This window comes from Mycobacterium sp. E342, assembly GCF_001667665.1.
Taxonomy (GTDB): domain Bacteria; phylum Actinomycetota; class Actinomycetes; order Mycobacteriales; family Mycobacteriaceae; genus Mycobacterium.
Genome location: NZ_LZJM01000150.1, coordinates 1 through 56,057, shown reverse-complemented (window position 1 = coordinate 56,057; position 56,057 = coordinate 1). Strand labels below are relative to the sequence as shown.

Sequence of the window (56,057 nt, the reverse complement as noted above, 5' to 3'; positions counted from 1 at the left end):
ACGGAGGAACAGAAGGAACGCTGGCTGCCGAAGTTCATCGCAGGCGAGTACATCGGCTCGATCGCGATGTCCGAGCCCGGTGCCGGATCGGATCTGGCCGGCATCAAGACGACGGCGCGCGACGACGGTGACCACTGGATCGTCAACGGGCAGAAGACCTTCATCAGCAACGGGCTGCAGTCAAAGCTGGTCTTGACCGCCGTCAAGACGGACCCGTCCGCGCGGCATAAGGGCATCAGCCTGCTGATGATCGAGGACGGGATGGAGGGTTTCACCCGGGGCCGCAAGCTCGACAAGATCGGCCAGTATTCCGCCGACACCGCGGAACTGTTCTTCGAGGACGTGCGCGTGCCCAAGCAGAATCTGGTGGGCGAGCTGAACCGCGGCTTCTATCACCTCGTATCGAACCTTCCCAGCGAGCGGGTCGGCGTCGCATGCTATGCGTTGCCCGCGGCCCGCAGAGCGCTCGATCTGACCAAGGCGTACGCGTCGGAGCGCACGGCGTTCGGACAACCGATCGGCACGTTCCAGGTGAACCGTCATTTCCTCGCCGAGATGCAGACGAAATTGGATGCGGCGCAGTGCTATCTGGACCAGTGCGTGCTGTCGGTAAACGACGGCACGCTCAGTGACGAGGACGCCGCCGGCCTGAAGTGGTGGACCTCGGAAGTGCAGTGGGAAATCATCGACCGCTGCCTGCAATTGCACGGCGGCTATGGCTACATCAACGAGTACGAGATCGCCCGGCTGTGGCGGGATTCCCGCGTCCAGCGGCTGTACGCAGGCACGACTGAGATCATGAAAGATCTGGTCGGCCGGGCGATGGGTTACTGACTGCTACGACAACGAAGGGGTGCGCCGTGGAGGTCACCAATCTTCGCGAGCCGAAGATGGCCGAACGGGTCGCCGCCATCCTTCGCAAGATGTTCATCCGAGGCGAACTCGCCGAGGGCACGATGCTGCCGCCCGAATCGGAGCTCATGGCGCGCTTCGGCGTATCCCGACCCACGCTACGGGAGGCATTCCGCGTCCTCGAGTCGGAGTCGTTGATCACCATCCAGCGCGGTGTCCGCGGGGGTGCTCGGGTCACTCGGCCGCGGCGGGAGACGCTGGCGCGGTACGCCGGCCTCATCCTCGAGTACGAGGGGGTCACGCTCAAGGACGTCTACGACGCGCGCGTCGAGCTCGAGGCGCCGATGGTCGTTCAGCTGGCCAAGGACCGCAAGTCCGACGTCATCGCCGAGCTGGAGGCGATCGTTGAGCGAGAGGCCGCGCTGACGCCAGGCACGGCGGCGATCGATACGCTGACCGACTTCCACGCGGCCATCGCCAGGTTGTCGGGCAACAAGACGTTACAGATCGTCAGTTCCATGCTGCACCACATCGTCGAGACCGCGAACCGCTCGCTTCAACCGACCGACAACAGCAGGGCGCAACAGGCGGTTCGCCGGTCGGCTAAGACGCATCGCATGCTATTGGAACTCATCAAGGCGGGCCAGGCCGACAAGGCCGGCGAGCTGTGGCAGCGCCACCTTCGCAAGACCGAGGAGTTTGTCCTCAGCGGCGCGGAATTGTCGACCGTCGTCGACCTTCTCGAATAGGCCGCCCCGCTGCTACTTCCGTTGCGACCGGCTGCGGAAGGCAGCCACCCGCTCCTGGAACTCCGGGGTGGAAAACGACGTGTACTCCTCGGCCAACGCGTACTCCAGCACACCTAAAGCGGCGCGGGAAAGATGCATATTCATCGCAACCTTGGTGGCGCGCAACGCCTGCGGCGGTAATGAAGCGAGTTTCTCGCCGAGCGCGAGCGCCTCATCGAGCACGGCGTCGTCGGCGGCAATCTTGGTGACCAGGTTGAGTTTGTCTGCGTCGGCTGCGGTGATGCGGTCCCCGAGAAGGACATACTCCTTGGCCTTCATCAGTCCGATGAGCAATGGCAGCATCGCCGCGCCGCCGTCCCCCGCGACGAGGCCAACCGCAACGTGTGGGTCGGCTAGGTAGCTGCTGTCCCCCATCACCAAGAAGTCGCTCAGGAGCGCGATCGAACACCCCAGGCCGACGGCCGGTCCGTTCACCGCCGACACCAACGGCTTGGGGAAGCCGATCACTTCGAGGAACACCGTGCGCGCTTCCTGAATCTGAAACTGCCGGGCGGCGGGGTCCTCGATCAGACGGCCGAACATCACCATGTCGCCGCCGGCCGAGAACGCCTTGCCCACACCGGTGGTGACGACGGCACGCACGTCGTCATCCGCGGCGAGTTTGCGCCAGATTGTCGCAAACGCGTGATGTACGGCTTCGTCGACGGCGTTGAACGCCTCGGGGCGATTGATCCGCACGACGTGTACGGCGCCGATCTTCTCGACAAGAAGCTCGGGAGCGAACTCCTCGTACCCGGTCAACGTGGCACTTTCGGTCGTCGTCATGGCGCTCCTGTCAGTTTTTGTCAGTGGAGAGGATAGTCACTGCCGATACGGCGGTCGGGCCGCCGATGTTGTGCGCCAGTGCAATTCGTGCGCCGTCGACTTGGTTCTCGGCTTGTCCGCGAAGCTGATTGAACAATTCATAACACTGCGCGACACCGGTGGCTCCCGGCGGATGCCCTTTGGCCTTCAGTCCCCCACTGGGATTGACCGGGATCGGACCGCCGACATAGGTGTCTTTGCCCTCGATCAGCTTGTAGGCCTCGAACCTCTCCGCGAAGCCGAGATCCTCGTAGCTGATCAACTCGACACCGCTGAAACAGTCGTGCACTTCAGCAACGTCGATATCGCGCGGGGTGACGCCGGCCATCGTCATGGCAGCCTTCGCGGCCCGCACGGTAGGCGGGAACGTGGTCATGTCGAGCTTGTGCTGATGCATTACCCTGTCCATGCCCAGTCCGACCCCGCGCACCCACACTGGCTGATCGGTGTATCTGTCGGCGACGTCCTCGGCGGCGAGGATCACCGCGGCGGCACCATCGCTCTGCGGCGTGCAGTCGTACAGGCCGAATGGCTCCACCACGATCGGTGCGGTGAGCGCCTGCTCGACGGTGATCTCATAGCGCAACTGAGCCTTCGGATTCGTCAGCGCGTGGTAGTGGTTCTTCACCGACACCATCGCCATGTGCTCCCTGGTGGCCGGAGACTCGTACAGGTACCGAGTCACATGGAGGGCGAAGTTGGCGGGCGCGACGAGACCCAACGGGTAGTCCCAGGCGTTGTCGCGCGTCATCGCCGCCCAGTCCCAGAACGTCGTGTTCGACGCCGTCTCGCGGACCTTGTCGGCGCCGACGACCAGCACCACGTCGTACCATCCCGCGGCGATGGCCATCACACCGTTGCGGATCGCGTCATTGCCTGTAGCACAGGCGTTCTCGACCCGAGTGACCGGTATGCCAGTGAGGTCCAGCGTGTCGGCCAGGATCCCGGACGGGAACCCGTCAGTGGTGGCCAGTTCTCCGAACCACGCCGCCTCAATCTCCGGCTTACTGATGCCCTTGTCTACCCTGCACGCCGCTTCGGCATAAGCCATCGGAATCAGGTCTTTGATACCCAGGTCGAAGTGCTCGCCAAACGGCGTCATCCCGGCACCGACGATCGCCACGTTCCTCATGCCGACACCTCCTCGGCCGGGCGACCCGGCCAGAACATGTATCCATAGTCAGGCACGCCCGCGCGGGTCGCGATCCTGCGCAACACCACTGATCCGGACTGACCGATCGTCACCTCGCCAGCCGGGTTTCCGGTGACCTTCAACAGGACCCGTACCGGGCTGTTATCCAGAGCCACCACCGCCAGCGAGTAAGGACCGGGCAGATCGGGCACCGGAATCCGTACGGTCGTGTGGGTATAGACGGCGCCGGTGCGCGGTAGCGGCTCCAGCCGGTACTGCGCGGCTAGTGTTCCCGACTCATCCACGCGGCGGCGCGGCGGAAACTGGGGGTTGCCGTCGATGCCAGGGCGTTCGTCGAACACGGCTGCCTCCCAGCGGATCTTGGCCTCGAATGCTCGCGCATAAGCCGGCATCGATATCGGAATGCCTACGCCGTCGGCTGTCTTCGTCGGCGGCAGCTCCCGCGGCTCCATCTCGTCACGCGCGACACGTACGGCGCCGGCACCCGCGAGTTCGGCGACGCTGATAGTCGCCTGCTCCACGGCGATCACCAGACCCGTCGTGCCGGCGTCGAGCGCGTCGGCAATCAATCCAATCAGCACGCTACCCGCCGCCGTCGAGTCGACAGACGCCGACGCGGCGTTGAGGTCGGCACCGAGCACCGCGGGCTTCGCCCCCGCGACGGCCGCGACGCGGGCGCCCGGTGCCATGCCGAGACGGGCGAAGGTCGCTCGCACGCCCGACTCACGCTCCAACCGCGGGTCGGCGTAGTCGTGCCGCGATCCGTCGTCGCCGCGGGCGATCATCGGCAGGCTTCGCGTGACTCGGCCGACGGGATCGAGCGTCGCACCGTCGTTCCCGGTCAACAGCGCCGCCGCGCCGGCGTACCGAGCGTCGTCGTCGGCGGCGATCACCAGCGTGCCCGGAGTGGCCGCGACGATTTGATCCAGCACCGCCGGTGCCCCGCCGAGGACCTCGACGGCGCAGGTGTCCGCGGGCAGTCCCAGGCCGGCCAGCAGCACCGCACCGTTACCGCCTTCGATCAGGGGGAAGTTCCGGGAGACCAGCACCACTCGCCGGGCCGGTGTCCCTGCGAGAGCGGCCCGGCCGGCGGCCACGGCCATGGTGACCGCGTCCTCGTCGGGACCACGTACCCGACGACCGCCAGTTATCCATGGCGGCCGGTAGGTGCCGATCGCGGCCACCTGAGTCATGAGCGATCCCTTTCCAGTGGGCGAGCGCCACATCAATGCACTATATAGTTATATCATTGTGATGGTGGTCGCCTCCACCCCGGTTCCGGATTGGTGGCGCCGCCGATATCCCAAGCATATACAGGTAGATTATTTGGCTATGACAGCCCTGCCGCCACCGTTGCGGATCGAGCCACGTTGGACGGACCTCGACCCGGTCGGACATGTCAACAACAACGTGTTCCTGGTCTACGCCGAAGAGGCGCGGGCACGCTATCTAATGGCCACGCTACCCGATGCGTGGGGGCAGATCGTTGTCGTGCACAACGGCATCGACTACCACAGCCCAGTCGAGATCTCCGATGTCGTGTGCGTGACCTCGATAGTCGAATCCATTGGTACCTCCTCGTTGACGACGGTCAACGTGATCGCGACCCACGAAGGACGCAAATGCGCGACGGTCCGAACAGTCCAGGTCGTACTCCACTCGGACCGACGGGGATCTCGTCCGTGGACCGAGGATGAACGTGCGGCGCTGCTGACGCTCGTCGAGGACCCGGCGGATCGGTAGCACGATGCAGATTCGCGAGCACACGTCGTCGACCAAACCGGCGATCGTGCTCGACCCGTCGGGGCTTCGGCTGACCTTCGCAGAACTCGAGGCGCGAGCGAACCGGCTAGCGCACCATTGGCGCCGGCACGGAGTGCGCGAGGGCGACACCGTCGCGCTTGTCATGGAGAACAACGAGCACATGCACGTCGTCATGTGGTCCGCCCGGCGCGCCGGCCTCTACTACGTACCGGTGAACACACACCTGACGCCCTCCGAAATGGGCTACATCCTGACCGACAGCGAAGCCATGGCGATAGTGGCCTCGGCCGCGATGAGCGCACAGTGCGAACAGCTCGAGGAGTACCTGACCGACATTCCGGCCCCGCTCAGACTGATGACCGGGGCCACGCCACCCAATTGGGTCTCCTATCCTGAATGCGTTGCCGGTGAACCCGACACGCCTATTGCCGACGAGTCCGAAGGTGACCTCCTGCAGTACTCGTCGGGGACCACCGGCCGGCCGAAAGGTATTCGGCGGGAGTTGCCACATGTGACCCCCGCGGTTGCACCGAACGTACTCACACCGCTGCTCAACGCGTTGGGCATCACCGGCAATTCCGTCTACCTGAGCCCAGCCCCGCTGTACCACACCGCACCGTCGGTCTGGTCGATGTGCGTGCAGGCTCTCGGCGCGACCACGGTGGTGCTGGAGAGGTTCGACGCCGAGCAGGCGCTGGCCTGCATCGAGCGCTACCGCATCACTCACGCGCAGTTCGTCCCCGCCATGTTCGTCCGGATGTTGAAGCTGCCGGCCGAGGTCCGCGACGCCTACGACCTGTCCAGTCTTGAGCGCGTTGTGCACGCCGCGGCGCCGTGCCCGCCTGAGATCAAGCGGCAGATGATCGCGTGGTGGGGTCCGATCATCGACGAGTTCTACTCGTCTTCGGAGGGCGCGGGAATTACCTTCATCACCGCCGATGAGTGGTTACAGCATCCCGGCTCGGTGGGCCGCTCGCTTCTGGGCACGGTTCACATCCTCGGCGAGGACGGTAGCGAGTTGGCCGCCGGCCAGACCGGAGACATCTACTTCGAGGGCGGTTTCGCGTTCGACTATCTGCATGATCCCGTCAAAACCGCCGCGTCGCACAATCCGAACGGATGGGCGACGGTCGGCGACGTCGGACACCTCGACGAGGACGGTTACCTTTATCTCAGTGATCGGCGCCACCACACCATCATCTCCGGCGGCATCAACATCTACCCGCAGGAGGCCGAGAATCTGCTCGTCAGCCACCCGCGGGTCGCGGACGCCGCCGTCTTCGGGATTCCCGACCCCGAGATGGGCCAGCGGGTCGCCGCCGTGGTCGAAACAGTAGACCCCCTGCACACGACCGACGACTTCGCCGACGAGTTGCTGGAATGGCTGCGAAGCCGGCTTGCGCACTTCAAGTGCCCGCGACAGATCCGCTTCGAGACCCGCCTGCCGCGCAGCGATGCGGGCAAGCTCTACAAGCAGCCCCTGATCGAGAAGTACAGCGGGCCGGCTGAATAGGCGCACCACAACAGAGGTATGCCGGCGGCGGCGCCCCATCGATGTGTCTGTGGCGCCGTTGCTGGTACGCCGCCATCCCTGCCCCGGTTGTCGCCCGGACAAACGCAGCACGCGTTCGGGATTGCTTCTCCTACGGAACCGACGCAATCATTTGCGGCAGCAGAGATTACACCATTTGACACTTTGCAAAGGGATAATTATTATACTGATAATGCAAGTGACCCGGATCACTCGTCGGGCTTTGTCGGCCGGGCTCGGGATAGACCTTCGGAATTGGAAGCGCACCGAGTGCGCGCTGCTGGCATGCGGGCAACGTTTTCGAGTGCCTTATTGTCGCTCAACGATGAATTCCGCATCGTCACCGACCAGCTCGTGAAAGTTGGTGGTTGAACGGTCCAGCGGGCCGCTGGCGCCGACAATGCGGCCTGTGCGAGATGACGCATCAATCGGCCTAGGAACAGGAGCCAGGTTGTGAAGTTTCACGTTTTGTTGCCCGGCTGTGTCGACACGCCCGCGATCACGCAACCGTGGGAATCGACGCTTACGGGTGCCGACATCGTCCGTATCGCACAGGTTGCCGACGAGTGCGGGTTCGAAGGTCTTCTGATCCCAGAACATTTCGTTGTCGCTGCCGACCACGCAGAGACGACGGGACGACACTTTGTGCATTCGACCACCGCACAAGCGATCATGGCGGGCGCGACGAGTCGAATCAAACTTGGCTCGATGGTGACGATCTTGCCGTTACACAATCCAATCGTGCTTGCAAAGTCCTTGGCCACGCTGGACTGGCTGAGCGGCGGTCGCGCGGCCGTCACGGTGGGCTTGGGATGGCAGCCTGACGAGTACCGCGCAGTCGGTGTCCCCTGGGAGGAGCGCGGTGCGCGGGCAAACGAGTACTTGGCTGCGATGTTCGAGTTATGGCACAACCAAGCGCCGAGCTTCGACGGCAAATATGTCAACTTTACTGACATAACCTTTGAGCCCAAACCGATTCAAGAACCGCATCCGACGGTGTGGGTCGCCGGCGACGCCGATGCGGCACTGCGACGCGCAGCGCGATTCGGCGATGGGTGGGCGCCATGGTTGACGCCGCCCGGTCAGATACCCGAAAAGCTTGACCGTCTTCGGTCGTTCGCTGAGTTCGACGGTCGGCCATTGACAGTGTTCTACTCACTGATGGCGCTGCTCATCGGTTTGGACGATACCGGCCATGTGCCCCTGGATGACCAGGCTTCGGTGTCGTCGGCCGAAACGCAGCGCGTCGTCGACGCTTGTGGGCAACTCGCCACCCTGGGCGTGACCGATACTTGGGTGCCGCCCGCGCCGGTGAGCGAACTGGGTGAGTATTTGGACTCGCTTCGCTGGCTGTCGGAGGAGGTAATCCCACAGCTCAGGGCGGCATGAGACGGCAGATCCCGTTTGTTGACAAGCGAAGTGGGCGATTCTTCGGTGCGTGACGACACAGAGGACAACGTGAGTCTTTGGCGAAGCTTGACCGGGCGCCTGAACGGCGATCCCGAATCGGGTGGTGTATCCCACTCGCACGCAATGGCGAGTTTCAAAGCGACTGATCCAGGTACGCACACATTGCGAGACACCCCCAGAGCAGCGGCGATATGGGCCTTTGAGAAGCGGTGAGTTCGGAACTCCAAGTCCGGGGCTAGTCACAACCGGGCGCGACGGGCAAGGTTCTCCGGGTCGATGATGACTAGCGTCTTGCCTTCTCGATAGATCCATCCACGTTGGGCAAAGTCCGAGAGGGCTTTGTTGACCGTTTCGCGGGACGAGCCGACCAGTTGGGCGAGTTCTTGCTGGGTGAGTCCAAGCTGAACGCTGAGCGTCTTTTCGGTGCGGGTTCCGAACCGCCCGGTCAGGTCGAGGAGTTGCTTGGCCACCCGGCCCGGCACATCGGTGAAGATCAAGTCGCATAGCGTGTCGTTGGTGCGCCGCAGCCGCCGCGCCAGCACCCGCAACAGCTGTTGTGTGATGTCGGGGTAGGCGGCGATCCAAGCCCGAAGGGCACGACGATCCATCCTTAGCGCGGTCACGTGGGTCAATGTCGTCACCGTCGAGGTTCTCGGCCCGGGATCGAAGAGGGCGAGTTCGCCGAACATGTCGGTGGGGCCCAGCACGGTAATCAATGTTTCGCGGCCGTCCGTTGCCGCCCGGCGGATCTTCACTTTGCCTGCCAGCACGATGTACAGGTCGACGCCTGGCTGCCCCTCGGCGAAGACTGTGCATCTAGGCGGGAAAGACACCTGCTGGAGCTCGCCAGCCAGCGCGGCAGCAGCGTCGGGAGGAACGCCTTGCAGGATTCCGGCTCGCATCAACGCGTCATGCACTTAAGCACCCCTCTGTTTTGCATCCCAATCTGCTAAGGACTGCCCGACTGTGATCAGTACGCCCGTCGGTCGACATGGGCGAAGCAAAGGCTTGAACCCGCTGGACGCCCTACCAACTTCAGCTCGACATATGGACGGGCGGGTGCGGTCGCAGATCTCGGTGGTACGCGCTGCGGCACCTTTGTTGTTGAAGAACAACTTCGCCCAGTTTTACGCGAGCTGTTCATAGAACAGCATCGGTTGCGGTCTGCTCTGCATTGGCTCGCCGGCCGTCGTAGTTCATCGAGTAGAACCAGTGGAAGTGGTCTCGTGCCGCGCTGCACCTCAGGCGACTCGTTGTCGTAGTCCATCATCTAGCGCTCGTAGTAAACCGGGTCGACGTCGCGCGCGGCGGCCATGACTTGCTTTGTAGTGCAGATGGTTTCGAGCATGGGGTGCGGAATCGGGCCGTCGCCGCGCCTTCAGGCTACTGTGTGGCCGCATCGAAACGCGCAAGCTGATTGGGACAGTAGGTCTTCAGCGCTGCGGCCAGGAACTGCCAGGCTTGCCCAGCGGTGGTGCCATGGGCGAGGTTGCTACCGACGAATGTGGCTGAAGCATAGACGTCCTTGTCGACTCCGTGGTCCAGCCGCTCACAGGTGGTCTTGCCGATCCAGGCGTTGTAGTCCCGCTGCCCGTAGATGCCGTAGGTGTGCAGCTCGTTGGCGAAGTCGGCGTCGGGATCGGCGGCCGCGGGCGCCGCCATGAGCATCGAGGTGAGAGCCGTCGCGACGAATGTGGTCCCCCACCTCATGGCGTGACTCCTACCGCCGGATCCTTCTGCAAACGCTCAACTTTGGGCCACGGAGCCGGCAGCGGGCGCACCCGTACCCGCTGCGGCCACCAGTACCACCGCCCCAGCAGGGTAGCGATCGCCGGCGTCATGAACGACCGGACTATCACGGTGTCGAAGATCAATCCCAGGCCGATGGTGGTGCCGACCTGACCGATCACCCGCAGCTCGCCGACCGCCATGGTCATCATCGTGAAGGCGAACAGCATCGCGGCGGCGGTGACCACCGGACCGCTCCCGCCCAGGGTGCGGATAATGCCTGTCCGGACGCCCGCGGTGACTTCCTCCTTCAATCGTGAGATCACCAGCAGGTTGTAGTCAGCGCCTACGGCAAGCTGGATGATCATCGCCATGGGCAGCACCATCCAGTGCAGTTCGAGCCCAATGATGTGCTCCCACAGCAGTACTGAGATGCCGAATGAAGCACACAACGACATCACCACCGCGCCGACGATCACCGCCGCCGCAATAATGGCCCGGGTGATGATCAGCATGATCAGGAAGATCAGCGCGAGCGCGGCGATACCCGCGATCATCAGATCGTACTTCGTGCCGTCGGCCATGTCTTTGAAGGTCGATGCGGTGCCGCCCAGGTAGATTCGTGCCCCCTCCAGCGGTGTGCCCTTGAGCGCCTCTTTGGCGGCTTGCTTGATGGCATCGATCTTCTCGATGCCCTCTGGCGACATCGGATCACCCTCGTGGGCGATGATGAATCGCACCGCGTTCCCGTTCGGGGACACGAATTGCTTGATGCCACGCTTGAAGTCCGCGTTGTCGAAGGCTTCCGGCGGCAAATAGAAGGAGTCGTCGTTCTTTGCTGCGTCGAACGCCTCCCCCATCGCCTGGGAATTCTGCTGCATCTCGGCGGTCTGCTGCTGCATCCCCTTCTGTGTCTGGTACATCGTCAGCATCATTTGCTTGACCGATTTCATCGCGTTGATCATGGCCGGCATCAACGCAACCATCTGCGGCATCAGGGAATTCAGCCGCTCCATGTCCGGGATCAAGTCCTGGATACTGTCGGTCATCGAGTCGATGCCGTCGAGCGCGTCGAACATCGAACGCAACGCCCAGCAGACCGGGATGTCGTAGCAGTGGCGCTCCCAGTAGAGGTAGCTGCGTAGCGGCCGGAAGAAGTCATCGAAATTCGCCAGCTGGTCGCGCACTTGGGCGAGCGTGACGGACATGTCCTTCATCTTGGTCACCATGTTGCTGGTGGTCTCGGCCATCTGGACCGTGATGCCTTGCATCTTCTCCATCGTGTCGATGTTCGTCTGCATGACTGCGGCTTGTTTGAGCATGTCGGCCGTCCGGTCACCTTGGTATTGCTCATTGAGCTTGCTCAACATGCTCTGCTGGGACAGGGCGTAGGGGATCGTGCTGTGGTCGATGGGCTGCCCGTCGGGCCGCGTGATCGTCTGGACGCGCCCGATCCCGGGCACCTTGAACACCGCCTTGGCGATCTTGTTGATCACCAGAAAGTTGGCCGGGTTCCGCAGATCGTGATCCGTCTCGATCATCAGCATCTCCGGGTTGAGCCGGGCCGGGGCGAAGTGCCGCTCGGCTGCTGCGTAGCCCTGGCTCGACGGGATGCTCGCCGGCAGAAACTTACGGTCGTCATAACTCGTTTTGTAGCTGGGCAAAGCGATCAGCCCGATCAGCGAGATCGCCAGGCTGGCAGCCAGAATCGGTCCGGGCCAACGCACCACCGCGGCACCGATCTTGCGCCAGCCGCGCGAGCGCAAAGCACGTTTGGGATCAAGCAGGCCAAACTTGCTTGCCACCACCACTAACGCTGCTCCGAAGGTCATCGCGAACGCGACCATCACGAGCATGCCAATGGCCAACGGCACACCGAGTGTCTGGAAGTACGGCAGCCGAGTGAAGCTCAGGCAGAACGTGGCCCCCGCAATCGTGAGCCCGGAGCCGACGATGACGTGGGCCGTGGTGCCGAACATGGTGTAGTACGCCGATTCTCGATCCTGCCCGAGGCTGCGCGCCTCCTGATAGCGGCCGATCAGGAAGACCGCGTAATCGACCGCGATGGCGATGGCCAGCGTCACCACGAGGCTGGTGGCGAATGTCGAGAGCCCGATGATGTTGTGATAGCCCAGGAATGCGATCGTCCCGCGGACGGTTGCGACGCTGATCCCGAGCGTTGCCATGATCAGCAGGGTCGTGATGATGGAGCGGAAGAACGCCAACAGCATGACCACGATGACCACCATGGTCAGTTTTTCCACGGACTTCATGCTGCTGTGGCCGATCGCTTGCTGCTCGGCGGCCAACGCCGCACCGCCGGTGAGATAGGCCTTCACGCCGGGGGGTGCCGGGATCTGGTCGATGATCTTGTGCACGGCTGCCACCGAGTCGTTGGCCTTGGCCTCGCCCTGGTTGCCAACCAGGTTGATCTGCGCGTACGCGGCCTTTCCGTCGCCGCTTTGCACGCCCGAGGCGGTCAGCGGGTCGCTCCAGAAATCCTGGACGTGCTCGACGTGCGCGGTGTCGGCGCGCAGGGCGGCGACCAGCTTCCCGTAATACTCACGCGCCTGCGGACCCAGCCGGTCCTTACCTTCGAGCACGATCATCGCCGAGCTGTCGGAACTGTATTCCTCGAACACCCGCCCGATCCGTTGCATCGCCACAGCCGCGGGCGCGCCCTTCGGGCTCATCGACACCGAGCGCAACTCACCGACCTTCTCGAGCTGCGGAGTCGAGACGTTCAGGAAGACGGCCAACCCAATCCAGGCAACGATGATCGGCACCGAGAGCTTGCGCATCACCAGCGCGATGCCCCCGAAATGCGCGCGAGGGTGGACCGGCACCCGGAGCTCCTCGGTCACCGCCTCCGACACCGGCGCGCTCATGCCGACTTCACGATGCAGTACGTCTGGGCGTTGTACCCGTCGACTACGCGCTCAGCGCGCAGTTGGTCATCGACATAGACGCGACAGCCGAGGGAGTCGGCATCACCTTGTGCGACCAGCGTCGCGGAGACCGATGGATCTGTTGTGGACAGGGTCAACGACCAGGGCAGGGCGACGTTACTCACCCGCTGCGGAAGCGCTTTGAGGTCGGTGTAGTTGATGTCGACGACCGCACCGGCGGGACCGGAGACCTCGTAACGCACCACCTTTGGGTTGAATCGCTTGGCGTCTCCGGCGAAGTTCATCGGCGCCACCAGCACCGGGTCCGAGCCGAAGATGCTCCGGATCCGGCTGACGGCCACACCACCGAGGGCGATGACCACCACCATCGTCAACGGCAGCCAAACACGTTGGAGCACTTTCAATTCAACCCCTCCCTACGGCCGCATGCCTCCCTCAGCAACAGCCGGTCGGCAGTCTGAACCTATACGATCGTTTGAGTTCAATCAACCGAAGGGTAGAGTATGTGAGCGGGACAACGTCGCCGCCGTCAGGGTGGTCCAAGTCACCATGCGTTCTGGGGGTAACCTGCACGAAAGGAGGCGTTCGGAATGGCCAAACCAGTGGCTGCTCGCGGTTTCGCGCGCGAGCGCGTGCTTGACGCGGCCCTTGAGCTGTTCGCCCAACATGGCATTCGCGGCACTTCCATCCAAATGATCGCCGCGCGGCTCGGCGTTACCAAAGCCTCGGTCTACTACCAATTCCAGTCCAAGGACGACATCGTTCTTGCAGTCGCCGAGCCGATATTCGATGACCTCGCACACATTCAGCGCATCGCCGACATGCTCCCCACGCCGCAAGCGCGCCGCGATGTCGCCCTGAGCGGTGTCGTCGACCTTGTCATCCGACACCGCCAAGTGGCCAACGTCGTCTACGGCGATCCGGTCATGACCGAGCTGGTCAACACCCACCCAGATCTCCACCACATTGTCGACAGCTTCACCGATCTGCTGCTCGGCGCTCGAAGAACCGACTCCGATCTGGTGGCCATGACAATGCTCACCGCCGGAATCTATGGATGTGCGGCCGACTCGCGCCTGCGCGGCATCACCGACGACGACCTGCGGGATATGTTGCAGGATATCGTCAAGATCTTCACCGCTGCGCTATCGGCGCACTGCCAAACTGGGCCCCGGTAGCAAGTGGCGCAATAGCGCCGCGCGGCTTTCATCGGCTCAATCCGATCGGCCTCGTGGGTCGGCCCTCACATCCGCTCGGCACCAATAAGAACATTTGTCAGAATCGCCTGCAGCAGCGCAAAGTTCACTCAATCAGTTCGGACGTGACGGGAAATCGATTCCAACCAGATCGCGCCCCGCATATCCGCCACCCTCCACCAGTGCTGGGTCCACCAACCGAAGACGCGTGCTGTCACAAACGCCGCGCGGCAGTGGGTGTGATGGTTTTCACTGCTCTCCGAGAGGGTGCAGATCCTTAGCGCAGCTATATTCTGCTCGTCGTGGTCGACGATCCATTGGTGCGCAACGGCATTGGCAGTGAAGTTGGCGATCTCGCGGAATATGTTCTTGCCGATGGCACTATTGTGCTGCCCGAGGGCGTGACCCTGACTTCATTCCTCGACCGCAACCGGGCGGCTTTCGGCGACCAGCGTTCCTATCGCTTCATCGACTACGCCAGGGTGCGCGACGGCCTCGCCGTCGACCTGAGTTGGAACGATCTATGGTCACAAGTGCGCGCGATTGGCGCCCGGTTGCAACACGTCACCTCGCCCGGTGACCGGGTGGCGATCGTTGCACCGCAAGGTTTGCACTACGTTGCTGCCTTCTTCGCCGCAATCCACGCCGGCAACGTCGCGGTCCCACTTTTCGCGCCGACTCTGTCCGGACACGCCCAGCGGTTAGCGGCAGTGCTGGCAGACGCTCGACCCGCCGCAGTGTTGACCACCACCGCGGCCGCCGAGCCGATCCGCACGTTTATCAGGACGCTGCCACCACAAGCACGTCCGCGATTGATCGCCGTCGATGCAGTCCCAGAATCACTGGGCGCGACATTTTTCGACGTGACCCGTGACAGCGATGATGTGGCGTATCTGCAATACACATCAGGGTCGACGCGCACGCCGGCCGGGGTGGAGATCACCCACCGCGCCGTGTGCACCAACGTCATACAGATGATCCTCGCGGGCGGACTTGACCTCAAAATCCGTAGCGTGAGCTGGCTGCCCCTGTATCACGACATGGGTCTGATAATGATCATGTTCCCCGCACTGTTCGGAGAGTCCATCACGCTGATGGACCCCATGGCCTTCCTCCGGCGGCCCTACCGATGGATCAAGCAGCTGGGCGCTGAGGCCCGGTACGGGCGGACGTTTGCGGCCGCTCCGAACTTCGCCTTCGAACTGACCGCCGAACGTGGTCTCCCCCCACAAGGCGAGACCCTCGACCTGAGCAACGTCGTCTGCCTGCTCAACGGATCCGAGCCGGTGACGATGTCGGCCATCGACAAATTCACCAACGCCTTCGCCCCCTACGGTCTGCCGGCCGCGGCGATCAAGCCGTCCTACGGAATGGCGGAAGCAACCCTCTCGGTGGCCAGCATCGCCCAAGACGCCAAGGCGAGTGCAATCTGTTTGGATCGTGAGCAGCTCGGCGCCGGCCGGGCGATTCCCGTCGCCGCGACAAGCCCAGGCGCCGTCTCCCACGTCTCGTGTGGCCAACCGATCCCCAATCAGTGGGCGGTGATTACCGACACCGACGGGGCCGAAGTTCCCGACCGCATGATCGGGCAAATCTGGTTGCACGGTAATAATATTGGCCGCGGGTACTTCGGCCGCGCAGATGAAACACAGCGCGTATTCGCCAATAAGCTGCAATCGCGACTCCAACACGGCAGCCACGCCGAGGGGGCCCCCGACAACGGATACTGGCTGGCAACCGGAGACCTCGGCGTTTACATCGACGGCGAACTGTATCTCACCGGGCGGATCAAAGACCTCATCATCATCGACGGCCGCAACCACTACCCCCACGACATCGAAACCACGGTCAGCGACGCCTCGGCCGCCATCCGCAGCGGGTACGTCGCCGCGTTCTCCGTTCCCCGCGAGGCGATTGAATCGTCCGATGACCGCACCGGAGAACAGGTCGTCATCGTGGCCGAACGCGCAGCCGGTGCCGGGCGCGCGGACCCTGCCCCGATCCTCAACGCTGTGCGCGCAGCGATCGCACGACAGCATCACATCCGTGTCGCCGACATCAAACTCGTAGCCGCTGGTGCAATTCCCCGCACCACAAGCGGCAAGCTCGCGCGCAACGCCTGCCGGGCCGATTACCTCGCCGGGCGGTTCCACCCCAGCCAAGAATGAGGTCAGACGCATTCAGTTCTCACTTCTTCTGAAGGCGAATCTCCATGGCAACCGACTACGACCAACCACGCTCCAACCCTGAAGACCCAGAAAAGGATTCATTCGGCGTGCTGCGCCTCGCACGCGAAGCTGCCAGGATTCGCTTTTCAGCGAGGACATCGACACCGCCGAACCCTCGAGCTGCCGGGCGCCGACCTCTCCCGTGACGCACTCCAAACCCAGGTTCTCCCTCAACAAGTCGATGAATTTACTTGTGCCCATTGCTATCTGGCGCAGCACAAACGCCGATTGGCCAGCAACATCCATGCCCAACCCATATGCACCGATTGCGACCAACCACCACCCTCACACCCAGGGGCCTCACCGAAACGCCGCTGACGTCCGCACTACTTCGAGCCAAGCCGGGACCTGTCGCGCCGGCGATATCCCCGACCGCATGCCCTCCCGCCGTTCCACGATGGTGCGCGCGGCGCTGGCCAAGATCAGCGCCGATCTTTTCGCCGATCCTGGCCGGTAACAGGCGACGCATGACGGTCAAAGTGGGCGCCACTCACGGCGACAGCTCATGGCTTGATCCCATAACCCTCGCCATCGTCGGCCAGGTAGGTGACCACATACCACCGTCGATGCGGCTCCACGCTGTTGTCGTACTCCTCGGTCGCGGTCGCCCGCTCGAGCCGAACGTCCGTCAGTCCCGGATTGTGCACGCGGACATAGTCTTCGAGCTCGGCGAGCAACGCGTCGCCCGTCAGTGTCGTATCCGCGAGCGCCTTCGCCTCGCGCTTGGCCCAACTCACGCGTTACATCTTGCCCCGGCCAATGCGGCCGGCGGCCGACCCGTGGGGTTAGGTTGCCATCCGACCGTCGAGCACGATGCCCAGCCGGACGGCGCCGCCCCTGCGGTGCACGCCCTCGATACGCACCTCGATGTCTGGCCGCCTCGGCTTGCTGGCGGTCGACGTGGCCGGGTTGTCGAAGGTGATCATCGGCGATCTCCTCTCTCGCTAGGCCCCCGCTCTATTCAGGGTGCGACACGTATACCGACTATTGGGGGTGCGACACGATCACGATTAGGGCAAGACGGTGTGCATCAGCATTACGTCGTACGCCGACCACAGCGACAGGTTGAAATACAGGTCGCGCCCCGACGACCACGGGTGGATCATCGGCGCGTAGATGCCACCGGGCATGGAGAACGACGACACCAGCGGTTGCTCCGGGCTCCACGGCCCCTGCGGGGTCGGGGCGGTGCGTGCCACCACGTCGTTGCTGCCGCCGTTGGTGTAAAGCACCAGATACTGCTTGAGGTAGTTGTTGTACTGGGCCGACATCTCGCCCACCGGCCCCGGGAAGATCGGTGTGGCCGCACCCGGATTGTTCGGAACCCAGCGGCCGCCCTCGTCGCCGTTCCAGTACTGGTACTTGGTTAGGTCGGGCAGCTGACCCGGGGGCACGCGCGACAGGAAGGCCGCGCCACCGCGTCCCGATGGGGTCCCGAACTGGTAGAGGTAACCGTCGTTGCCCTTCATGAACGCACCCATCTGGAAGTTCTCGTTACCGGGGGTGAACCCGGCTCCCGGGATGGCGTCCGCCGACGCGGTCCGGATCGAGGTGGGAAAGATCCCCCAGTTCTGGCCGTTGTCGTTGGACCGCGCGATCGCCGAGTAGTTCGTGCTCCATTCGCCGTCGCGACCCCACTGCCGGATCGACATGTAGCTCATGTACTGCGTCCGGCCGATCGAGATGCCGGCGGTGGGGATGATCCCCGTCTCGTGGGCGGCCTTGTGGATGGTGTTGACGACCTGCTTGGACAGGCTCGGTGCCCACACCGGTGAACCCGAGTATCGGTCGTTGGGAACGCCTTCGGCGATGTGGATGCCGTGCGACAGATCGCGGTCCGAACTGCGGAAGAGCGTGTTGTAGCGCCACTGCTGGCCCTTGACCTTGCAGTAGCCGAACGTGTCACCGAAGGCCATCAGCACCTGGTGGTTCGCGGGATCCCCGTTGTCCCAGGCGATTCCGAGGTCGGTACCGGAGATGCTGAACCGCTGCAGAGTCTTGTTCGGGCCGTCGGGTCCCGTTACCCAGTCGACCAGCGACGTCGGCGCCCCCGCGATGGAGGGGGGCGGCGCCGGCGCGGGTTGCGGCGGCGGGACCGGGGCCGCGTTCGGCTGCAACTGGCCGGCGTTCGGAGGCTGCGCGAGGCCGGGGGCCGGCGGATTGGGCCCGGGCGGCAACACCTCCGCCTGCGGCCTCATCGGGGCGACCTGCCGAGGGATCGCCGGCTTGAGGAACGACGAGATCAGCGGACCCAGTTTGGGCAGCGGCGCCTGGTCATTGGCGTGGCTGGGTCTGCGCCCGGTGGGCGGCTGGACGACCGGCTGGGGCGCGGGCATCGCCGGCGGCGCGGCGGGTGGGTCGACGTTCGCTTCCGGCGCGCCGCATGGGGTGGCATTGGCCGACGGTGCGGGACCGACCACGTAGACGAGTCCGACAGCGGCCGCCGACGCCATCGATAGCGACACACTTCGAAGAATCGCCGACATGTAACACCTTTCGAGCGGCGGGACACCGCATTGACGTCCGCAGTTGGCTCATGTGACGATAGTGATCAGCGCGGCAGTTGTGACTAGTGATGCGACGATAGGTACGCATCCGTGACCGTGTCGCAACGCGGCCCGTCCCCCGTCCGCACCCGCCCGTTCGCGGCGACCGCGCAGGCGCGTCGCCGACCGCCACCGAGCGTCTCGTCGAACACCGTGCGATGAGCCTCCGGGGCAGGTACGCTCCCATCCGCCAGCACACCCGTCATCGCCGTCGCCAAGCACCGCGGCCAACCCCGGCAAACACGATCCCGGCTGCCCGGGTGCGCGGCCCGCCAAGGAGGGCGACCGATGACTGTGCGTAATGATCTGCGCGGCAAGCTGATCCAAAGCCCAGCGTACCTTCGCCGTGTGGTCGCCGCCTCGATGGCGGGCACGGTGGTGGAATGGTACGAATTCTTCCTCTACGGCACCGCCGCCACCCTGGTCTTCAGCAAAGTGTTCTTTCCCCGGGGCGGCAACGAGCTCGACGCGATCCTGGCCGCGTTCGTGACCTATGCGGTGGGCTTCGCCGCCCGCCCCCTCGGCGGCATCGTCTTCGGCCAGCTCGGCGACCGGCACGGCCGCAAGAAACTGCTGCAGCTCAGCCTGCTGCTGGTCGGCGTTTCCACCTTTGCGATGGGCTGCCTGCCCACGTTCGCCCAGATCGGCTACTGGGCCCCCGCGTTGCTGGTGGTGCTGCGTTTCCTGCAGGGCTTCGCCGTCGGCGGCGAGTGGGGCGGGGCGATCCTGCTGGTCGCCGAGCACAGTCCGATATCCCACCGCGGGTTCTGGGCCAGCTGGCCGCAGGCCGGCGTCCCCGGCGGGAACATGCTCGCCACCGTGGTGCTGCTGGTACTCACCTCGACGCTCTCGGATCCGGCATTTCTCGGCTGGGGCTGGCGCGTGGGGTTCTGGCTGTCCGCGGTCGTGGTCCTGATCGGTTACTACATCCGCACCAAGGTGACCGACGCGCCGATCTTCTACGAAGCACAGCGTCAGGACGACCGCATCAACGCCAGCCGGCTCGGCGTTGTCGAGGTGCTAAAGCGCTATCCGCGTGGCGTTTTCACCGCCATGGGCATGCGCCTCGGCGAGAACACCATGTACTACCTCGTCGTCACCTTCTCCATCACCTATCTGAAGGTGCACGTGCACGCCGACACCAAGACCATCCTGTGGTGGCTGCTGGCCGCGCACGCCGTCCACTTCGCCGTCATCCCGCTGGCCGGGAACCTCAGCGATCGATTGGGCAGGCGGCCAATCTATTTCATCGGCGCGCTCTGCGCGTGCACCTGGGGCTTCTTCGCGTTCCCGATGATGAACAGCGGGCGCAGCGCCGTCATCATGTCGGCGATCGTCATCGGTCTGGTCTTTCACGGCCTGATGTACGCGGTCCAGCCGGCGGCCATGGCCGAGATGTTCCCCACCCGCATGCGGTATTCGGGGGTGTCCCTCGGTTACCAGGTCACCTCGATCTTGGCCGGTTCGCTGGCGCCGATCATCGCGGTTCGCCTGCTCGAGACCTACCGGTCCGCGGTGCCCATCGCGTGGTACCTGGCCGCCACCGCCGCGGTGAGCGCCCTGGCCGTCCTCGCCGCCGCCGAGACGAAGGGCGTCGACCTGGCGGCCGTCGACTCCGCCGATGCCCGCAGACGACGTGCGGTGCCGCAGTCGGACGACATCGAGCTCGTCGAGGGCGCCATCTGAACCCGGGTGCGACGCCGTCACGCGTAACCCGCATGTTTGTCCGCCGCGGTACGGGGCAATGTTCCATAAGAGGCGCACGCGTCGGCCGGCCTTCGCGTTCGCCTAGGTCCCGTCGGTTCAGCCCGAGAGCCGACGGGGCCGCCCTCATTCGCTTCAACGACGAGGCCGTCCAGGAGTAGCCTGCGGCGTATGGATGGCTCGGCCGGTGTGTGGATCCTGGGCGGTTGCCAAACGGATTTCGCCCGCAATCTCACCAGAGAGGGCCGCGACTTCGCCGCCCTGACCGCCGAGATCGTCGAGGCCACGCTGGCCTCGGCCAGGGTCGACGCCGCCGACATCGAAGTGGTCCACGTGGCCAACGCCTTCGGTGAGATGTTCGCCCGCCAGGGTCACCTCGGGGCGATGCCCGCGACGGTCTGCCCCGATCTCTGGGACACCCCGGCCTCCCGGCACGAGGCGGCCTGCGCGTCGGGCAGCATCGCCGCCCTGGCCGCGATCGCCGATCTGCGGTCCGGTGCCTATGACAGCGCGCTGGTGGTGGGCATCGAGCTCGAGAAGACCGTGCCCGGTGACACCGCGGCGCAACACCTGGGCGCGGCCGCGTGGACGGGTCACGAGGGGGCCGACGCGCGGTACCTGTGGCCGTCGATGTTCGCCGCGGTCGCCGACGAATACGACCGGCGCTATGGCTTGGACGACGCACATCTGCGCGCCATCGCGCAGCTGAACTTCGCGAACGCCCGGCGTAACCCTAACGCCCAGACCCGGGCATGGACGGTTCCGGACCCCATCACGGACGACGACGCCACCAACCCCGTCACCGAGGGCCGGTTGCGACGCTTCGACTGCAGCCAAATGACCGACGGCGCCGCGGGATTGGTGTTGGTCGGGGACGCCTATCTGCGCGATCACCCCGATGCGCGCCCGATCGGCCGCGTCGAGGGTTGGGGGCACCGGACGGTGGGGCTGGGGCTGCGGCAGAAGCTGGACCGGGCCGCGGACGACCCCTACATCCTTCCGCACGTGCGGGCCGCGGTGCACGACGCGTTGCGGCGCGCCCGGCTGACCCTCGACGACGTCGACGGCTACGAGGTGCACGACTGTTTCACGCCCAGCGAGTACCTGGCCATCGACCACATCGGGCTGACCGGCCCCGGTGAGTCCTGGAAGGCCATCGAAAACGGCGAGATCGAGGTCGGCGGGCGGCTCCCCATCAATCCCAGCGGCGGCCTGATCGGCGGCGGCCACCCGGTCGGGGCCTCCGGCGTGCGCATGCTGCTCGACGCGGCCAAACAGGTCAGCGGCGCGGCCGGCGAGTATCAGGTCGAAGGGGCGAGGAAGTTCGGCACCCTCAATTTCGGTGGCAGCACCGCCACTACCGTGAGTTTCGTTGTCGGCACGGCAGAAAGTGCGTGACATGAACGTCGAGCTCGTCGGCAAGTTCCTGTCCACGCTGGCCGAAGACGACGACCACCCCTACCGCACCGGGCCGTGGCGTCCCCAGACCACCGAGTGGAACGCCGACGACCTCACCGCCGTGGAAGGGCAGATCCCGCACGACCTGGATGGCATCTACCTGCGGAACACCGAAAATCCGCTGCACCCCGCCCTGAAGACGTATCACCCCTTCGACGGCGACGGGATGCTGCACATCGTCGGATTCCGCGATGGAAAAGCCTTCTATCGCAACCGCTTTGTGCGCACCGACGGCTTCCTGGCGGAGAACGAGGCCGGTGAGCCACTCTGGCCGGGGCTGGCCGAGCCCGTGCAGTTGGCCAAGCGCAAGGACGGCTGGGGCGCTCGCACCCTGATGAAGGACGCGTCGAGCACCGACGTCATCGTGCACCGGGGCGTCGCGCTGACCAGCTTCTACCAGTGCGGCGACCTCTACCGCGTCAATCCGTGGTCGGGTGAAACCCTGGGCAAGGAGACCTGGAACGGGCGCTTCCCCACCGAGTGGGGTGTGTCCGCGCACCCGAAGGTGGACAGCAGAACCGGTGAACTGCTGTTCTTCAATTACAGCAAGCGCGACCCGTACATGCGCTACGGCGTGGTCGACGAGAACGGCGAGCTCGTCCACTACGTCGACATTCCCCTGCCCGGGCCGCGACTGCCGCACGACATGGCATTCACCGAAAACTACGTGATTCTCAACGACTTTCCGTTGTTCTGGGACCCCGTCCTGCTCGAGCAGGACGTGCACCTGCCGGGCTTTCATCCCGACCTGCCGTCGCGTTTCGCGGTCCTGCCCCGCCGGGGCGGAACCGGGGACATCCGATGGTTCGAGGCGGACCCCACGTTCGTGTTGCACTTCGTCAACGCCTACGAGGACGGTGACGAGATCGTGCTCGACGGCTTCTTCGAGGGCGACCCTTCGCCGATTGACAACGGTGGCACCAAGTGGGACAAGCTGTTCCGGTTCCTGGCGCTGGATCGGCTGCAATCCCGGCTGCACCGGTGGCGTTTCAACCTGGCCACCGGCGCCGTGCGCGAGGAGCGGCTGTCGGAGTCGGTCACCGAGTTCGGGACCATCAACCCCGACTACGCCGCAAGCGACTACCGCTACGCCTATGCCGCCACGGGCAAACCGGGCTGGTTCCTCTTCGACGGGCTGGTCAAACACGATCTGCGCACCGGTAGCCAACAGGAATTCTCCTTCGGCGACGGCGTCTACGGCAGCGAGACGGCGATGGCGCCGCGGCGCGGTGCCACCGGCGAGGACGACGGCTACCTGATCACCTTGACCACCGACATGAATACCGACGCCTCGTATTGCGTGGTTCTCGACGCCGCGCGCGTGGCCGACGGCCCGGTATGCAGAATTCAACTGCCGGAGCGCATTTCCAGCGGCACCCATGCGACGTGGGCGCCCGGCGAGCAGCTCCGGCGCTGGGACACCGCGGAGTCGGCGGCGACCGCGGTCGGGCTGTGATGGACGTCCACAAGCCCCGCCGGACCACGCACTGGCCGATGCAGCTGGCGTCGATCGGCGGCATTCGCTTCGCGCGCCGGTCGTCGAACTTCCAAGAGGCGGTGCGGTTTTACCGCGAGCTGGTGGGGTTGCCGCTCTACGAGACGTTCGGCGACAGCTACGGCAGCAACGGCGCGATCTTCGGCCTGCCCAGCTGGAACCTGACCCTGGAGATCGTGGAATCCGTCGAGCCCGTCGCGGTGGACCCCCACGAACAGCTGTGCCTGTACTTCCCCGACCGGCAGGCGCAGCAGGCGGCGATCGTCCGCCTGCAAGCGGCGGGCATCGAACCGGTCGAACAGCATCCGTACTGGGAGGCGACGGGCGCGATCACCTACCGCGACCCCGACGGCCGCGAAATCGTGTTCGCCCCGTTCGTGTTCGGCGTCAACGAGCCCGCCGACAGCTCCGCGTCGGGGACACACGAGTTCCCGTCGCCGTAGAGACCTCAGCGACCGGACCGACCGGAAGCCAGCGCCGCGACGACGGCGGCGATCGAACACACCACCGCACAGACCGCCGCGATCGCGGCGACGTAGAGGCCGTATTGGGCCGACACCGGCGGATTGACGTTGAGCTTGTAGTACCACGCCGTCAGGGCGACGATGAGCAAGGAAATCACCAGCGCCGCAACCGAAGCGAGCCGCACCGCCAGGCCGCGACCCACCATCGCCCCGGTCACCAGCAGCGCCGAGGACAACAGCACGATGAGCTGGCCGGCGCCGAACCCCCGCGGAAGTTCCAAGTTGCCGTGAGCGCCCCCGATGCCGCTGGCCCAGCCCCCGCCGTTGACCGCCGTAGTCAGCCAGGGCAGCCACGAGCTGGCCGAGATCACCAGCGCGAAAAGCGCCACCAGCCAACCAGGGCGCAGCCGGCGAGTCATGTCAGCGAGATTAGCCGACCGGGGACCGGCCCCGTGGGCGTCACGCTAGCGTGGCGCTGCTCGGTCAGCGGTGGCCGCCGCCGGAACCGTTCATGCCGGGGTCGGGCCGAGTGAACACCGTGACGAAGTTCTGCAGCGACGTGTCGATGTCGCCCCGCAGCGCGGCGGCGACGATCATGCCGATCGGCCCGAACAGTGCCGGGCCACCGAGGTGGACGTCGAAGCTGACGACGGAGCCCTCCTCGGCGGGCTGAACTTTGGCCATGAGTTTGACCTTGACGCCACCGACGCCGTCGCCGTTGAGCGTCATGCCCTCCGGTGGCTTGTACCGAACGACCGTCCACCTGATCCGGTTGTACATGCCCTTGACTTCGACGATCGACTCCACGACCGTGCCCTTGTCGATGTCGTCGGGCAGTGTGCTGCGCCACACCCGGTGAATGGTGAGCCAGTCCTTATACCGGGACAGATCCGAGGCATGCTTCCAGGCCACCTCGGGTGGCAGCGGGACGTCGATGGATCCGGAGAGTTTCGCCATGAGCTCAGTTCTGGTTGTCGCCTTTTGCCGCTTGTTCGGCCGCCTTCTTGGCCTCTTCTTGCACTTTGTGGATGGTGTCGGAGTACTTGCCCTGCGTCTTGTCGTCGACGAATTCGCCGGCCTTGTCGATCGCCGTCTCGACCTTGTCGGCGTTCTGCGACAACAGCTCTTTGGCCTTGTCCAGGAATCCCATGTACCCGTCCTTTCCCCGCCGAAATCCTACTTGCCGGGTGGAACCGCACACGCGGGCGATCGGGCGGTCAGCGCCACAACCGCGGGTGCACGCCCAGGATCCGGGCCCGCATCCACCACATCGCCTCGACGGCGGCGGCGCCCAGCACGCCGATCCCCGCGGCGGTCGACGTCACCACGACATCGGAGGGATCGAGCAGGAACGCCTTGCGGGCCAGCGGGAGGCTGAAGATCACCACGTAGGCCAGGCCGGAGCCGATGACCAGCGCGACCCGCCACCACTGGTAGGGCCGCGCCACCACCGCGAGCACCCACAGCGCCGTCATCAGCAGCGTGATCAGGGCCGCGGTCGACGCCTGCTCCTGTTCCTGAAACGTCGCGTGCCGGCCGTGATAGGCCACCAGGTAGGAGGCGAACGTCGCGGCGCCGACGATCAGCCCGGACGGCAACGCCGAAGTGAGCACCCGCCGCACGAACCCGGGATTGGCGCGTTCGTTGTTGGGGGCCAACGACAGGATGAACGCCGGGATTCCGATGGTGAACCACGCGGCGATGGTGACGTGGATGGGCTGGAACGGGTACAGCAGGGGGTCGGCCTTGAGCGGCCCGGCGAACAGGCATTCGATGCCCACCAGCAGCGCCAGCAGGACCGAGTAGACGGTCTTGGTCAAGAACAGGTTGGCCACCCGCTCGATATTGCCGATCACCCGCCGGCCCTCGCCGACGACATACGGCAGGGTGGCAAACCGGTTGTCCAGCAACACGATCTGCGCGACGGCGCGCGATGCCGGGCTGCCGGCTCCCATCGCGACGCCGATGTCGGCATCCTTGAGGGCCAGCACGTCGTTGACGCCGTCGCCGGTCATCGCGACGGTGTGCCCATGCGATTGCAGGGCGTGCACCATCGCCCGCTTCTGGTCGGGCCGCACGCGCCCGAAGGTGGTGTGCGTGTCCAGCGCGTCGGCCAGTTGCGCGGGCCCGGACGGTAGCCGGCGCGCGTCCATGGTTTCACCGCGCAGCCCGAGCTGGTCGGCGACGGCCGCGACGGACACCGCGTTGTCGCCGGAGATCACCTTGACGGAAACCCCTTGTTCGGCAAAGTAATCCAGCGTTTCCGCGGCGTCGGGACGCACCCTTTGCTCGAGGACCACCAGCGCGACGGGGGTGACGCGGCCCGGGGCGTCCGGGTGGTTGACGGCCACGTCGCCGGTGCCCACGAGCAGCACCCGCAGACCTTGCGCGCCGATCCGCTCGGCGCGTTCGGCCGCGGCCGACGCCGGGTCGAGCAGCACATCCGGCGCCCCGATCACCCAGTTGCCGTGGCTGGAGTAGGACACCCCGCTCCACTTGGTGGACGACTTGAACGGCGCGGTCGCCGTGGCGATCCAATCCGGCGGCCGGCGATAGGTCTCGGCGATCGCCTGCATGCTGGCGTTGGGGCGCGGGTCGGCGGCGGCCAGTGCCGCCAGCGCGTCGTCGACGCTGTGCCGCCGTGCCGCTTCGAGTTCCTCGACGCCCGCGACGCGCATGCCGTTCTCGGTGAGCGTGCCCGTCTTGTCCGCGCAGACCACGTCGACCCGCGCGAGTCCCTCGATGGCGGGCAGCTCCTGCACCAGGCACCGGCGCTGGCCGAGCCGGATAACCCCGACGGCGAAGGCGACCGACGTCAACAGCACCAGGCCCTCGGGCACCATCGGCACCAGCGCACCCACCGCCCGCAGCACGGACTGCCGCCAGCCCACGTGGGTGGTGAACAACTGCGTGTAGATCGTCAGCAGTCCGGCCGGCACCAGCAGGTAGGTGATGAACTGCAGGATCCGGTTGATGCCGTTGCGCAGTTCGGATTTGACCAGCGTGAACTTGCTGGCCTCCTCGGCGAGCCTGGCGGCATAGGCCTCCGGTCCCACCTTCGTGGCACGGTAGGCGCCCGTGCCGGCGACGACGAAGCTGCCCGACATCACCGCGTCGCCGACGGCCTTGGTGATGGGGTCGGCCTCGCCGGTCAGCAACGACTCGTCGACCTCCAGGTTGGCCTCTTCGAGGACCTGACCGTCGACGACCACCTGGTCGCCCGGTCCGAGTTCGATGATGTCGTCGAGCACCACCTCGGCGGGCAGCAAGGTGCGGGTCCCGGATTGCCTGCGCACCAGAGGCTTTGCCTGTCCGACGATGGCGAGGGTGTCCAGCGTCTTTTTGGCCCGGATCTCCTGGACCATGCCGACGACGCTGTTGGCCACGATCAGCAGGCCGAACATGCCGTTGATCAGCGAGCCGGTCGCCACCACGATCAGCAGCAACACCCCCAGGATCGCGTTGATGCGGGTGAAGACGTTGGCCCGCACGATGTCCGGGATGCTGCGGGTGGCACGCTCCCGGACGGCGTTGCTCTTGCCTCCAGTGACCCGCTGCGCGACCTCGGCATCGGTCAGGCCCGCGATCATCGGGTGAACGTTCCCAGCTTGTCGGAGTCGTAGTACTCAAGGTTCAGTGTCGGCCCCGCAAATGTTGCCTTGGAAACCGTTCCCGGCGGCGCGTTTTCGTCGGTCAGAGCAAAGGTGAAGGTGTCGCCGTCCCAGTGCGTCAGGGCGACCGTCCGGTTCTTCGGACCCATCGCCAGCTGCAGCGCGCCGTCGTGTTCGGTCACCACGGCGGGTCCCCAGTAATCGTTCCCATAGACCCCGGCATAGTCGACGAGCGGCCTGGGCGGGGCGGGCCGGGCCGGCGGCTGCTTGCCGACCAGCGAGCCCTCGGGATTGTTGAGCCAGCCGATCGCCTTCTGGTACAGAGCCGCCCAATCCTCGCGGATCTGGCCGTACACGACGAGATCCATGAATTCGGCGGTCAGCGTTTCCGGGATGCCGTAGGGCGCGCCGTTCGTCAGCGCGATGATGCCCAGGTTCTCCGCGGGCATGACCACGAAGTTCGTCGCGGCGCCCAGGTCGAAGGCGCCGGAGTGGCTGTATTGGGTGCGCCCCGAGGAATCGACCGACGCGTTGAAGCCGTATCCGTAGAACCCCGAGCGCGCGTTGGGCGCTTTCGCGGGCGCCGAAACGATCTGCGGGCTGGTGGCGGCCAGCAGGGCTTCCGGTGAGGTGATCCGCCAGCCGTCGTATGTTCCGTTGCCCAGCAACATCATCAGCCAGCGGGCCATGTCGTTGACCGAGGAGCTCACCCCGCCGGCAGGCGACTGCGGGTCCGGGTCCCGCTGAAACCGGGCCTCCCACCTGCCCGCGATCTTCATGTGGTTGACCGCGTGGTTGGGCCGTGCGATGAAATCGGCGAAGCGCGAACTGGTCGACGCCATGCCCAGGGGGCGGTAGAGCGCCTCGTCAGACAGGTCCTCCCACGACTTGCCCGCCGCGGCGGCCACCGCCTCGGCGGCGGCGGTCAGGCCATAGTTGGTGTAGGCGTAGCTGATCCGAAAGGGGGCGAGCGGCAGGTACTTCAGCCGTTCGAGGGTCTGCCGACGGTCGTAGCCCAGGTCTTCAAGCTTGTCACCGGCGTGGTCGGGCAGCCCGGAACGATGCGAATACAGGTCTCCGAGGGTCACGTGGCTGGTGACGTACGGATCGCTCAGCGTCAGCCACGGCAACTTGGCCGCCACCGGGGTGTCCCATGCGACGGCGCCGTCGCTCACTTCATGCGCGACCACCGTCGAGCCGACCGATTTGGACACCGACGCCAGCTGGAAGACCGTGTCGGCGTCCACCTTGTTGTCCTGTCCCTGCCCTCTGCTCGCGTCCTTGATGCCGAAACCCTTGGCGTACAGCACTTTTCCACCGTGGACGACGGCCACCGCCATTCCCGGGACGCCGGTGCTCTTCATCAGGTCACCGACCAGGCCGTCGAGCTTTGCCACCGCCTGATCGATGCGCCCCGCCGGGATCGCCACACCGGACACCTCGTTGGGCGGTGCGTCAGAGAGCGCGGGCGGGCTGGATACCGGTTGCGCGGGCCCACATCCGGTCATGCCGAGCAGCACGGTGACAGCGGCGGCGGCCGCGCGTTTCGTCATGGCGGAACCCTAGCGCGGCGACGATGCGCGCCGCGTGCGGCGCGAGGTGGGGGCACCCCCAGCCGCGCAGCGGCTAGGGGGCGAGCCGCGCAATTCAACTCAGCGCGGCGAGGTTGCCTGCACCCCGAATCAGAGCCGCCACCAGGCGTTCGATTTGAGCGGCGCCGCGGGATCGATGCGTTGGCCGGGGGCGGGAACCGCCACGTCGACCCGCTCGGGTGCGGCGGCGGCGAGCAGGCGTTCGACCGGCTCGGCCCACGGGTGGGGGGCCAGCCGGAAGGTGCCCCAATGGATCGGCACGAGCAGCCCTTTGTCGGTGAGGTCCCGGTGCGCCCGGACCGCCTCCTCCGGGTTCATGTGGACGTCCGGCCATGCGGTGTTGTAAGCGCCGATGGGCAGCAGGGTCAGGTCGAACGGTCCGCGGTCGGCGCCGATGTGAGCGAAGCTCTTCGTGTAGCCGGTGTCGCCGCCGAAGTACGCGCGGTGGTTCGGGCCGGCGAACGCCCACGACGCCCACAGCGTCGTATTGCGGTCCAGGAAGCGACCCGAAAAGTGGCGCGCCGGAACGCAAGTCACGGTCAGCTCGTCGACCCGGGCGCTTTGATGCCAGTCGAGCTCGACGATTCGGTGCTCCGGTATCCCCCAGACGCGCAGGTGGGCGCCGACACCGAGCGGCACGAAGAACGGCGCCCGCTGCGTGCGCGTCAACGCCATCACCGTGTCGATGTCGAGGTGGTCGTAGTGGTCGTGGCTGATCACCACCGCGTCGACGGCCGGCAGCCCTTCCAGTTGCACCGGCGGCGGGTGGAGCCGCTGCGGTCCGACGAGGTCCGACGGCGAGCAGCGATTGCTCCACACCGGGTCGGTGAGCACCCGGTAGCCGTCGATTTCCAGCAGCGCCGTCGAATGGCCGAACCAGCTGACGGCGAGCCGGCGGGGGTCGCCGTCGAACAGGGCCGGCGCGGCCAACGGGATCGGCGCGGCGGGCCGGCTGACGCCCCGGTTGCCGATCAACTCCCACGCGACCAGCCGCAACTCCTCGCGATCCATCGTGAGGGCGGAGGCGGGATCGAGGTTGACGAAGACGCCGTCGCGGTAGTTGGGCGAGCCCTGCGCCACCGCCCTGATGGCGGTGGGGTGGGCACCGAGTGCCGCCGGCGCGCCGTGCAGCGCTCGCACCACCCAGCTGCCGGCCGCCAGCGACGCCGTGCCGGCGGCCAGTCGCAGCGCCCCCCGCAGCATGGCTGTCAGGCCCCCTGGAACTTCGGCGGTCGCTTCTCTATCCGCGCGACCTGGGCCTCGATGACGTCCTGACTCTTCCAGGCTTTGTCGAAGAGTTCCTTGTGCTCCGGCAACGAGTCCTCCATGGCACCGTCGTCGTTGAGCACCCGTTTGGCGTGCTGAATGGCCAGCGGCGCCAGGCCGGAGATCTCGGCGGCCCAGGCCTGGGCGTCGGCGAGTGTCCCGATGCGGTTGGCCATTCCGGTCTGCAGCGCCGCGTCTGCGGTCAGCTTCTCGGCGGTTAGCAGCATCGCGCTGGCCCGGCCGTGACCCACCAGCGAGGACAGTCGCCGGATGCTCCAGTTGTCCAGCGCCAGGCCGTATTTCGACGTCGGGAACTGAAAGAACGCCTCCGGCGCGACGACCCTCAGGTCGCATCGCATGGCCAGCTGCAGGCCCGCGCCGATGGCTGGACCGTTGATGGCGCCGATCAGCGGGATCAGCGTGGCGTCCATCAACTTGTGCAGCTCGATGAGCCGGTCGGGATAGTCGGCGGCGAACGCGTCGCCGCTCAGGTCCGCGCCGGCGCAGAACACCGTGCCCTGGCCGGTCAGCACGATGGCCCGGACGGAGCCGTCGCTCGCCTTCTGGAAGGTTTCCCGGAGCTCCTCGACGAGCTGCGAGTTGAGGGCGTTGCGGCGCTCGGGACGCTGCAGCTCGATGGTCAGCACGGCTTCGTCCTGGGTAACACCGATCATGGCAGCCACCCTATATAGCCTCGTGTCGTGAGTCGTATCACGGCTGCTCAGCTGCGCGACGCGGTGCTCGACGAGGGCTCCTTCATCTGCTGGGACGGCGAGCCGCTCGCCGTGCCGGTCAGCGAGGAGTATTCGCGAGAGCTGGCCGACGCGCGGGCCGCCACCGGCCTGGACGAATCGGTGCTGACCGGCGAGGGCCGCATCTTCGGGCGCCGGGTCGCGGTGGTGGTCTGCGAGTTCGGCTTCCTGGGCGGCTCCATCGGGGTGGCGGCGGCCGAACGGATCACCGCCGCGATGCAGCGGGCGACCGCCGAGCGGCTGCCGCTGCTGGCCTCGCCCAGCTCCGGCGGCACCCGCATGCAGGAGGGCACTGTCGCCTTCCTGCAGATGGTGAAGATCGCCGCCGCCGTCCGGCTGCACAAACAGGCGCACCTGCCCTACCTCGTCTATTTGCGCCACCCCACGACCGGCGGGGTGTTCGCGTCCTGGGGGTCGCTGGGCCACGTCACGGCCGCCGAGCCGGGCGCCCTGATCGGCTTCCTCGGGCCGCGCGTGTACCAGCTGCTCTATGGCGAACCCTTCCCCGAAGGCGTCCAGACGGCGGAGAACCTGCAGCGCCACGGCGTGATCGACGACGTCGTACCGCTGGAGCAGCTGCGCCGGATGCTGGACCGCGCGCTGACGGTCATCGCCGACCCGCCCGGGGCCCTGCCGGCACCGCGGCCGCCCGAACCGATACCCGACGTGCCGGCGTGGGACTCCGTGGTGGCGTCACGGCGCCCCGATCGGCCCGGTGTCGGGCTGCTGCTGCGCCATGGCGCCACCGATCGGGTGCTGTTGTCGGGCACCGGCCAGGGCGATGCGGCGACCACCCTGCTGGCACTGGCCCGCTTCGCCGGACAGCCCGCGGTGGTGCTCGGGCAGCAGCGGGTGGCGGGCGGGATGGTGGGCCCCGCGTCCCTGCGCGAGGCCCGGCGGGGCATGGCGCTGGCCGCCGAACTGCACCTGCCGCTGGTGCTGGTGATCGACACCGCCGGCCCGGCCCTGTCGGCGGAGGCCGAACAGGGTGGGCTCGCCGGCCAGATCGCCCAGTGCCTAGCCGAGCTGGTGACCCTGGACACCCCGACGGTCTCGGTGCTGCTCGGCCAGGGCAGCGGCGGGCCGGCGCTGGCGATGGTTCCCGCCGATCGGGTGCTGTGCGCGCTGCACGGGTGGCTGGCGCCGCTGCCGCCGGAGGGCGCCAGCGCGATCGTCTTCCGTGACACCGCGCACGCCCCCGAACTCGCTGCCGCGCAAGGTATCCGCTCGGCGGACCTGCTGCGGTCCGGAATTGCCGACGTCGTCGTCCCGGAACATCCCGACGCGGCCGACGAGCCGGTCGAGTTCTGCCGGCGACTCGCGCATGCCATCGCCGCCGAGCTGCACGGCCTGCGCGAGCTGCCCGCCGACGAGCGGTTGGCCACCCGATTGCGGCGCTACCGCCGCATCGGAGTGCCCTGAGCGCGGCACAACGCGCGACACGTAAACCACGCCCACGACACGCCGCAAAACGTCACCGTGGTTTAAGTCTCGCGAGTCAGCCCTCCGGCAGGCCGAGATAGCGCTGAATGGTCGGACCGAGCCAGTCGACGATCTCGTCGCGGGTCATCTCCGCGACCGGGGGGAGCCGTAACACGAAGCGGCACAACGCCATCCCCAATATCTGCGTGGCGATGAGCCCCGCCCTCACCCCCACCTCCTCCGCCGGCGCGAGTGAGGCCACCAGCGGCCGGATCTGGTTTCCGAAGATCTCCTGCATCCGTTGCGCCGCTTCGCCGTTGGTCGCGCTCGACCGCAGCAGGATCACCAGCGCCTCGTCGCCCTCCCAGCGTTCGAGAAAGTGCCGCACCAGCGACCGCCCGACCTGCGTCGGCTCGGTCGCCGCGAAGTCGGGAAACCGCAGGTCGAACTCCGCCGCCGCGGCGAACAGCTTGTCCTTGCTGCCGTAATACCGCATCACCATCGCGGGATCGATCCCAGCGTCGGCGGCGATGGCCCGAATCGTCGCACCCTGGAACCCCGCCGCGCCGAACCGCTCGCGCGCCGCCGCCAGGATCGCCGCCTTCGTCTCGTCCGACGACCGTCTCATGTCAACGATTGTAGGCCAACAACTGTTGACATAGCACTAGCGACGCGCGACCATGGAGTTATGCCAACAAGCGTTGACTAACGCATCAGGGAGAGGAGCCAGCCATGAACGACACCGACGTCCTGGTGGTCGGCGCAGGTCCTACCGGCCTCACGCTCGCCGCCGCGCTGCGAGTCCGCGGGATTCGGGTGACACTGGTCGACAAGGTGGCGGAGGGCGCCAACACGTCGCGCGCTGCCGCCGTCAACGCCCGAACCCTCGAGGTGCTCGACGAGCTCGACGTGTCCCGGCGAATGGTCAAGGCGGGCGTGATCGCGCCGCGGTTCACCATGCGGCAGGGCCGGCGCATCTTGATTCCCGTCGACTTCAGCACGCTTCCGACCGAACACCCGTACACGCTGATGCTCTCCCAGGCCGACACCGAGCGGCTGCTGCTCGAGCGCCTGCGGGAGCTGGGCGGTGACGTCGTCCGGCCCAAGGCGCTGAGTCGCATCGCCCAGGACGGCGACGGCGTGACGGCGACGTTCGACGACGGGGACACCATCCGCGCCGCCTACGCCGTCGGGGCGGACGGGATGCACAGCACGGTGCGCACGGAAGCCGGAATCGGCTTCGCCGGTGGCGAATTCGCCGAGTCATTCACGCTCGCCGACGTGCGAGTGACCGGTGAAGCGCCCCGTGACGAGGTGATCCTGTTCTACGCCAAAGACGGCCTGACGGTGCTGGCGCCGCTGCCCGGAGACATCTTCCGCGTCGTCGCGCCGACGGCCGACGCGCCGCTGCAGCCGTCGGCGCGGTTCGTGCAGGCACTGCTGGACACCCGCGGCTTCGGGCCGGGGCGAACGGTCGTGACCGAATTGGTGTGGGGGTCGCGGTTCCACATCCATCACCGCGTCGCCGACAGCTACCGGGCCGGCCGGCTGTTGCTGGCCGGCGACGCCGCCCACGTGCACAGCCCGGCCGGGGGCCAGGGCATGAACCTCGGGATCACCGACGCGATGGCCCTGGCCGGCGCGCTGACCGCGGTTCTGCAAGGAGGCCCGGACGCCGCGCTGGACGCCTACAGCGCCGCGCAGCGCCGACGCGCCGAGCGGGTGCTGAAGCTGACCGGACGGCTGACCCGCATCGCGACGCTGCCGCGCCCGTTGCGCCCCCTGCGCAACACCGGGATGCGTCTGGCCGCCGAGGTTCCCGCGGTCCGTCGGCAGCTGGCGGTGCAGTTGAGCGGGCTGGCCCGACAGTGATCGAACCCCTTCCGGTGACGACCGACGGCGGGGGAAGCGAAACAGGCTGCACCGCAACTGGTTTCGGCGCATGCGTGCCGATGTCAACGGCCAGTTGCGGCGCAGCGTCGAAAACGTAACCTTTTGGGCGTCGGCGGCCCGGCCAGGGCACCGCCGTGATCGGCAATCAGGCAAAATGGGCGGCATGGACACTGGTGGGACCTCGCCCCGCGTGTTGGTCGTCGACGACGACTCCGACGTGCTCGCCTCGCTGGAACGCGGCCTGCGACTGTCCGGATTCGAGGTGTCGACCGCGGTCGACGGCGCGGAAGCCTTGCGCAGCGCCACCGAGACCCGACCGGACGCGATCGTGCTGGACATCAACATGCCCGTGCTGGACGGCGTCAGCGTCGTCACGGCGCTGCGGGCGATGGATAACGACGTCCCGGTCTGCGTGCTGTCGGCGCGCAGCTCGGTCGACGACCGGGTGGCGGGGCTCGAGGCCGGCGCGGACGACTACCTGGTCAAGCCGTTCGTCTTGGCCGAGCTGGTCGCGCGGGTGAAGGCGCTGCTGCGTCGCCGCGGCGCCGTCGCGTCAACCTCCTCGGAGACCATCACGGTGGGCCCGCTGGAGGTCGACATCCCCGGCCGTCGGGCCCGCGTCAACGGCGTCGACGTCGACCTGACCAAGCGGGAGTTCGACCTGCTGGCGGTGCTGGCCGAGCACAAGACCGCGGTGCTGTCGCGCGCGCAGCTGCTGGAGCTGGTCTGGGGCTATGACTTCGCCGCCGACACCAACGTCGTCGACGTGTTCATCGGGTACCTGCGCCGCAAGCTGGAGGCCAATGGCGGTCCCCGGCTGCTGCACACCGTCCGCGGAGTCGGGTTCGTGCTGCGCATGCAGTAGCCAGGTCGAGCGGCGATGAATTTTCTGTCCCGGATCCTCACCCGTACGCCCTCGCTGCGCGCCCGGGTGGTGGTCGCGACGGTCATCGGCGCGGCGATTCCCGTCCTCATCGTCGGCGTCGTCGTCTGGGTGGGCATCACCAACGACCGCAAGGAGCGGCTGGACCGCCGGCTCGACGAGGCCGCCGGTTTCGCGATCCCCTTCCTGCCGCGCGGTCTCGACGAAATCCCCCGCTCCCCCAACGACAACGACGCCATCATGACGGTCCGCCGCGGCGACCAGGTCAGGTCGAATTCCGACGTGACGCTGCCCAGGCTGAGCGTCGACTACGCCGACGCCTACGTCAAAGGTGTGCGCTACCGGGTCCGGACGGTGGAGATTCCCGCGCCGGAGCCCACGTCGCTCGCCGTCGGCGCGACGTATGACGCGACGCTGGCCGAGACCAACAACCTGCACCGGCGGGTCCTGCTGATCTGTGGCTTCGCCATCGGCGCGGCGGCGGTGTTCGCCTGGTTGCTGGCCGCGTTCGCGGTGCGGCCCTTCAAACAGCTTGCGCAGCAGACCCGTTCGATCGACGCCGGAGACGAGGCGCCGCGCGTCGAGGTGCACGGCGCCAGCGAAGCCGTGGAGATCGCCGAGGCAATGCGGGGGATGCTGCAGCGCATTTGGGACGAGCAGAACCGGACCAAGGAGGCGCTCGAGTCGGCCCGCGACTTCGCCGCCGTCTCGTCGCACGAGCTGCGCACCCCCCTGACCGCGATGCGCACCAACCTCGAGGTGCTGTCCACCCTGGACATGACCGACGACCAACGCAAAGAGGTGCTGAGCGACGTCATCCGCACCCAGTCACGGATCGAGGCCACCCTGAGCGCCCTCGAGCGGCTGGCCCAGGGCGAACTGTCGACGTCCGACGATCACGTGCCGGTCGACATCACCGAGCTGCTCGACCGCGCCGCCCACGACGCGATGCGCATCTACCCCGACCTGGACGTGTCACTGGTCCCCTCGCCGACGTGCATCATCGTCGGGTTGCCCGCCGGCCTGCGCCTGGCGGTGGACAACGCGATCGCCAACGCCGTCAAGCACGGCGGCGCCACCCGCGTCCAGCTCTCGGCGGTCAGCTCGCGCGCCGGGGTGGAGATCGCCATCGACGACAACGGCACCGGAGTGCCGGAGGACGAACGCTATGTGGTGTTCGAGCGGTTCTCTCGCGGGTCGACCGCCTCGCATTCGGGCTCGGGGCTGGGGCTGGCGCTGGTGGCCCAACAGGCCCACCTGCACCGCGGGACCGCCGCACTGGAAAGCAGCCCGCTGGGCGGCGCGCGGCTGGTGCTGCGGCTCCCGGGACCCAGCTAGCGCTTCCTCGCCAACCGAGTCGGCCCCCGAGCGGTCGGGCACACTGGAGCGATGGCCGACGGCAAGAAACCGACCGACAACCAAACCCTGGCACACATCCGCGAGCTGGTCGCCGAGGAGAAAGCCCTGCGGGCGCAGCTGCAACAGCGCGACATCTCCCAATCGGAGGAGCATGATCGCCTGCGGCGGCTCGAGGTCGAGCTCGACCAGTGTTGGGACCTGCTGCGGCAACGGCGGGCGCTGCGTGAAACCGGCGACGACCCGCGCGCGGCCGAGGTGCGTCCGGCCGACGAGGTCGAGGGCTACCTGAGCTGAGCCCGCACCCGGGACACGTCGACGTCGTCGTCGTCGGTGGCGGTCACAACGGCCTGGTCGCGGCGGCCTATCTGGCTCGGGCCGGCCTGCGGGTGCGGTTGCTCGAGCGGCTGGGACACCTTGGCGGAGCCGCCGTCTCGGTGCAAGCCTTCGACGGCGTCGGGGTTCGGCTGTCGCGGTACTCCTACCTGGTCAGCTTGTTGCCGCCAAGCATCGTCGACGACCTGGGCGCCTCGGTGCGGCTGGCCCGGCGGCGGTATTCGTCGTACACGCCCGACCCCGGCACCGACGGCAACCGGGGGCTGCTGATCGGTGCGGGCGCTGACACGTTCGCCGCGATCGGCGCCGGCCCCGACGCGCAGGGGTTCGCCGCCTTCTACCGACGCTGCCGACTGGTGACCCAACCACTGTGGCCAACCCTGCTGGAACCGCTGCGCACCCGCGGGCAGGCCCGCCGGCATGTCGTGGAAAGCGGCGGGCGGCAAGCGGCGGCCGCGTGGCAGGCCCTGATCGACGAGCCGATCGGGGACGCCATCACCGCCGCCGTCAGCGACGACGTGGTCCGCGGCGTGATGGCGACCGACGCGCTGATCGGGACGTTCGCTCGCCTCGGCGACCCGTCGCTGATCCAGAATGTCTGCTTCCTCTATCACGTACTCGGGGGCGGGACCGGGGACTGGGACGTTCCCGTTGGCGGAATGGGCGCGCTGACGGAGGGCCTGGCGGCGGCCGCCATCCGCCATGGTGCCGAAATCACCACCAGTGCAGACGTTTACGCGGTCGAACCGGATGGCGTGGTGCGTTACCGCACCGGCGACCAGGAGCGTCTGATCCGGGCCCGGTTCGTCCTGGCGGGTGTCACGCCGGCGGTGCTGGCCGGACTGCTCGGCGAACGGCCCGCACCGCCTGTCCAGGGCGCACAGGTCAAGGTGAACATGGTGCTGCGGCGGCTACCGCGGTTGCGCGACAACGGCGTCACGCCCGAACAGGCCTTCGCCGGGACGTTCCACGTCAACGAGGCGTGGACGCAACTGGATACGGCGTATGCGCGGGCGGCCGCGGGCGAGGTGCCGAATCCCCTGCCATGCGAGGCGTACTGCCATTCGTTGACCGATCCCAGCATTCTGCCGGCCGGGCTGCGCGACTCGGGTGCGCACACGATGACCGTGTTCGGCCTGCACACCCCGCACTCGCTGTTCGACGGCACCTACTCCGGCGCCCTGCGCGATCGGCTGGCCGACTCGGTACTGGCATCGCTGGATTCCGTTCTGGCCGAACCGATTCAGGGCGTCTTGCTGAGTGACGCCCACGGCCGGCCGTGCATCGAGACGACCACCACCCTGGACCTGCACCGCACGTTGGGGATGACGGCCGGCAACATCTTCCACGGCGGCTTGTCATGGCCCTTCGCCGACGACGACGACCCGCTGGACACCCCGGCGCGGCGATGGGGCGTCGCGACGGCGCACGAGCGGGTCATGCTGTGCGGCTCGGGCGCCCGGCGCGGCGGCGCGGTGTCGGGGATCGGCGGGCACAACGCCGCCATGGCGGTGCTGGCCTCGCTGTGACTCGACTCCGCCGTAGCTAGCGCGCGTCGATCGTCGTGTAGTCGCGTTCGGTGTAGCCGGTGTAGATCTGGCGCGGACGGCCGATCTTGCTGTCACCCTCGTCGTGCATCTCGCGCCAGTGCGCGATCCAGCCGGGCAGCCGGCCCAGCGCGAACAGCACGGTGAACATCCGGACCGGGAAGCCGAGGGCCCGGTAGATCAGCCCGGTGTAGAAGTCGACGTTCGGGTACAACTTGCGCTCGATGAAGTAGTCGTCGGTCAGCGCCGCCTCTTCCAGTTCCTTGGCGATGTCGAGCAGCGGATCGCCGCCGAGCTTGGCCAGGATCTTGTCGGCCTGTTCCTTGACGATGCGGGCGCGGGGGTCGTAGTTCTTGTAGACGCGGTGGCCGAAGCCCATCAGCTTGACGCCCTCTTCGCGGTTCTTCACCTTGCGGACGAACTCGCTGACGTCGTCTCCACTTTCGCGGATCTGGTCGAGCATCTCGAGCACCGCCTGGTTGGCGCCCCCGTGCAGCGGTCCCCACAACGCGTTGATGCCACCGGAGATCGAGGTGAACAGGTTGGCCCGCGACGACCCGACCAGCCGGACCGTCGACGTCGAACAGTTCTGCTCGTGATCGGCGTGCAGGATGAGCAGCATGTCCAGCGCCCGCACCACCTCGGGGTCGGCCTGATAGGGCTCCGCGGGCAGCCCGAACGTCATGCGGAGGAAGTTCTCCACCAACGACATCGAGTTGTCCGGGTAGAGGAACGGCTGGCCGACCGACTTCTTGTACGCGTACGCGGCGATGGTGGGCAGCTTCGCGAGCAGCCGGATGGTCGACAGCTCGACCTGGTTGTTGTCCATCGGGTCGAGCGCGTCGGGGTAGTAGGCGCTCAGCGCGTTCACCACGCTGGACAGCACCGGCATGGGGTGTGCGTTGCGCGGGAAGCCGTCGAAAAAGCGCTTCAGGTCCTCGTGCAGCATGGTGTGCAGCTGGATCCGCTTGGTGAACTCCGCGAGCTGGTCGGAGTCCGGCAGCTCGCCGTAGATCAGCAGATAGCTCACCTCGATGAATGTCGACTTCTCGGCGAGCTGCTCGATCGGGTAGCCGCGGTAACGCAGAATCCCGGCGTCGCCGTCGATGTAGGTGATCGCGCTCTTGCAGGCGGCGGTGTTGACGAAGCCGTTGTCGAAGGTGGTGTGCCCCGTTTTGGACAACAGGGAACCGAGGGCGATCCCGTCAGCACCCTCGGTGGCGCGGACGATCTCGAGGTCGATCTCGCCCCCCGGGTACTTCAGAGTTGCGGTGTCGTCGGTGTCGGCCACGAGAACCCCTTTGCGCTCTGGCTGGTATGGCTGCCCTGACTAGGTGCTTATAGGTGAAGGTAGTCGTTGTCGCGTTCGCGCGCCTGCCCGGGGTCGGCTCTGCGGGACGGCCTGGGTAATCGATCGGGTGCGGCTCCCGCGTCGCGGCGATCCTCGGCCGGGCTAGGGCTGCAGCCGCTCGATCCGAGCGCCGGTGACCCGGATCCGGTTATGCAATCGGTTCTCCCGCCCCTGCCAGAATTCGACCGACTCCGGGGCGAGCAGGTAGCCGCCCCAGCCCGGCGGCACGGGCACCTGCTCGCGGTCGGCGAAGCGTGCGGTCACCTCCGCCAGCTGGTCGAGCAACGCCGCGCGTGACGCGATCGCACGCGACTGGTGCGACGCCCACGCGCCCAGCTGAGAGCCGCGCGGTCGCTTGGACCAGTAGTCCTGGGTGGCATCCGGGGTGACCTTGCTCACCGGGCCGCGGAGGTGGACCTGCCTGCCCAGCTGATACCAGGGAAAGGTCACCGACGCGTATGGCGTCGCCGCCAGGTCGGCCCCCTTGGCGGAGTCATAGTGGGTGAAAAATGTGATCCCGGACTCGTCCACGCTCTTGCACAGGACCGTCCGGCTTGTCGGCCGGCCGTCGGCGACGGTAGCCAGCACCATGGCGTTGGGCTCGGCGACGCCGGACCGTTCCGCGTCGCCGATCCAGTTGCGCAACAAGGCAACCCAACCGTCGTCGAGCCAATCGGTGTCGAGGTCGGGGCTGCCGTCCTTCTCCACCGATCCGTATTCCACGCGCATGCGCTGCAGGCGTTCGGGGTCTGGTCCTGCCATCGCGCCAACGCTACCGGGGCTTGCTACCGGCCGGTAGCGTCCGCCCGAAGGTGGGGTGCGAGAATTTTCGGTATGACTGTGGTCCCCGAGAACTTTGTCCCCGGCCTCGAAGGCGTCGTCGCCTTCACCACCGAGATCGCCGAACCGGATAAAGACGGCGGCGCGCTGCGTTACCGCGGCGTCGACATACAGGATCTGGTGAACCAGCAGGTCACCTTCGGCGACGTGTGGGGCCTGCTGGTCGACGGCAAGTTCGGCCACGGCCTGCCGCCCGCCGAGCCGTTCCCGCTGCCCATCCACACCGGCGACGTGCGCGTCGACGTGCAGGCGGGCCTGGCGATGCTGGCCCCGATCTGGGGGTACAAGCCCCTGCTCGACACCGATGACGCCACCGCACGCGACCAGCTGGCCCGGGCCTCGGTGATGGCGCTGTCCTACGTGGCGCAGTCCGCCCGCGGCATCTACCAGCCCGCCGTCCCGCAGCGCGTGATCGACGAATGCGCAACCGTCACAGCACGTTTCATGACCCGGTGGCAGGGCGAACCGGACCCGCGGCACGTCGAAGCCATCGACGCCTACTGGGTCTCGGCCGCCGAGCACGGCATGAACGCGTCGACGTTCACCGCGCGGGTGATCGCCTCGACCGGTGCCGACGTCGCCGCGGCGCTGTCCGGGGCGATCGGGGCGATGAGCGGGCCGCTGCACGGCGGGGCGCCGGCGCGGGTCCTGCCGATGATCGAAGAGGTCGAGCGCACCGGCGACGCCCGTGGCCTGGTCAAGAAGATCCTGGACAGCGGCGACAAGCTGATGGGCTTCGGGCACCGGGTCTACCGCGCCGAGGACCCGCGGGCGCGAGTGCTCCGCGCGACCGCAGAGCGGCTGGGCGCGCCGCGCCACGAGGTCGCCGTCGCGCTGGAGCAGGCCGCGCTGGCCGAACTGCGCGAGCGTCGCCCGGACCGGGCCATCGAGACCAACGTCGAGTTCTGGGCGGCGGTGATCCTGGACTTCGCGCAGGTGCCGGCCAACATGATGCCGGCGATGTTCACCTGCGGGCGGACCGCGGGCTGGTGTGCGCACATCCTCGAGCAGAAGCGGCTGGGCAAGCTGGTGCGCCCGTCGGCCATCTACGTGGGACCGGCCCCGCGCAGCCCGGAGTCCGTCGAAGGTTGGGACCGCAGCCTCACCCACGCCTGAGGCGGGCCCGGTTGTCGGTGCCCCGCGATTGAATGAGATCGCCGCGATGAGTTTGTGTCGCGGGCGAGGTCATAACTCGCGAGCCCGCCCGCCCCGGGCGGGTCTGGGAGACCGACAGCAAGGAGAACCACGATGGCGATCAACTTCGAACCGGCCCTGTCCCCGCACCTGGTGGTGGATGACGCGGCTGCTGCGATCGACTTCTACGTCAAGGCATTCGGCGCCGAGGAGATCGGGCGGGTGCCTCGCCCCGACGGAAAGCTGGTCCACGCCGCGCTGCGCATCAACGGCTTTATGGTCATGCTCAACGACGATTTCCCGGAGATGTGCGGCGGCAAGTCGATGACGCCCACGTCACTGGGCGGCACCCCGGTGACGATCCACCTGACCGTGACCGACGTCGACGCGAAGTTCCAGCGCGCGCTGGACGCGGGCGCCACCGTGGTGGCGCCGTTGGACGATCAGTTCTGGGGCGACCGCTACGGCGTGGTGGCCGACCCGTTCGGCCACCACTGGTCGATGGGACAGCCGGTCCGCGAGGTCGGTTATGACGAGCTCCAGGCCGCGATGGCGGGGCCGGGCGCGAGTTAGCCGAGCAGCCGGTCCAACAGCCCGCGTCGCGGCGCCGGCGCCGGCCCGGCGGCGGCAGCGGCGGCGAGCATGCCGGCGACGTCGGTGAACTTGCTGCGCGGGCGACCGTCGGCGCCGCCGCGGGTGACCTCGGCGGCGTCGATGGCCCGCCACCCGTGGGCATCGACGGCGTCGGGCTGCCGGACCCGCACCAGCTCGGCCAGCGCCTCGGGTTTCGCCACCGGGTCGCTCAGCCTGCCCGCGTTGAAATCCGCTACCAGGGCGTGCACGGTCTGCAGCGAACAAGATTTGTTGGTGCCGATGAACCCGCTCGGTCCCCGCTTGATCCAGCCCGCGACGTAGGCCCCCGGCACCGGCGCCCCCGAGCCGGGATCGACGACACGGCCGCCGTCGTTGGGGACGACGGCCACCGACTCGTCGAACGGCAGGTCGCGGATGGGCTTGCCGCGGTAGCCAATTGAGGTCAGGACCAGTCCCGCGCTGAGGTCACACAGGTCGTCGGTGCCGGTGACGGCGAACTGAACGCCCGTGGCGCGTTGTTCGCCCAGCACGCGATTCGGGGTGAGCTGATAGGCCAGCCGGATTCGCGGCCGCCCACCGTTGTGGGTTGGTTCCGAATCGTCACCGAGCGAGCTCAGGATCTCCAGCTTGCGCTTGCTCAAGCCGTCCGTGACGGCGGCGAGGTCGGCCGCCACCAGCTCGTGGTCGGCCGCGCTGAGCACGACGTCGGATGAGGTCGTGAGACCGATCAGCTCGGGCAGGGTGAACGCCGACTGGGCGGGGCCCCGGCGGGCGGCCACCACCACCTCGCGGACCGCGGATGCGCGAAGCGCCGCCAACGCGCAGTCGGCGATGTCGGTGCGGGCCAGGTCGTCCGGATCCGCGCTGAGCACGCGCGCCACGTCCAACGCGACGTTTCCGTTGCCGATGATCACCACCCGGTCATGGCCGAGATCGACTGGCAGCTCGGCAAAGTCGGGATGGCCGTTGATCCACGCGACGAGTTCGGTGGCGGTCCCGGTGCCCGGCAGGCCCATGCCCTCGATCTGCAGGCGGCGGTCGTCGGGAGCGCCGACGGCATACACCACGGCGTGGTGGTGGGCCAGCAGATCGGCGTGACTCAAGTGCCTGCCGACCTCGACGTTGAGGTAGAAGCGGAAGCGGCGATGACCGACGACCCGGTCGAACAGCCGGGTGACCCGCTTGGTGTTCTGGTGATCGGGCGCCACCCCGGCGCGCACCAGCCCGTACGGGGTGGGCAGCTTCTCAAAGACGTTGACCCGCACCCCATCCTGGGTGAGCAGCTCGTCGGCGGCATACATCGCCGCAGGCCCGGATCCCACGATGGCCACGGTCAGCGGCTGGCGTCGGGCGCGCACCTGGGCGGCCGGAATCACCGGCGCCAACTTCGACGTCGGCGGCAACTTCTCACCCGGCGGCCGCTCGGGATAGAACGACGCGTTGATCTCGACGAACGGCAACTGCTTGGTGTCCAGCCGGGTGTCCGGAGCGATCGCGCCCACGGGGCAGGCGCTCACACACGCGCCGCAGTCCACGCAGGCCACCGGATCGATGTAGAGCATCTCCGAGGTGGCGAAGCCGGGCTCGTCGGGCGTGGGATGAATGCAGTTCACCGGGCACGCGAAAACGCAGGACCCGTCGTTACAGCACGACTGGGTAATAACGTGCGGCATAGGCGATTACCCGCGCGGTCCTAGGCGGCCGGCGCCGCGGCCAGGTGCCGGCGCTGCGGCTCGCTGCGGTAGCGCGACGGCTTGCCGTCGATCTTGCAGAGCCGCCACATGAGCCGGGCGGAGCGCGTCTCCATCAAGCCGGTGTCGTGTGCCAGCATCCGGACGTCGGCGAACATGTCACTCAACCACTTTCGTGATTCCGGCGACCGGAAGAAGAGCTCCTTCTTGACCTCGCGCGGGATGTCGAACTCCTGCCAGAACGCCTTGGGCGGCACCACGATGGCCCGGCACAGGACCTTCATCGTCAACGGCAGGTACAGGGCCGTCCAGAACTTCTGCCGCTTGGTCAGCTGCGGCACCCGCCTGCGCAGGAACTCGTGGGCAAACGAAATGTGTCGCGCTTCCTCGGCCACGTGAATGGCCATCACCCGTTCCATGATCGGGTGCAGCGATTTCCCTTCGCGCAGAATGTTTTTCTGCGTGTGGTCGATCGGCTCCTCGCCGGCGAGCACCCCGATGAAGAACGCCACCGGCAGCGGACCGGCCACCAGCGGAACCAGCGGCGAGAGCCACTTGAGCGTCCGCGGCATACCCGGCACGTCCGCGCCGACGCGGTTCACCATCTCCTGGAACATCATGGTGTGGTTGCACTCCTCGACCGATTCGTGCAGGCAGTACCGGTATTCCGGGGAGCCGTTCGGCACCCAGAACGTGTAGTTCATCAGGCCGCGGATCAGAATCGACTCGAAGTGCAGCCCGACCTTGGCGACGTTGGCCTGGCGCCACATCCCAATCTTGATCTTGCGCTCTTCGGGCTGCGACAAATACCAGGGATGGCGCCCCAACGGGTCGGTGGCCGGCAGTACCCACCGCGGGTCGTTCTCCGTGACGGCGAATTCCGGTGCGTCCCAGTCGATGTCGGTGTAGGGGTTGAAGTTTCTCCGCACCGACCCCTCGGACAGTGTGGCAAGCGTGTTGACGTACTCAGTGTCGTCGCACACCTCCAGATTGCGGCGCCAACGCCGAACCATGCGTGTCCTGGCCATATCCAAGCCTCCCCAACGAGGTTTACATTTGGACGTGCTGTGTCCAGACAGTACCGCAGGTACCGGATATCTTCTAGACCCCGATCCGCCGCTGTGGGCTGACCAGTGGTCAGGCGCATGGTGTGCCCTGCCTCACAGCGTGCGAAACACCACGGGCGCGGCCAGGTGTTTTGCGCGGGTCACGGGCGTGCGCCGCCGGACCGCTGCGTCGCCGGTCACATCGGCTCACTACCCTGATGAGCATGGCTGACCAGCTCGAGGTTCCCGCTGACATCAAACCCCGCGACGGCCGCTTCGGATGCGGCCCTTCCAAGGTCCGGCCCGAACAGTTGCAGGCGCTGACGACCAGCGCGGCCCCGCTGTTCGGCACTTCGCACCGGCAAGCCCCGGTGAAGAATCTGGTGGGCCGGGTGCGGACGGGGCTGACCGAGCTGTTCTCCGTGCCGGACGGCTATGAGGTCATCCTGGGCAACGGCGGCGCGACGGCGTTCTGGGATGCCGCGGCGTTCGGGTTGATCGACAAGCGCTCACTGCACCTGTCCTTCGGCGAGTTCAGCGCCAAGTTCGCCTCGGCGGTCGCCAACAACCCGTTCGTCGGCGACCCGATCATCGTCAAGGCGGACGCCGGCAGCGCACCCGAACCGCAGAGCGATCCCTCGGTCGATGTGATCGCCTGGGCGCACAACGAGACGTCGACCGGGGTGGCGGTGCCCATTCGGCGTCCGGCCGACTCCGGCGACGCCCTGGTCGTCATCGACGCCACCTCCGGTGCGGGCGGCCTGCCGGTCGACATCGCCCAGACCGACGCCTATTACTTCTCGCCGCAGAAGAATTTCGCCAGTGACGGCGGCCTGTGGTTGGCCATCATGAGCCCCGCCGCACTCGCGCGGGTGGAGTCCATTGCCGCGTCGGGCCGCTGGGTTCCCGACTTCCTGTCGCTGCCCATCGCCGTGGACAACAGCCTGAAGAACCAGACGTACAACACCCCGGCGGTCGGCACCCTGGCTCTGATGGCCGAGCAGATCGACTGGATGCTCGGCAACGGCGGGCTGGACTGGGCCGTCAAGCGCACGGCCGACTCGTCGCAGCGGTTGTACTCCTGGGCGCAGGAGCGGCCGTACGCCACTCCGTTCGTCACCGACCCCGCCTTGCGGTCCCAGGTGGTCGGCACCGTCGACTTCGTCGACGACGTAGACGCCGCTGCCGTCGCCAAGATCCTGCGGGCGAACGGCATCGTCGACGTCGAGCCGTACCGCAAACTCGGCCGCAACCAGCTGCGGGTCGGGATGTTCCCGGCGGTCGACCCCGATGACGTCAGCGCCTTGACGCAATGCGTCGACTGGGTCGTCGAGCGGCTGTAACCCCCACGCAATCCACGCGCAACCGCCCAGCGTGTCAGCACAGGTTGCGGGCGTCAGCTGCACTAGAGTGCGCAAAAGACGGGTCCGTCGACCTGCACGGAGCCTGCGAGGAGAAACCATGCGGGAACTCAAAATGGTTGGGGTCGATGCCGGCGGCAAACACATCATCTGCGAGGCCGGCGATCCCGCCGAGCCCTTCAAGCTCGCGGTCGACGATCAACTGAAGGCAGCCGTGCGCGGCGACATCGCGCCGCCGGAGCAACCGCAGCTCGACATTCAGGTCACCAACATGCTGAGCCCCAGAGAGATTCAGGCCAAGATCCGCGCCGGCGCGTCCGTCGAACAAGTCGCCGCGGCGTCGGGCTCCGACGTTTCGCGGGTCCGCCGATTCGCGCACCCGGTGCTGCTGGAACGCGCTCGGGCCGCTGAGTTGGCAACCGCCGCGCACCCGGTGCTCGCCGACGGCCCCGCGGTGCTCACCCTGCTGGAGACCGTGAGCGCCGCCCTGGTGACGCGCGGCCTGGAACCCGACCGGCTCAGCTGGGACGCCTGGCGCAACGAAGACAGCCGCTGGACCGTGCAGCTGGCCTGGAAGGCCGGCCGGTCCGACAACATCGCGCACTTCTGCTTCGCCCCGGGCGCCCACGGCGGCACGGTCACCGCCATCGACGACGCGGCCAAGGAATTGGTCGACCCCAACTTCGACCGTCCGCTGCGCCCACTCGCGCGGGTCGCCCACGTCGACTTCGAGGAGCCGGTGAAGCCCGCCGCCGCTCCGCAAGAGGAGCCCGCGCCCCAGGAGCCCCCGGTGCACACTCGACGCGGTAAGCCCGTCATTCCGGCTTGGGAGGATGTGCTGCTCGGGGTGCGCTCGGGCGGACAGCGCTAGGCGACAGCGCCCACACCGGCTAACCCGCCACCGTCAGCGCGAGCAGCGTCAGCCACGCTCCCGCGACACCGATCCCCGCACCCAACAGGAACCAGCGCAGCACCGGCTTGTGCCGCCAACCCCACAGCGTCGGCGCCAGCCCACCGGCCGCGACGACGTTGAGCCCGACCGCCAGCAGCGGATGCACCCGGATGAGGCCCAGACTCAGCACCACGATGGCGGCGCCGGTCACGGCGGCGACGAAGCCGGCGACCGTCAAACCCGTTGCCCAGGGCGCGGAATCGTCGGTCACCCGCCGAGCCTAACCCGTTCGTAGAACGCCAAGGCGGCCGCGGTGGCCACGTTGAGGGAGTCCGTCCCGCGCGACATCGGGATGCGCACGCGCACATCGCTTCTCCGCAAAGTCGCCGGCGTCAGACCCGGTCCCTCGGCGCCCACCATCACCGCGACGCGTTCGTCGCGCGCGGCCGCCATGGCCTCCGCCAGGGTGCAGGCGTCGCTGTGCGGGGTCATCGCCAGCAGCCGAAATCCGTTCTCTTTCAACATCGTCAGTTCGGCGGGCCAGTCCGTCGCTCGCGCGTACGGGACCAGCAAGGCGTGCCCCATGGACACCCGGACGGCGCGGCGGTAGAGCGGGTCGGCGCAGCCGCTACCGAACACCACCGCGTCGACGCCCAGCCCGGCGGCGTTGCGGAAGATCGCGCCCAGGTTCTCGTGATCGTTGACGCCCTCGAGCACTGCGACGGTCCGGGCGGGCTCGACCAGTTCGGCAACGCCGGGTTCCGGTACCCGGCGGGCGGCCGCCAGCACCCCCCGATTGAGGTGGAAGCCCACCACTTGCGCCATGACGTCGGCGGAGGTGCGGTAGAACGGCACGGCACTGCCCGCCAGGTCGTCGGCGAGCTCGGCGAGCCGGCGCTCGGTCCCCAGCAGCGCGTGCGGGGTGAACCTGGAGGCGAGCATGCGCTGGACGACCAGCACCCCCTCGGCGATCACCAGGCCTTTGCCGGACGGCAGATCGGGACGGCGGTCGACGCTGTTCAGGTCGCGGAAGTCGTCGAGCCGGGGGTCGTCGGGATCGTCGACGTCCTGGACGTTGAGGCCATCGGTTCCATCGCTCACGGGCTTTCGTCGACCAGGGCCAACATCAGGTCAGCCGCGTGGCGCAGGGTGTCACGCTGCTCGTCGTCCAGCGTCGCCAGCCGTTTGGCCAGCCACTCCTGACGGGCCCGCCGGGTCACCTTGACCAGCTCGGCGCCGGACTGGGAAACCGAGACCAGCACCTGGCGGCCGTCGACGGGATGCGGGGCGCGGTCCACCAGGCCCATGTCGGCCAGCGACGCGATCACCCGGGTCATCGACGGCGGACGGACGCGCTCGCGGATAGCCAGCGCGCCGGGCGTCATCGGGCCCTCGTTGGCCAGCGTCGCCAGCGCCGACAGCTGCGACAACGACACCGGCGACGACGGGTTTCGGAACCGGAGTTGGCGGGCCAGCCGCATGACCGCCAGCGACAGGTCGCTCGCCAGCCGCGCATCGCTGTCAGGCATGGCGCGAGGTTACACGGAACCTCAGGAAATCGGGATACGAACCGGTGAACGACGGGCTTTGGTCCCCGAGACCACCGGGGCCGGCGATCGCCGAACCGCTTGCGCGGTCGGGCAACCCGCGCTGCCCAGGCATTTCGGCGACTTGGTGCCCGGGCGGGTGCTCGGGCGGCCCGCACCTGCGGGGGCTATGTTAATCGCGATGTCCGAGGAATCCGGCGAGAACCGCGAGGCACCGCCCCTGCCACCCGCACTGCTCAACGCGTGGCCTTTCATCGGCCTCGGCGCGCTCGGCTGGCTGGTCGCGACGGCGGCCGCATTTCTTGTCCCGGCCCTGCAGAGTTGGCGCCCATTGACGCTGGCCGGGCTCGGGGTGGGCGTGCTCGGGACGAGCATCTTCGTGTTACAGCTCGCGGCGGCGCGCCGCGGCGATCGCGGCGCGCAGACCGGACTCGACAACTATCTCGACCACGGCTAGTTCTCGCACCGATGACCCGGGAGGATCGATGGTAGCCCCGCTACTGCAAGCGCAAATCGATATCGACGCACCGGTTTCCACCGTTTGGGGGTTGGTCTCCGACCTTCGGCGGATGCCGCAGTGGAGCCCCCAGTGCCGTTGGATGAAGACCTTCGGCCCGCTGCGCCAGGGCATGCGCAGCCTGAACATCAATCGCCGCAACCGGATGTTCTGGCCCACCACGTGCACGGTCGTCGAGGTCATTCCCGAGACCAAGCTTGCGTTTCGCGTCGACACCAACCACACGATCTGGAGCTACGAGCTGCAACCCATCGACGGGGGCACCCGGGTGATCGAGAGCCGTCACGCGGAGAACGGCGTGACCGCGTTCTCCAACCTGTCGGTGAATGCACTGTTCGGTGGGACCACCAACTTCGAGCGCGAGTTGCTCGAGGGCATGAACGCCTCGTTGGCCAGGATCAAGGCCGCGGCCGAAAAGAGCTAATCCGCCTCGGGACGCTCGGGCCCGCCCTCCGAAGCGTCGGACTCCGCCGTGTCGGCGTCGGCCTCCGAGATCTCGGGCGCGGATGCCGACGGCTCCGCTTCGACCTCCGGAGCGCCGTCCGGTTCGGCCTCGGGTGTCTGCGATTCAGCCGACTCGGGCGCCTCGGCCGGCTCGAGCGTCTCAGGAGTCTCGGGCGCCTCGGCGGGCTCGGCCGCCTCGGGCGGCGCCTCCACGACGTCGAGCACACCGTCGTCGTACGGCTCGAACATGGGCGAACCCGTCCCCGCCGGAGCCGGGGTGTCCGAATGCGCGCCGCACCCGTACTGCTTGTCGACCACCTGCCCGTCGGCCGACAGTTCGTTGCCGCACACCCCGAACATCGCGCCGAGCGCGCCCGCCAACGGCAGGAAGAATCCGCAGTCGCGGCACACCCGCTTGGTGGAGCGGGCCATCGCTGAGTCGGGCCCGTGGTCGCCCGTGTGCCATCGTTCGGCGGCCTCGGCGCGGCCCCAGGCGCTCATCACCCAGCGCCGGCCCAGCCCGACCTCGGCGGCGGTCTCGTCCACCTGGGGGTCGCCGCTGGCGGTGTAGCCGGGGACCAACCGCGGGTCGTCGGCCGCCGGGGCCAGCAGGTCCCCGGGGCTCAGGTCCCCCGGGCGCACTCGCTGATCCCAGGGAACCCACTGCGGGGCCAGCAACGCGGTCGGTCCGGGGATCAGCACCACTTCGCTCACGGTGGCATGGTCGGCACCGGGGTGGGCGGCGACGACGACGGCCCACTGCCAGCCCTGATAGCCGGGCAGATGCGCCAGGAACCGGTGGGTGGCTGCGGCGGGGTCCTCGTAGCTGACGCCCAGGTAGTCACCGACGGCTTCGGCCCCGCTGAACTCCACGACCGCGGCCCTGGCCTGGTCCACCGCGCCCGTAAGCACGGCCGCCAACCCCTCGGGCCACTCGGCCACGGTCGCCACGGCGGATTCCTCGATGGGCCCCGTCACGCTGTCCCCTTCCTGCTTTGCGTTTCCAATACTAGGTTGGCCAGCCACGCCCCGTTACCTGCAGACGCATGTCCTCGGGATGAGGGAGAATCTCCAACGTGTCTGGACGGCGGCGTGACGATCCGGGCCGCGTGGCCTCGACTCCGGGTCGCCGGCCCCGCAATGGGGCCGCCAACCAGCATCCGGGCACGGCCAACTACCCCGCCGATGAGGGCGATCACCGCCGACGGCGCCGGCCACCGCCGATGCCGAGCGCCAATCGCTACCTGCCGCCCATCGGTCAGCAGCCGGAGCCGGAGCGCCGCGACAGCACCCCGCCGCGCGGTACCCCGACCGGCGAGCGGATCACCGTCACCCGCGCCGCCGCGCTGCGCAGCCGTGAGATGGGTTCGCGGATGTACTGGATGGTGCAACGCGCCGCCACCGCCGACGGCGCCGACAAGTCCGGCCTGACCGCGCTGACGTGGCCGGTGGTGGCCAACTTCGCGGTGGACGCCGCGATGGCGGTGGCGCTGGCCAACACGCTGTTCTTCGCGGCGGCCACCGGGGAGAGCAAGGGCCGAGTGGCGTTGTACCTGCTGATCACCATCGCGCCGTTCGCGGTCATCGCGCCGTTCATCGGCCCGGCCCTGGACCGGTTGCAGCACGGCCGGCGCGTCGCACTCGCCGCGTCGTTCGCCCTGCGTACCGCGTTGGCGCTGGTGCTGATCATGAACTACGACGGTGCCACCGGCAGCTACCCGTCGTGGGTGCTCTACCCTTGCGCGCTGGCCATGATGGTGTTCTCCAAATCGTTCAGCGTGCTGCGCAGCGCCGTGACCCCGCGGGTCATGCCGCCGACGATCGACCTGGTGCGGGTGAACTCCCGGCTGACCGTGTTCGGCCTACTCGGCGGCACCATCGCCGGCGGTGCCGTCGCGGCCGGCGTCGAGTTCGTCTGCACTCACCTGTTCAAGTTGCCCGGCGCGCTGTTCGTCGTCATCGCGGTCACCGTCGCGGGCGCCTTGCTGTCCATGCGGATACCGCGCTGGGTCGAGGTGACGGCGGGCGAGGTGCCGGCCACCCTGAGCTATCGCCAGGACAGCGAGCCGCATCGGCGACGCTGGCCCGACGAGGTCAAAAAGGTCGGTGGGACGCTGCGACAACCGCTGGGCCGCAACATCATTACGTCATTGTGGGGCAACTGCACCATCAAGATCATGGTCGGCTTCTTGTTCCTGTACCCGGCATTCGTCGCCAAGGCGCACCAGGCCAACGGCTGGGTTCAGCTCGGCATGCTCGGGATGATCGGCGCGGCGGCCGGCATCGGTAATTTCGCCGGCAACTTCGCGGCCGCGCGCCTGCAACTGGGCCGGCCGGCCGTGTTGGTGGTGCGCTGCACGCTGGCGGTCTCGGCGGTCGCGTTGGCGGCCTCGGTGGCGGGCACCCTGTCGGCAGCGGTGATCGCCACCCTGGTCACGTCGGGCTCCAGCGCGATCGCGAAGGCCTCGCTGGACGCCTCGTTGCAAAACGACTTGCCCGAGGAATCGCGGGCCTCGGGATTCGGACGTTCGGAGTCGACCCTGCAGCTGGCCTGGGTGCTGGGTGGCGCGGTGGGCGTCTTGGTCTACACCGAACTGTGGATCGGCTTCACCGTCGTCACGGCGCTGCTCATCCTGGGGCTGGCGCAGACACTCGTCAGCTTCCAAGGGAATTCGCTGATCCCCGGCCTCGGCGGCAACCGGCCCGTCATGGTCGAGCAGGAGGGCGCGCGGCGCGGCGGCCCGGCGGTGGTGCCCGAGTGAAACGCGGTGTGGCCGTGCTGCTCGCCGGCGTGCTGACGGTGTTGTGCGTGGCCGTCGGCGTCGGCACCTGGTTGCTGGTGCGCCCGTCGGGTCCGCAGCGCCCGGAGATCAGCGCGTATTCGCACGGCCACCTCGCCAGGGTGGGGCCCTACCTGTACTGCAACGTGCTCAACCTCGACGACTGTGACACCCCGCAAACCCAGGGCGAGCTGAAGGTCAGCGAGCGCTATCCCGTACAGCTCTCGGTGCCCGACGCGATCTACCGGGCGCCCTGGCGGCTTTTGCAGGTGTACGAGGACCCGACCAACACCACGAGCACCATCTTTCGGCCGAACACCCGGTTCGCGGTCACGATCCCACCGGTCGACCCACACCGCGGGCGCGTGGTCGGGATCGTTGTGCAGTTGCTGACGCTGGTGATGGACCCAGCCGGCGAACTGCGCGATGTCCCGCACGCGGAATGGTCAGTGCGACTTACGTATTTCTGACCCCTGGTCGCCGAACGTCGAGTCGCTCAGGCCCCGTGCCCGGCGGGTACCCGCTCCCCTTCGACCGGCGGCCCGGGCGGGGTCCCATCGCTGAATGGCCTGCCGCCCAAGGAATCCCGGCCGTGCGCAGACAGCCAGCCCGTCAGGTCCGGCCCCTTGGGCACAATGCCGGTGGGGTTGATGTCGGCGTGCACGATGTAGTAGTGCTGCTTGATCTGGACGAAGTCGACTGTGTCGCCGAACCCGGGCGTCTGGAACAGGTCGCGCGCATACGCCCACAACACCGGTAGCTCGCTCAGCTTGCTTCGGTTGCACTTGAAATGCCCGTGATAGACCGGGTCGAACCGCGCCAGCGTGGTGAACAGCCGCACGTCGGCTTCGGTTATGGTGTCGCCCACCAGATATCGCTGGTCGGTCAGGCGACCGCTCACCCAATCCAGGGCGGCGAACAGCCGGTCGTACGCCGCGTCGTAGGCCTCTTGCGAACCGGCGAAGCCGCACCGGTACACGCCGTTATTGATCTCGGTGTAGACGCGCTTGTTCACCTCGTCGATCTCGTCGCGCAGCCGCTCGGGGTAGAGCTCCGGTGCGCCGTCGCGGTGGTAGGCGGTCCATTCCGTCGAGAGATCCAGCGTCATCTGCGCGAAGTCGTTGGTGACCACCGCGCCGGACGGGATATCCACGATCGCGGGAACCGTGATGCCCTTCGGGTAGTCGGGGAAACGCTTGAAGTACGCGTCCTGTAGCCGCGGGATTTGCAGCACGGGGTCGACGCCGCCCGGATCGAGGTCGAATGTCCAGCTGCGTTCGTCGTGGGTGGGCCCGCAAAACCCAATGGAGAGAACGCTTTCCAGGCCCAGCAAACGGCGGACGATGATGGCGCGGTTCGCCCACGGGCAAGCCCGGGCGACGATGAGCCGGTACCGGCCGGGCTCCACCGGATACCCGTCGCGTCCGTCCGCGGTGACCCGGGTGGTGATGTAGTCGGTGTCGCGGTTGAAGTCACCTTTTCCGGCGACGTAGGCGGCCATGGTGACAATTCTGCCCCAGGCCGGCGGCGGCCAGTCGTCCCCGACGAGCGCCGCCGGGCGTGCGCGAGAGGCTAGGCGTCGAGCTCGCGGGCGACGGCCCGAACGACCTCGGACACCCGCCGGGCCGTCTTGCGGTCCGGGTAGCGACCCTTGCGCAACTCGGGCTGCACGGCGCCCTCCAGCAGCGTGATCATGTCCTCGACCATGCCGTGCAGTTCGTCGGGGCTGTGCTTGTGCTCGGTGGGCACCTCGCGGCGGCCCTGAGCCTTGGTGAGGCTGGGCGGCGGCTCAATCAGCTTGAGGCTCAGCGCCTGGGGGCCGCGCCGCCCGGAGGCGATGCCGAACTCCACACGCTGGCCCGCTTTGAGCGCCTCGACCCCAGCGGGCAACGCCGACGAGCGGACGTACACGTCTTCGCCGTCCTCCTGCGACAGGAAGCCAAACCCCTTGTCGGCGTCGTACCACTTAACCTTGCCGGTCGGCACTGGTCTCACCTGCTTGTCTAACGGATCAATAGAATGGCCAACACAATAAGCGTCCCGCCTGCGCAGGACGCCGTTTGGTCTGTAGATCCTACTCGGACGCTCCCCTGACGAGCACCCCCGTTCTCCCCCACTCGGTAGGCTGGGCGTCAACGGTGGAGGAGATATGCGCCTGATCCTGAACATCATCTGGCTCGTGTTCGGCGGCCTGTGGATGGCCGTCGGGTACTTGCTCGCGGCGCTCCTCAGCTTCTTGCTGATCGTCACCATCCCGTTCGGTTTCGCGTCGCTGCGTATCGCCTCCTACGCGTTGTGGCCGTTCGGCCGCACCATCGTCGACAAGCCGACCGCCGGGGCCGGTGCCCTCATCGGGAACGTCATCTGGGTGCTGTTGTTCGGGATCTGGCTGGCGATCGGCCACCTGCTCAGTGCGCTGGCGATGGCGATCACCATCGTCGGCATTCCACTGGCGCTGGCCAACCTCAAGCTGATCCCGGTGTCGCTGATGCCGTTGGGCAAGCAGATCGTGCCGGTCAGCTCGCCGTCTCACTACCCGGCGGTGGCCGCATGACGCTGACCGCGCTGGGTCTACCGAGGGTGCCGGGCCGCACCGACGGCACCGCCGCGAACGCGCCGACCACGGGCCCGTTGGTGGACACCTACGGCCGGGTCGCCACCGATCTGCGCGTCTCGCTGACCGACCGCTGCAACCTGCGGTGCAACTACTGCATGCCGGCCGAGGGGCTGGATTGGCTGCCCGGCGAGCAGCTGTTGCGGCCCGACGAGCTGGCGCGCCTGCTCCACGTCGCCGTCACCCGGCTCGGCGTCACCAGCGTGCGGTTCACCGGTGGCGAGCCCCTGTTGGCGCGGCACCTCGAAGAGGTGGTCGCCGCGGCCGCCGGGCTGCGGCCGCGCCCGGAGATCTCGCTGACCACCAATGGCGTCGGGCTGGCGCGGCGGGCCGCGGGCCTCGCCCGGGCGGGCCTGAACCGGGTCAACGTGTCGATGGACAGCGTGGATCGCGAGCACTTCGCGGCGATCACCCGACGGGACCGACTCGACGACGTGCTCGCCGGCCTGGCGGCCGCCCACGACGCCATTGGTGCCCGGCGTCCAGGGGCATCTGCTCGATGACCCGCAACTGGTGGCCGCGCTCGAGGCAGAACCG

The 56,057-nt window shown here is 67.4% G+C and carries 56 protein-coding genes and 3 pseudogenes (1 of these 59 running past the window's edge); 28 read left to right on the top strand and 31 right to left on the bottom strand.

Features of this window, described 5'->3' with window-relative positions; translation table 11 throughout:
* A protein-coding gene (locus A5692_RS09785; protein ID WP_067926002.1) for an acyl-CoA dehydrogenase family protein crosses the window boundary here: on the top strand, positions 1-834 show its 3' portion. It extends 309 nt beyond the left edge of the window; the window shows 834 of its 1,143 coding nt (coding positions 310-1,143); the start codon falls outside the window, past its left edge; its stop codon occupies positions 832-834.
* A 26-nt stretch (positions 835-860) separates the two neighbouring features.
* On the top strand, positions 861-1,601 hold the full coding sequence (locus A5692_RS09780; RefSeq protein ID WP_067926004.1) for a FadR/GntR family transcriptional regulator: 741 nt from the start codon (positions 861-863) through the stop codon (positions 1,599-1,601).
* 12 nt (positions 1,602-1,613) lie between these two features.
* Here A5692_RS09780 and A5692_RS09775 read toward each other — a convergent pair whose 3' ends face one another.
* Genes A5692_RS09775 through A5692_RS09765 form a run of 3 tightly spaced genes read right to left on the bottom strand, consistent with a single transcriptional unit; the run spans position 1,614 to position 4,811 of the window.
* Positions 1,614-2,426, bottom strand: coding sequence for an enoyl-CoA hydratase/isomerase family protein (locus A5692_RS09775; protein WP_067926006.1), 813 nt, complete (start codon positions 2,424-2,426; stop codon positions 1,614-1,616).
* A 10-nt stretch (positions 2,427-2,436) separates the two neighbouring features.
* Positions 2,437-3,597, bottom strand: coding sequence for a beta-ketoacyl synthase N-terminal-like domain-containing protein (locus tag A5692_RS09770; RefSeq protein ID WP_067926008.1), 1,161 nt, complete (start codon positions 3,595-3,597; stop codon positions 2,437-2,439).
* Entirely contained in the window at positions 3,594-4,811 is a 1,218-nt protein-coding gene (locus tag A5692_RS09765; protein WP_067926010.1) for a Zn-ribbon domain-containing OB-fold protein, read from the bottom strand. The genes A5692_RS09770 and A5692_RS09765 overlap by 4 nt, the downstream gene beginning before the upstream one ends.
* Before the next feature lie 139 nt (positions 4,812-4,950).
* Between A5692_RS09765 and A5692_RS09760 the strand changes: the two genes are divergently transcribed.
* The 3 genes from A5692_RS09760 (at position 4,951) to A5692_RS09750 (ending at position 8,302) form a co-directional block, all read left to right on the top strand.
* Positions 4,951-5,361, top strand: coding sequence for a thioesterase family protein (locus A5692_RS09760; protein WP_067926013.1), 411 nt, complete (start codon positions 4,951-4,953; stop codon positions 5,359-5,361).
* A gap of 4 nt (positions 5,362-5,365) precedes the next feature.
* Positions 5,366-6,895: a fatty-acid--CoA ligase FadD4 gene (gene fadD4 / locus A5692_RS09755; RefSeq protein ID WP_067926014.1), complete on the top strand. Its 1,530-nt coding sequence runs from the start codon at positions 5,366-5,368 to the stop codon at positions 6,893-6,895.
* A 471-nt stretch (positions 6,896-7,366) separates the two neighbouring features.
* Positions 7,367-8,302: a TIGR03619 family F420-dependent LLM class oxidoreductase gene (locus A5692_RS09750; RefSeq protein ID WP_067926016.1), complete on the top strand. Its 936-nt coding sequence runs from the start codon at positions 7,367-7,369 to the stop codon at positions 8,300-8,302.
* A 260-nt stretch (positions 8,303-8,562) separates the two neighbouring features.
* Here A5692_RS09750 and A5692_RS09745 read toward each other — a convergent pair whose 3' ends face one another.
* The 6 genes from A5692_RS09745 to A5692_RS09730 all read right to left on the bottom strand — a co-directional run bounded on the left by A5692_RS09745 (position 8,563) and on the right by A5692_RS09730 (position 13,328).
* Complete coding sequence (locus A5692_RS09745) at positions 8,563-9,225, bottom strand: Crp/Fnr family transcriptional regulator (RefSeq protein WP_369829011.1); 663 nt, start codon at positions 9,223-9,225, stop codon at positions 8,563-8,565.
* 238 nt (positions 9,226-9,463) lie between these two features.
* Entirely contained in the window at positions 9,464-9,523 is a 60-nt protein-coding gene (locus tag A5692_RS30380) for a hypothetical protein (protein WP_369829012.1), read from the bottom strand.
* A 70-nt stretch (positions 9,524-9,593) separates the two neighbouring features.
* The gene (locus tag A5692_RS30375) at positions 9,594-9,671 is read right to left on the bottom strand and encodes a DUF5078 domain-containing protein (RefSeq protein ID WP_369829013.1); all 78 of its coding nucleotides are present in this window, start codon (positions 9,669-9,671) and stop codon (positions 9,594-9,596) included.
* 35 nt (positions 9,672-9,706) lie between these two features.
* Positions 9,707-10,033: a DUF732 domain-containing protein gene (locus tag A5692_RS09740; protein WP_067926022.1), complete on the bottom strand. Its 327-nt coding sequence runs from the start codon at positions 10,031-10,033 to the stop codon at positions 9,707-9,709.
* Positions 10,030-12,939: an RND family transporter gene (locus tag A5692_RS09735; RefSeq protein ID WP_068055093.1), complete on the bottom strand. Its 2,910-nt coding sequence runs from the start codon at positions 12,937-12,939 to the stop codon at positions 10,030-10,032. The genes A5692_RS09740 and A5692_RS09735 overlap by 4 nt, the downstream gene beginning before the upstream one ends.
* Complete coding sequence (locus A5692_RS09730) at positions 12,936-13,328, bottom strand: MmpS family transport accessory protein (RefSeq protein ID WP_067926027.1); 393 nt, start codon at positions 13,326-13,328, stop codon at positions 12,936-12,938. The genes A5692_RS09735 and A5692_RS09730 overlap by 4 nt, the downstream gene beginning before the upstream one ends.
* Positions 13,329-13,550: 222 nt before the next feature.
* On the opposite strand from A5692_RS09730, the gene A5692_RS09725 reads away from it, so the two are divergent.
* The 3 genes from A5692_RS09725 to A5692_RS28160 all read left to right on the top strand — a co-directional run bounded on the left by A5692_RS09725 (position 13,551) and on the right by A5692_RS28160 (position 16,702).
* Positions 13,551-14,138 (top strand): TetR/AcrR family transcriptional regulator, encoded by a 588-nt coding sequence (locus A5692_RS09725; RefSeq protein WP_067926030.1) that lies wholly within the window; start codon positions 13,551-13,553, stop codon positions 14,136-14,138.
* Between the two features lie 338 nt (positions 14,139-14,476).
* A complete protein-coding gene (locus A5692_RS09720; protein ID WP_068055130.1) occupies positions 14,477-16,324 on the top strand; it encodes a fatty acyl-AMP ligase in 1,848 nt (615 codons plus the stop codon).
* A gap of 78 nt (positions 16,325-16,402) precedes the next feature.
* Positions 16,403-16,702, top strand: coding sequence for a DUF4193 family protein (locus A5692_RS28160; protein WP_156766007.1), 300 nt, complete (start codon positions 16,403-16,405; stop codon positions 16,700-16,702).
* 185 nt (positions 16,703-16,887) lie between these two features.
* Here the strand turns inward: A5692_RS28160 and A5692_RS09715 are convergent, their stop codons facing one another.
* From A5692_RS09715 to A5692_RS09710, 3 genes are all read right to left on the bottom strand, one after another.
* Positions 16,888-17,121, bottom strand: coding sequence for a hypothetical protein (locus tag A5692_RS09715; protein ID WP_068055090.1), 234 nt, complete (start codon positions 17,119-17,121; stop codon positions 16,888-16,890).
* A 48-nt stretch (positions 17,122-17,169) separates the two neighbouring features.
* A complete protein-coding gene (locus A5692_RS28995) occupies positions 17,170-17,310 on the bottom strand; it encodes a hypothetical protein (RefSeq protein WP_156751819.1) in 141 nt (46 codons plus the stop codon).
* Between the two features lie 84 nt (positions 17,311-17,394).
* Positions 17,395-18,870, bottom strand: a complete 1,476-nt coding sequence (locus A5692_RS09710; protein WP_068055087.1) for a DUF4185 domain-containing protein — start codon at positions 18,868-18,870, stop codon at positions 17,395-17,397.
* A 348-nt stretch (positions 18,871-19,218) separates the two neighbouring features.
* Here A5692_RS09710 and A5692_RS09705 point away from each other — a divergent pair, with 348 nt between their 5' ends.
* The 4 genes from A5692_RS09705 (at position 19,219) to A5692_RS09690 (ending at position 24,030) form a co-directional block, all read left to right on the top strand.
* A complete protein-coding gene (locus A5692_RS09705; RefSeq protein ID WP_068055082.1) occupies positions 19,219-20,616 on the top strand; it encodes an MFS transporter in 1,398 nt (465 codons plus the stop codon).
* Positions 20,617-20,805: 189 nt separating this feature from the next.
* A complete protein-coding gene (locus tag A5692_RS09700) occupies positions 20,806-22,032 on the top strand; it encodes an acetyl-CoA acetyltransferase (protein WP_068055080.1) in 1,227 nt (408 codons plus the stop codon).
* Position 22,033: 1 nt separating this feature from the next.
* Positions 22,034-23,548: a carotenoid oxygenase family protein gene (locus A5692_RS09695; protein ID WP_068055077.1), complete on the top strand. Its 1,515-nt coding sequence runs from the start codon at positions 22,034-22,036 to the stop codon at positions 23,546-23,548.
* Positions 23,548-24,030, top strand: coding sequence for a VOC family protein (locus A5692_RS09690; RefSeq protein ID WP_067926053.1), 483 nt, complete (start codon positions 23,548-23,550; stop codon positions 24,028-24,030). Before A5692_RS09695 ends, A5692_RS09690 begins: the two co-directional genes overlap by 1 nt.
* Before the next feature lie 5 nt (positions 24,031-24,035).
* Here A5692_RS09690 and A5692_RS09685 read toward each other — a convergent pair whose 3' ends face one another.
* The 7 genes from A5692_RS09685 to A5692_RS09655 all read right to left on the bottom strand — a co-directional run bounded on the left by A5692_RS09685 (position 24,036) and on the right by A5692_RS09655 (position 31,194).
* Positions 24,036-24,470 (bottom strand): hypothetical protein, encoded by a 435-nt coding sequence (locus A5692_RS09685; protein WP_067926056.1) that lies wholly within the window; start codon positions 24,468-24,470, stop codon positions 24,036-24,038.
* Positions 24,471-24,534: 64 nt separating this feature from the next.
* Positions 24,535-25,008 carry an SRPBCC family protein gene (locus tag A5692_RS09680; protein WP_067926058.1) on the bottom strand — a complete coding sequence of 158 codons (474 nt, stop codon included), beginning with the start codon at positions 25,006-25,008 and terminating at the stop codon, positions 24,535-24,537.
* Positions 25,009-25,012: 4 nt separating this feature from the next.
* On the bottom strand, positions 25,013-25,201 hold the full coding sequence (locus tag A5692_RS09675) for an antitoxin (protein ID WP_067926061.1): 189 nt from the start codon (positions 25,199-25,201) through the stop codon (positions 25,013-25,015).
* A gap of 67 nt (positions 25,202-25,268) precedes the next feature.
* Complete coding sequence (locus A5692_RS09670) at positions 25,269-27,641, bottom strand: cation-translocating P-type ATPase (protein WP_068055074.1); 2,373 nt, start codon at positions 27,639-27,641, stop codon at positions 25,269-25,271.
* Positions 27,638-29,215 (bottom strand): serine hydrolase, encoded by a 1,578-nt coding sequence (locus A5692_RS09665; protein ID WP_068055072.1) that lies wholly within the window; start codon positions 29,213-29,215, stop codon positions 27,638-27,640. Before A5692_RS09665 ends, A5692_RS09670 begins: the two co-directional genes overlap by 4 nt.
* Positions 29,216-29,344: 129 nt before the next feature.
* A complete protein-coding gene (locus tag A5692_RS09660; RefSeq protein ID WP_156766005.1) occupies positions 29,345-30,457 on the bottom strand; it encodes an MBL fold metallo-hydrolase in 1,113 nt (370 codons plus the stop codon).
* 5 nt (positions 30,458-30,462) lie between these two features.
* Positions 30,463-31,194: an enoyl-CoA hydratase gene (locus A5692_RS09655; RefSeq protein ID WP_067926070.1), complete on the bottom strand. Its 732-nt coding sequence runs from the start codon at positions 31,192-31,194 to the stop codon at positions 30,463-30,465.
* A 27-nt stretch (positions 31,195-31,221) separates the two neighbouring features.
* Here A5692_RS09655 and A5692_RS09650 point away from each other — a divergent pair, with 27 nt between their 5' ends.
* Positions 31,222-32,694 (top strand): carboxyl transferase domain-containing protein, encoded by a 1,473-nt coding sequence (locus A5692_RS09650; protein ID WP_068055070.1) that lies wholly within the window; start codon positions 31,222-31,224, stop codon positions 32,692-32,694.
* A 76-nt stretch (positions 32,695-32,770) separates the two neighbouring features.
* Here the strand turns inward: A5692_RS09650 and A5692_RS09645 are convergent, their stop codons facing one another.
* Entirely contained in the window at positions 32,771-33,322 is a 552-nt protein-coding gene (locus tag A5692_RS09645) for a TetR/AcrR family transcriptional regulator (RefSeq protein WP_067926075.1), read from the bottom strand.
* A gap of 104 nt (positions 33,323-33,426) precedes the next feature.
* Between A5692_RS09645 and A5692_RS09640 the strand changes: the two genes are divergently transcribed.
* The 5 genes from A5692_RS09640 to A5692_RS09620 all read left to right on the top strand — a co-directional run bounded on the left by A5692_RS09640 (position 33,427) and on the right by A5692_RS09620 (position 38,691).
* The gene (locus tag A5692_RS09640; RefSeq protein ID WP_067926078.1) at positions 33,427-34,566 is read left to right on the top strand and encodes an FAD-dependent oxidoreductase; all 1,140 of its coding nucleotides are present in this window, start codon (positions 33,427-33,429) and stop codon (positions 34,564-34,566) included.
* Positions 34,567-34,741: 175 nt separating this feature from the next.
* Positions 34,742-35,452 carry a two-component system response regulator PrrA gene (gene prrA / locus A5692_RS09635; protein ID WP_102419630.1) on the top strand — a complete coding sequence of 237 codons (711 nt, stop codon included), beginning with the start codon at positions 34,742-34,744 and terminating at the stop codon, positions 35,450-35,452.
* Between the two features lie 15 nt (positions 35,453-35,467).
* Positions 35,468-36,808, top strand: a complete 1,341-nt coding sequence (locus tag A5692_RS09630; RefSeq protein WP_067926081.1) for a HAMP domain-containing sensor histidine kinase — start codon at positions 35,468-35,470, stop codon at positions 36,806-36,808.
* 51 nt (positions 36,809-36,859) lie between these two features.
* Entirely contained in the window at positions 36,860-37,123 is a 264-nt protein-coding gene (locus tag A5692_RS09625) for a DUF2630 family protein (protein ID WP_068055068.1), read from the top strand.
* Complete coding sequence (locus A5692_RS09620) at positions 37,120-38,691, top strand: NAD(P)/FAD-dependent oxidoreductase (RefSeq protein WP_067926085.1); 1,572 nt, start codon at positions 37,120-37,122, stop codon at positions 38,689-38,691. Before A5692_RS09625 ends, A5692_RS09620 begins: the two co-directional genes overlap by 4 nt.
* 16 nt (positions 38,692-38,707) lie before the next feature.
* Here A5692_RS09620 and A5692_RS09615 read toward each other — a convergent pair whose 3' ends face one another.
* Both A5692_RS09615 and pdxH read right to left on the bottom strand, forming a co-directional pair.
* Positions 38,708-40,000: a citrate synthase gene (locus A5692_RS09615; RefSeq protein WP_067926087.1), complete on the bottom strand. Its 1,293-nt coding sequence runs from the start codon at positions 39,998-40,000 to the stop codon at positions 38,708-38,710.
* 162 nt (positions 40,001-40,162) lie between these two features.
* Positions 40,163-40,822: a pyridoxamine 5'-phosphate oxidase gene (gene pdxH / locus A5692_RS09610; RefSeq protein WP_067926090.1), complete on the bottom strand. Its 660-nt coding sequence runs from the start codon at positions 40,820-40,822 to the stop codon at positions 40,163-40,165.
* 72 nt (positions 40,823-40,894) lie between these two features.
* Here pdxH and A5692_RS09605 point away from each other — a divergent pair, with 72 nt between their 5' ends.
* Positions 40,895-42,016, top strand: coding sequence for a citrate synthase 2 (locus A5692_RS09605; protein WP_067926091.1), 1,122 nt, complete (start codon positions 40,895-40,897; stop codon positions 42,014-42,016).
* A 132-nt stretch (positions 42,017-42,148) separates the two neighbouring features.
* Complete coding sequence (locus A5692_RS09600; protein ID WP_067926094.1) at positions 42,149-42,607, top strand: VOC family protein; 459 nt, start codon at positions 42,149-42,151, stop codon at positions 42,605-42,607.
* Here the strand turns inward: A5692_RS09600 and A5692_RS09595 are convergent.
* Positions 42,604-44,301 (bottom strand): FAD-dependent oxidoreductase, encoded by a 1,698-nt coding sequence (locus tag A5692_RS09595; protein WP_068055066.1) that lies wholly within the window; start codon positions 44,299-44,301, stop codon positions 42,604-42,606. The genes A5692_RS09600 and A5692_RS09595 overlap by 4 nt on opposite strands.
* A gap of 20 nt (positions 44,302-44,321) precedes the next feature.
* On the bottom strand, positions 44,322-45,347 hold the full coding sequence (locus A5692_RS09590; RefSeq protein ID WP_068055064.1) for a diiron oxygenase: 1,026 nt from the start codon (positions 45,345-45,347) through the stop codon (positions 44,322-44,324).
* Positions 45,348-45,589: 242 nt separating this feature from the next.
* Between A5692_RS09590 and serC the strand changes: the two genes are divergently transcribed.
* Together serC and sepH are read left to right on the top strand one after the other, a co-directional pair.
* A complete protein-coding gene (serC, locus tag A5692_RS09585) occupies positions 45,590-46,708 on the top strand; it encodes a phosphoserine transaminase (protein ID WP_068055113.1) in 1,119 nt (372 codons plus the stop codon).
* Between the two features lie 118 nt (positions 46,709-46,826).
* The gene (sepH, locus tag A5692_RS09580) at positions 46,827-47,597 is read left to right on the top strand and encodes a septation protein SepH (RefSeq protein WP_068055062.1); all 771 of its coding nucleotides are present in this window, start codon (positions 46,827-46,829) and stop codon (positions 47,595-47,597) included.
* A gap of 19 nt (positions 47,598-47,616) precedes the next feature.
* Here sepH and A5692_RS09575 read toward each other — a convergent pair whose 3' ends face one another.
* From A5692_RS09575 to A5692_RS09565, 3 genes are read right to left on the bottom strand one after another with little or no spacing between them, the layout of a single operon-like run.
* Positions 47,617-47,889, bottom strand: a complete 273-nt coding sequence (locus A5692_RS09575; protein WP_068055059.1) for a DUF2537 domain-containing protein — start codon at positions 47,887-47,889, stop codon at positions 47,617-47,619.
* Positions 47,886-48,719: an RNA methyltransferase gene (locus A5692_RS09570; protein ID WP_068055056.1), complete on the bottom strand. Its 834-nt coding sequence runs from the start codon at positions 48,717-48,719 to the stop codon at positions 47,886-47,888. Before A5692_RS09570 ends, A5692_RS09575 begins: the two co-directional genes overlap by 4 nt.
* Positions 48,716-49,147, bottom strand: a complete 432-nt coding sequence (locus A5692_RS09565) for a MarR family transcriptional regulator (RefSeq protein WP_068055052.1) — start codon at positions 49,145-49,147, stop codon at positions 48,716-48,718. The genes A5692_RS09570 and A5692_RS09565 overlap by 4 nt, the downstream gene beginning before the upstream one ends.
* Positions 49,148-49,346: 199 nt before the next feature.
* Between A5692_RS09565 and A5692_RS09560 the strand changes: the two genes are divergently transcribed.
* Together A5692_RS09560 and A5692_RS09555 are read left to right on the top strand one after the other, a co-directional pair.
* Complete coding sequence (locus A5692_RS09560; RefSeq protein ID WP_068055049.1) at positions 49,347-49,622, top strand: DUF2530 domain-containing protein; 276 nt, start codon at positions 49,347-49,349, stop codon at positions 49,620-49,622.
* A gap of 28 nt (positions 49,623-49,650) precedes the next feature.
* Entirely contained in the window at positions 49,651-50,106 is a 456-nt protein-coding gene (locus A5692_RS09555) for an SRPBCC family protein (RefSeq protein WP_068055035.1), read from the top strand.
* 212 nt (positions 50,107-50,318) lie between these two features.
* Here the strand turns inward: A5692_RS09555 and A5692_RS09550 are convergent.
* Positions 50,319-51,104 (bottom strand): annotated as a pseudogene (locus A5692_RS09550) (DUF3027 domain-containing protein); the annotation flags it as partial.
* 131 nt (positions 51,105-51,235) lie between these two features.
* Here A5692_RS09550 and A5692_RS09545 point away from each other — a divergent pair.
* Positions 51,236-52,888 (top strand): MFS transporter, encoded by a 1,653-nt coding sequence (locus tag A5692_RS09545; protein ID WP_068055029.1) that lies wholly within the window; start codon positions 51,236-51,238, stop codon positions 52,886-52,888.
* Positions 52,885-53,376, top strand: coding sequence for a DUF2771 domain-containing protein (locus tag A5692_RS09540; RefSeq protein ID WP_068055026.1), 492 nt, complete (start codon positions 52,885-52,887; stop codon positions 53,374-53,376). The genes A5692_RS09545 and A5692_RS09540 overlap by 4 nt, the downstream gene beginning before the upstream one ends.
* Before the next feature lie 26 nt (positions 53,377-53,402).
* Here A5692_RS09540 and A5692_RS09535 read toward each other — a convergent pair whose 3' ends face one another.
* Together A5692_RS09535 and A5692_RS09530 are read right to left on the bottom strand one after the other, a co-directional pair.
* Complete coding sequence (locus tag A5692_RS09535) at positions 53,403-54,407, bottom strand: glutathione S-transferase family protein (protein WP_068055024.1); 1,005 nt, start codon at positions 54,405-54,407, stop codon at positions 53,403-53,405.
* 71 nt (positions 54,408-54,478) lie between these two features.
* A complete protein-coding gene (locus tag A5692_RS09530) occupies positions 54,479-54,892 on the bottom strand; it encodes a cold-shock protein (RefSeq protein ID WP_068055021.1) in 414 nt (137 codons plus the stop codon).
* Positions 54,893-55,055: 163 nt separating this feature from the next.
* Here A5692_RS09530 and A5692_RS09525 point away from each other — a divergent pair, with 163 nt between their 5' ends.
* Together A5692_RS09525 and A5692_RS09520 are read left to right on the top strand one after the other, a co-directional pair.
* Positions 55,056-55,460 (top strand): YccF domain-containing protein, encoded by a 405-nt coding sequence (locus A5692_RS09525; RefSeq protein ID WP_068055019.1) that lies wholly within the window; start codon positions 55,056-55,058, stop codon positions 55,458-55,460.
* Positions 55,457-55,987, top strand: a pseudogene (locus tag A5692_RS09520) (radical SAM protein); the annotation flags it as partial. The gene A5692_RS09525 and the pseudogene A5692_RS09520, both read left to right, overlap by 4 nt.
* On the opposite strand, the pseudogene A5692_RS29800 reads toward A5692_RS09520, so the two are convergent.
* Positions 55,980-56,057, bottom strand: a pseudogene (locus A5692_RS29800) (hypothetical protein); the annotation flags it as partial. The pseudogenes A5692_RS09520 and A5692_RS29800 sit on opposite strands and share 8 nt — an antisense overlap.

Bases quoted from the DNA above. Each gene is read 5' to 3' on its own strand.
- A5692_RS09710 (WP_068055087.1), bottom strand. From the start codon at position 18,870: ATGTCGGCGATTCTTCGAAGTGTGTCGCTATCGATGGCGTCGGCGGCC.
- A5692_RS30375 (WP_369829013.1), bottom strand. From the start codon at position 9,671: ATGCTCGAAACCATCTGCACTACAAAGCAAGTCATGGCCGCCGCGCGC.
- A5692_RS09770 (WP_067926008.1), bottom strand. From the start codon at position 3,597: ATGAGGAACGTGGCGATCGTCGGTGCCGGGATGACGCCGTTTGGCGAG.
- A5692_RS09565 (WP_068055052.1), bottom strand. From the start codon at position 49,147: ATGCCTGACAGCGATGCGCGGCTGGCGAGCGACCTGTCGCTGGCGGTC.
- A5692_RS09725 (WP_067926030.1), top strand. From the start codon at position 13,551: ATGGCCAAACCAGTGGCTGCTCGCGGTTTCGCGCGCGAGCGCGTGCTT.
- A5692_RS09665 (WP_068055072.1), bottom strand. From the start codon at position 29,215: ATGACGAAACGCGCGGCCGCCGCCGCTGTCACCGTGCTGCTCGGCATG.
- A5692_RS09605 (WP_067926091.1), top strand. From the start codon at position 40,895: ATGACTGTGGTCCCCGAGAACTTTGTCCCCGGCCTCGAAGGCGTCGTC.
- A5692_RS09640 (WP_067926078.1), top strand. From the start codon at position 33,427: ATGAACGACACCGACGTCCTGGTGGTCGGCGCAGGTCCTACCGGCCTC.
- A5692_RS09760 (WP_067926013.1), top strand. From the start codon at position 4,951: ATGACAGCCCTGCCGCCACCGTTGCGGATCGAGCCACGTTGGACGGAC.
- pdxH (WP_067926090.1), bottom strand. From the start codon at position 40,822: ATGGCAGGACCAGACCCCGAACGCCTGCAGCGCATGCGCGTGGAATAC.
- A5692_RS09700 (WP_068055080.1), top strand. From the start codon at position 20,806: ATGGATGGCTCGGCCGGTGTGTGGATCCTGGGCGGTTGCCAAACGGAT.
- prrA (WP_102419630.1), top strand. From the start codon at position 34,742: ATGGGCGGCATGGACACTGGTGGGACCTCGCCCCGCGTGTTGGTCGTC.
- A5692_RS09730 (WP_067926027.1), bottom strand. From the start codon at position 13,328: ATGGTGGTGGTCATCGCCCTCGGTGGTGTGGCCGTCAGCCGGATCCGG.
- fadD4 (WP_067926014.1), top strand. From the start codon at position 5,366: ATGCAGATTCGCGAGCACACGTCGTCGACCAAACCGGCGATCGTGCTC.
- A5692_RS09525 (WP_068055019.1), top strand. From the start codon at position 55,056: ATGCGCCTGATCCTGAACATCATCTGGCTCGTGTTCGGCGGCCTGTGG.
- A5692_RS09670 (WP_068055074.1), bottom strand. From the start codon at position 27,641: ATGATCGCGGGCCTGACCGATGCCGAGGTCGCGCAGCGGGTCACTGGA.
- A5692_RS09765 (WP_067926010.1), bottom strand. From the start codon at position 4,811: ATGACTCAGGTGGCCGCGATCGGCACCTACCGGCCGCCATGGATAACT.
- A5692_RS09590 (WP_068055064.1), bottom strand. From the start codon at position 45,347: ATGGCCAGGACACGCATGGTTCGGCGTTGGCGCCGCAATCTGGAGGTG.
- A5692_RS09685 (WP_067926056.1), bottom strand. From the start codon at position 24,470: ATGACTCGCCGGCTGCGCCCTGGTTGGCTGGTGGCGCTTTTCGCGCTG.
- A5692_RS09775 (WP_067926006.1), bottom strand. From the start codon at position 2,426: ATGACGACGACCGAAAGTGCCACGTTGACCGGGTACGAGGAGTTCGCT.
- A5692_RS09675 (WP_067926061.1), bottom strand. From the start codon at position 25,201: ATGGGATTCCTGGACAAGGCCAAAGAGCTGTTGTCGCAGAACGCCGAC.
- A5692_RS09555 (WP_068055035.1), top strand. From the start codon at position 49,651: ATGGTAGCCCCGCTACTGCAAGCGCAAATCGATATCGACGCACCGGTT.
- A5692_RS09595 (WP_068055066.1), bottom strand. From the start codon at position 44,301: ATGCCGCACGTTATTACCCAGTCGTGCTGTAACGACGGGTCCTGCGTT.
- A5692_RS09645 (WP_067926075.1), bottom strand. From the start codon at position 33,322: ATGAGACGGTCGTCGGACGAGACGAAGGCGGCGATCCTGGCGGCGGCG.
- A5692_RS09660 (WP_156766005.1), bottom strand. From the start codon at position 30,457: ATGCTGCGGGGGGCGCTGCGACTGGCCGCCGGCACGGCGTCGCTGGCG.
- A5692_RS09625 (WP_068055068.1), top strand. From the start codon at position 36,860: ATGGCCGACGGCAAGAAACCGACCGACAACCAAACCCTGGCACACATC.
- sepH (WP_068055062.1), top strand. From the start codon at position 46,827: ATGCGGGAACTCAAAATGGTTGGGGTCGATGCCGGCGGCAAACACATC.
- A5692_RS09690 (WP_067926053.1), top strand. From the start codon at position 23,548: ATGGACGTCCACAAGCCCCGCCGGACCACGCACTGGCCGATGCAGCTG.
- A5692_RS09535 (WP_068055024.1), bottom strand. From the start codon at position 54,407: ATGGCCGCCTACGTCGCCGGAAAAGGTGACTTCAACCGCGACACCGAC.
- A5692_RS09630 (WP_067926081.1), top strand. From the start codon at position 35,468: ATGAATTTTCTGTCCCGGATCCTCACCCGTACGCCCTCGCTGCGCGCC.
- A5692_RS09655 (WP_067926070.1), bottom strand. From the start codon at position 31,194: ATGATCGGTGTTACCCAGGACGAAGCCGTGCTGACCATCGAGCTGCAG.
- A5692_RS09735 (WP_068055093.1), bottom strand. From the start codon at position 12,939: ATGAGCGCGCCGGTGTCGGAGGCGGTGACCGAGGAGCTCCGGGTGCCG.
- serC (WP_068055113.1), top strand. From the start codon at position 45,590: ATGGCTGACCAGCTCGAGGTTCCCGCTGACATCAAACCCCGCGACGGC.
- A5692_RS09680 (WP_067926058.1), bottom strand. From the start codon at position 25,008: ATGGCGAAACTCTCCGGATCCATCGACGTCCCGCTGCCACCCGAGGTG.
- A5692_RS09600 (WP_067926094.1), top strand. From the start codon at position 42,149: ATGGCGATCAACTTCGAACCGGCCCTGTCCCCGCACCTGGTGGTGGAT.
- A5692_RS28995 (WP_156751819.1), bottom strand. From the start codon at position 17,310: ATGATCACCTTCGACAACCCGGCCACGTCGACCGCCAGCAAGCCGAGG.
- A5692_RS09740 (WP_067926022.1), bottom strand. From the start codon at position 10,033: ATGAGGTGGGGGACCACATTCGTCGCGACGGCTCTCACCTCGATGCTC.
- A5692_RS09705 (WP_068055082.1), top strand. From the start codon at position 19,219: ATGACTGTGCGTAATGATCTGCGCGGCAAGCTGATCCAAAGCCCAGCG.
- A5692_RS09695 (WP_068055077.1), top strand. From the start codon at position 22,034: ATGAACGTCGAGCTCGTCGGCAAGTTCCTGTCCACGCTGGCCGAAGAC.
- A5692_RS09745 (WP_369829011.1), bottom strand. From the start codon at position 9,225: ATGCGAGCCGGAATCCTGCAAGGCGTTCCTCCCGACGCTGCTGCCGCG.
- A5692_RS09560 (WP_068055049.1), top strand. From the start codon at position 49,347: ATGTCCGAGGAATCCGGCGAGAACCGCGAGGCACCGCCCCTGCCACCC.